At 45.3% G+C, this 57,671-nt stretch carries 50 protein-coding genes and 1 tRNA gene; 22 read left to right on the top strand and 29 right to left on the bottom strand.

What is annotated here, in order from left to right:
* Positions 1-2: 2 nt before the first annotated feature.
* On the bottom strand, positions 3-869 hold the full coding sequence (gene rsmI, locus AB6E78_RS04890) for a 16S rRNA (cytidine(1402)-2'-O)-methyltransferase (RefSeq protein WP_019824587.1): 867 nt from the start codon (positions 867-869) through the stop codon (positions 3-5).
* 61 nt (positions 870-930) lie between these two features.
* Here rsmI and AB6E78_RS04885 point away from each other — a divergent pair, with 61 nt between their 5' ends.
* Genes AB6E78_RS04885 through AB6E78_RS04870 form a run of 4 tightly spaced genes read left to right on the top strand, consistent with a single transcriptional unit; the run spans position 931 to position 4,348 of the window.
* A complete protein-coding gene (locus tag AB6E78_RS04885; RefSeq protein ID WP_065584707.1) occupies positions 931-2,748 on the top strand; it encodes a penicillin-binding protein activator in 1,818 nt (605 codons plus the stop codon).
* The gene (locus tag AB6E78_RS04880; RefSeq protein ID WP_017059277.1) at positions 2,735-3,133 is read left to right on the top strand and encodes a YraN family protein; all 399 of its coding nucleotides are present in this window, start codon (positions 2,735-2,737) and stop codon (positions 3,131-3,133) included. Before AB6E78_RS04885 ends, AB6E78_RS04880 begins: the two co-directional genes overlap by 14 nt.
* A 2-nt stretch (positions 3,134-3,135) precedes the next feature.
* A complete protein-coding gene (locus AB6E78_RS04875) occupies positions 3,136-3,726 on the top strand; it encodes a phosphoheptose isomerase (protein ID WP_004729817.1) in 591 nt (196 codons plus the stop codon).
* A gap of 16 nt (positions 3,727-3,742) precedes the next feature.
* The gene (locus tag AB6E78_RS04870) at positions 3,743-4,348 is read left to right on the top strand and encodes a BON domain-containing protein (protein ID WP_017062905.1); all 606 of its coding nucleotides are present in this window, start codon (positions 3,743-3,745) and stop codon (positions 4,346-4,348) included.
* A gap of 254 nt (positions 4,349-4,602) precedes the next feature.
* Here the strand turns inward: AB6E78_RS04870 and sspB are convergent, their stop codons facing one another.
* The 8 genes from sspB to zapE all read right to left on the bottom strand — a co-directional run bounded on the left by sspB (position 4,603) and on the right by zapE (position 10,942).
* Positions 4,603-5,097 carry a ClpXP protease specificity-enhancing factor gene (sspB, locus tag AB6E78_RS04865; RefSeq protein ID WP_017072808.1) on the bottom strand — a complete coding sequence of 165 codons (495 nt, stop codon included), beginning with the start codon at positions 5,095-5,097 and terminating at the stop codon, positions 4,603-4,605.
* Positions 5,098-5,103: 6 nt separating this feature from the next.
* Positions 5,104-5,739, bottom strand: coding sequence for a stringent starvation protein SspA (gene sspA, locus AB6E78_RS04860; RefSeq protein WP_009848943.1), 636 nt, complete (start codon positions 5,737-5,739; stop codon positions 5,104-5,106).
* 97 nt (positions 5,740-5,836) lie between these two features.
* Entirely contained in the window at positions 5,837-6,574 is a 738-nt protein-coding gene (locus AB6E78_RS04855) for a cytochrome c1 (protein WP_017061436.1), read from the bottom strand.
* The gene (locus tag AB6E78_RS04850; RefSeq protein WP_017061435.1) at positions 6,571-7,836 is read right to left on the bottom strand and encodes a cytochrome bc complex cytochrome b subunit; all 1,266 of its coding nucleotides are present in this window, start codon (positions 7,834-7,836) and stop codon (positions 6,571-6,573) included. The genes AB6E78_RS04855 and AB6E78_RS04850 overlap by 4 nt, the downstream gene beginning before the upstream one ends.
* The gene (gene petA, locus AB6E78_RS04845) at positions 7,836-8,426 is read right to left on the bottom strand and encodes a ubiquinol-cytochrome c reductase iron-sulfur subunit (protein WP_017061434.1); all 591 of its coding nucleotides are present in this window, start codon (positions 8,424-8,426) and stop codon (positions 7,836-7,838) included. The genes AB6E78_RS04850 and petA overlap by 1 nt, the downstream gene beginning before the upstream one ends.
* A gap of 330 nt (positions 8,427-8,756) precedes the next feature.
* Positions 8,757-9,149 carry a 30S ribosomal protein S9 gene (gene rpsI, locus AB6E78_RS04840; protein ID WP_004740758.1) on the bottom strand — a complete coding sequence of 131 codons (393 nt, stop codon included), beginning with the start codon at positions 9,147-9,149 and terminating at the stop codon, positions 8,757-8,759.
* 13 nt (positions 9,150-9,162) lie between these two features.
* Positions 9,163-9,591 (bottom strand): 50S ribosomal protein L13, encoded by a 429-nt coding sequence (rplM, locus tag AB6E78_RS04835; RefSeq protein WP_010434689.1) that lies wholly within the window; start codon positions 9,589-9,591, stop codon positions 9,163-9,165.
* A gap of 247 nt (positions 9,592-9,838) precedes the next feature.
* On the bottom strand, positions 9,839-10,942 hold the full coding sequence (gene zapE / locus AB6E78_RS04830; protein WP_017061433.1) for a cell division protein ZapE: 1,104 nt from the start codon (positions 10,940-10,942) through the stop codon (positions 9,839-9,841).
* Between the two features lie 219 nt (positions 10,943-11,161).
* Between zapE and zapG the strand changes: the two genes are divergently transcribed.
* The 3 genes from zapG to degS all read left to right on the top strand — a co-directional run bounded on the left by zapG (position 11,162) and on the right by degS (position 14,322).
* Positions 11,162-11,617 (top strand): Z-ring associated protein ZapG, encoded by a 456-nt coding sequence (gene zapG, locus AB6E78_RS04825; RefSeq protein WP_017061432.1) that lies wholly within the window; start codon positions 11,162-11,164, stop codon positions 11,615-11,617.
* 126 nt (positions 11,618-11,743) lie between these two features.
* Positions 11,744-13,099 (top strand): Do family serine endopeptidase, encoded by a 1,356-nt coding sequence (locus AB6E78_RS04820; protein WP_017061431.1) that lies wholly within the window; start codon positions 11,744-11,746, stop codon positions 13,097-13,099.
* A gap of 158 nt (positions 13,100-13,257) precedes the next feature.
* Positions 13,258-14,322, top strand: a complete 1,065-nt coding sequence (degS, locus tag AB6E78_RS04815) for an outer membrane-stress sensor serine endopeptidase DegS (RefSeq protein WP_017061430.1) — start codon at positions 13,258-13,260, stop codon at positions 14,320-14,322.
* 102 nt (positions 14,323-14,424) lie between these two features.
* Here the strand turns inward: degS and parC are convergent, their stop codons facing one another.
* The 6 genes from parC to nudF all read right to left on the bottom strand — a co-directional run bounded on the left by parC (position 14,425) and on the right by nudF (position 21,386).
* Entirely contained in the window at positions 14,425-16,683 is a 2,259-nt protein-coding gene (gene parC, locus AB6E78_RS04810) for a DNA topoisomerase IV subunit A (RefSeq protein ID WP_017067236.1), read from the bottom strand.
* 3 nt (positions 16,684-16,686) lie between these two features.
* Positions 16,687-18,567 carry a DNA topoisomerase IV subunit B gene (gene parE / locus AB6E78_RS04805; protein ID WP_017061428.1) on the bottom strand — a complete coding sequence of 627 codons (1,881 nt, stop codon included), beginning with the start codon at positions 18,565-18,567 and terminating at the stop codon, positions 16,687-16,689.
* A gap of 239 nt (positions 18,568-18,806) precedes the next feature.
* A complete protein-coding gene (gene yqiA / locus AB6E78_RS04800) occupies positions 18,807-19,412 on the bottom strand; it encodes an esterase YqiA (RefSeq protein WP_017061427.1) in 606 nt (201 codons plus the stop codon).
* A 15-nt stretch (positions 19,413-19,427) separates the two neighbouring features.
* Positions 19,428-20,252, bottom strand: a complete 825-nt coding sequence (gene cpdA, locus AB6E78_RS04795) for a 3',5'-cyclic-AMP phosphodiesterase (protein ID WP_017061426.1) — start codon at positions 20,250-20,252, stop codon at positions 19,428-19,430.
* A gap of 59 nt (positions 20,253-20,311) precedes the next feature.
* Positions 20,312-20,752: a DUF1249 family protein gene (locus AB6E78_RS04790; RefSeq protein ID WP_008222561.1), complete on the bottom strand. Its 441-nt coding sequence runs from the start codon at positions 20,750-20,752 to the stop codon at positions 20,312-20,314.
* A 4-nt stretch (positions 20,753-20,756) separates the two neighbouring features.
* Positions 20,757-21,386, bottom strand: a complete 630-nt coding sequence (nudF, locus tag AB6E78_RS04785) for an ADP-ribose diphosphatase (RefSeq protein ID WP_017061425.1) — start codon at positions 21,384-21,386, stop codon at positions 20,757-20,759.
* A gap of 227 nt (positions 21,387-21,613) precedes the next feature.
* Here nudF and tolC point away from each other — a divergent pair, with 227 nt between their 5' ends.
* Complete coding sequence (tolC, locus tag AB6E78_RS04780) at positions 21,614-22,939, top strand: outer membrane channel protein TolC (protein WP_017061424.1); 1,326 nt, start codon at positions 21,614-21,616, stop codon at positions 22,937-22,939.
* A gap of 121 nt (positions 22,940-23,060) precedes the next feature.
* Here tolC and hldE read toward each other — a convergent pair whose 3' ends face one another.
* From hldE to AB6E78_RS04765, 3 genes are all read right to left on the bottom strand, one after another.
* Positions 23,061-24,491: a bifunctional D-glycero-beta-D-manno-heptose-7-phosphate kinase/D-glycero-beta-D-manno-heptose 1-phosphate adenylyltransferase HldE gene (gene hldE / locus AB6E78_RS04775; RefSeq protein WP_017069485.1), complete on the bottom strand. Its 1,431-nt coding sequence runs from the start codon at positions 24,489-24,491 to the stop codon at positions 23,061-23,063.
* Positions 24,492-24,612: 121 nt separating this feature from the next.
* On the bottom strand, positions 24,613-27,462 hold the full coding sequence (gene glnE, locus AB6E78_RS04770; protein ID WP_017062913.1) for a bifunctional [glutamate--ammonia ligase]-adenylyl-L-tyrosine phosphorylase/[glutamate--ammonia-ligase] adenylyltransferase: 2,850 nt from the start codon (positions 27,460-27,462) through the stop codon (positions 24,613-24,615).
* A 225-nt stretch (positions 27,463-27,687) separates the two neighbouring features.
* Complete coding sequence (locus AB6E78_RS04765) at positions 27,688-28,944, bottom strand: methyl-accepting chemotaxis protein (RefSeq protein WP_048658011.1); 1,257 nt, start codon at positions 28,942-28,944, stop codon at positions 27,688-27,690.
* Between the two features lie 97 nt (positions 28,945-29,041).
* Here AB6E78_RS04765 and AB6E78_RS04760 point away from each other — a divergent pair, with 97 nt between their 5' ends.
* A complete protein-coding gene (locus AB6E78_RS04760) occupies positions 29,042-29,791 on the top strand; it encodes a potassium channel family protein (protein ID WP_372132802.1) in 750 nt (249 codons plus the stop codon).
* Positions 29,792-29,842: 51 nt separating this feature from the next.
* Here the strand turns inward: AB6E78_RS04760 and AB6E78_RS04755 are convergent, their stop codons facing one another.
* Complete coding sequence (locus AB6E78_RS04755; RefSeq protein ID WP_102321462.1) at positions 29,843-31,360, bottom strand: inorganic triphosphatase; 1,518 nt, start codon at positions 31,358-31,360, stop codon at positions 29,843-29,845.
* A 207-nt stretch (positions 31,361-31,567) separates the two neighbouring features.
* Here AB6E78_RS04755 and AB6E78_RS04750 point away from each other — a divergent pair, with 207 nt between their 5' ends.
* The 3 genes from AB6E78_RS04750 to AB6E78_RS04740 all read left to right on the top strand — a co-directional run bounded on the left by AB6E78_RS04750 (position 31,568) and on the right by AB6E78_RS04740 (position 34,456).
* Positions 31,568-32,248, top strand: coding sequence for a TIGR00153 family protein (locus tag AB6E78_RS04750; RefSeq protein ID WP_010434644.1), 681 nt, complete (start codon positions 31,568-31,570; stop codon positions 32,246-32,248).
* Between the two features lie 128 nt (positions 32,249-32,376).
* Entirely contained in the window at positions 32,377-33,639 is a 1,263-nt protein-coding gene (locus AB6E78_RS04745) for an inorganic phosphate transporter (RefSeq protein WP_017062916.1), read from the top strand.
* Between the two features lie 205 nt (positions 33,640-33,844).
* Complete coding sequence (locus AB6E78_RS04740) at positions 33,845-34,456, top strand: TIGR04211 family SH3 domain-containing protein (protein ID WP_017062917.1); 612 nt, start codon at positions 33,845-33,847, stop codon at positions 34,454-34,456.
* A gap of 105 nt (positions 34,457-34,561) precedes the next feature.
* Here the strand turns inward: AB6E78_RS04740 and AB6E78_RS04735 are convergent, their stop codons facing one another.
* Both AB6E78_RS04735 and AB6E78_RS04730 read right to left on the bottom strand, forming a co-directional pair.
* Positions 34,562-35,554 (bottom strand): general secretion pathway protein GspB, encoded by a 993-nt coding sequence (locus AB6E78_RS04735; RefSeq protein WP_017062918.1) that lies wholly within the window; start codon positions 35,552-35,554, stop codon positions 34,562-34,564.
* Positions 35,554-37,224: an AAA family ATPase gene (locus AB6E78_RS04730; protein ID WP_372132798.1), complete on the bottom strand. Its 1,671-nt coding sequence runs from the start codon at positions 37,222-37,224 to the stop codon at positions 35,554-35,556. Before AB6E78_RS04730 ends, AB6E78_RS04735 begins: the two co-directional genes overlap by 1 nt.
* Before the next feature lie 36 nt (positions 37,225-37,260).
* On the opposite strand from AB6E78_RS04730, the gene AB6E78_RS04725 reads away from it, so the two are divergent.
* The gene (locus tag AB6E78_RS04725; RefSeq protein ID WP_372129608.1) at positions 37,261-38,577 is read left to right on the top strand and encodes a multifunctional CCA addition/repair protein; all 1,317 of its coding nucleotides are present in this window, start codon (positions 37,261-37,263) and stop codon (positions 38,575-38,577) included.
* 103 nt (positions 38,578-38,680) lie between these two features.
* Here AB6E78_RS04725 and AB6E78_RS04720 read toward each other — a convergent pair whose 3' ends face one another.
* From AB6E78_RS04720 to folB, 3 genes are read right to left on the bottom strand one after another with little or no spacing between them, the layout of a single operon-like run.
* Positions 38,681-39,484, bottom strand: a complete 804-nt coding sequence (locus tag AB6E78_RS04720) for an undecaprenyl-diphosphate phosphatase (RefSeq protein WP_010434624.1) — start codon at positions 39,482-39,484, stop codon at positions 38,681-38,683.
* Between the two features lie 15 nt (positions 39,485-39,499).
* A complete protein-coding gene (gene folK, locus AB6E78_RS04715) occupies positions 39,500-39,982 on the bottom strand; it encodes a 2-amino-4-hydroxy-6-hydroxymethyldihydropteridine diphosphokinase (protein WP_017061413.1) in 483 nt (160 codons plus the stop codon).
* Positions 39,979-40,338 (bottom strand): dihydroneopterin aldolase, encoded by a 360-nt coding sequence (folB, locus tag AB6E78_RS04710; protein WP_017080233.1) that lies wholly within the window; start codon positions 40,336-40,338, stop codon positions 39,979-39,981. Before folB ends, folK begins: the two co-directional genes overlap by 4 nt.
* A 138-nt stretch (positions 40,339-40,476) precedes the next feature.
* Here folB and plsY point away from each other — a divergent pair, with 138 nt between their 5' ends.
* Positions 40,477-41,073: a glycerol-3-phosphate 1-O-acyltransferase PlsY gene (gene plsY / locus AB6E78_RS04705; protein WP_009847793.1), complete on the top strand. Its 597-nt coding sequence runs from the start codon at positions 40,477-40,479 to the stop codon at positions 41,071-41,073.
* A 92-nt stretch (positions 41,074-41,165) separates the two neighbouring features.
* On the opposite strand, the gene AB6E78_RS04700 is transcribed toward plsY, so the two are convergent.
* Both AB6E78_RS04700 and tsaD read right to left on the bottom strand, forming a co-directional pair.
* Entirely contained in the window at positions 41,166-41,981 is an 816-nt protein-coding gene (locus AB6E78_RS04700) for an alpha/beta fold hydrolase (protein WP_372132795.1), read from the bottom strand.
* 106 nt (positions 41,982-42,087) lie between these two features.
* Entirely contained in the window at positions 42,088-43,104 is a 1,017-nt protein-coding gene (gene tsaD, locus AB6E78_RS04695; RefSeq protein ID WP_017061410.1) for a tRNA (adenosine(37)-N6)-threonylcarbamoyltransferase complex transferase subunit TsaD, read from the bottom strand.
* 258 nt (positions 43,105-43,362) lie between these two features.
* Here tsaD and rpsU point away from each other — a divergent pair, with 258 nt between their 5' ends.
* From rpsU to AB6E78_RS04665, 6 genes are all read left to right on the top strand, one after another.
* Positions 43,363-43,578 (top strand): 30S ribosomal protein S21, encoded by a 216-nt coding sequence (rpsU, locus tag AB6E78_RS04690; RefSeq protein ID WP_004396009.1) that lies wholly within the window; start codon positions 43,363-43,365, stop codon positions 43,576-43,578.
* A 25-nt stretch (positions 43,579-43,603) separates the two neighbouring features.
* Positions 43,604-44,047, top strand: coding sequence for a GatB/YqeY domain-containing protein (locus AB6E78_RS04685; protein ID WP_017061409.1), 444 nt, complete (start codon positions 43,604-43,606; stop codon positions 44,045-44,047).
* 119 nt (positions 44,048-44,166) lie between these two features.
* Entirely contained in the window at positions 44,167-45,918 is a 1,752-nt protein-coding gene (gene dnaG / locus AB6E78_RS04680; protein WP_017062923.1) for a DNA primase, read from the top strand.
* 99 nt (positions 45,919-46,017) lie between these two features.
* Positions 46,018-47,862, top strand: coding sequence for an RNA polymerase sigma factor RpoD (gene rpoD / locus AB6E78_RS04675; protein ID WP_017069473.1), 1,845 nt, complete (start codon positions 46,018-46,020; stop codon positions 47,860-47,862).
* A 163-nt stretch (positions 47,863-48,025) separates the two neighbouring features.
* Positions 48,026-48,101, top strand: a tRNA-Ile gene (locus AB6E78_RS04670).
* A 204-nt stretch (positions 48,102-48,305) separates the two neighbouring features.
* Entirely contained in the window at positions 48,306-49,574 is a 1,269-nt protein-coding gene (locus AB6E78_RS04665; protein ID WP_017061406.1) for an O-acetylhomoserine aminocarboxypropyltransferase/cysteine synthase family protein, read from the top strand.
* A gap of 102 nt (positions 49,575-49,676) precedes the next feature.
* Here AB6E78_RS04665 and glmS read toward each other — a convergent pair whose 3' ends face one another.
* Together glmS and AB6E78_RS04655 are read right to left on the bottom strand one after the other, a co-directional pair.
* A complete protein-coding gene (glmS, locus tag AB6E78_RS04660) occupies positions 49,677-51,509 on the bottom strand; it encodes a glutamine--fructose-6-phosphate transaminase (isomerizing) (protein WP_017061405.1) in 1,833 nt (610 codons plus the stop codon).
* A gap of 107 nt (positions 51,510-51,616) precedes the next feature.
* Positions 51,617-52,387, bottom strand: a complete 771-nt coding sequence (locus AB6E78_RS04655; protein WP_372132791.1) for a DeoR/GlpR family DNA-binding transcription regulator — start codon at positions 52,385-52,387, stop codon at positions 51,617-51,619.
* 429 nt (positions 52,388-52,816) lie between these two features.
* On the opposite strand from AB6E78_RS04655, the gene pykF reads away from it, so the two are divergent.
* Positions 52,817-54,229, top strand: a complete 1,413-nt coding sequence (gene pykF, locus AB6E78_RS04650) for a pyruvate kinase PykF (RefSeq protein WP_017061403.1) — start codon at positions 52,817-52,819, stop codon at positions 54,227-54,229.
* Positions 54,230-54,405: 176 nt separating this feature from the next.
* Positions 54,406-55,077: a GntR family transcriptional regulator gene (locus AB6E78_RS04645; protein ID WP_372132788.1), complete on the top strand. Its 672-nt coding sequence runs from the start codon at positions 54,406-54,408 to the stop codon at positions 55,075-55,077.
* Positions 55,078-55,657: 580 nt separating this feature from the next.
* On the opposite strand, the gene AB6E78_RS04640 is transcribed toward AB6E78_RS04645, so the two are convergent.
* A complete protein-coding gene (locus tag AB6E78_RS04640) occupies positions 55,658-57,541 on the bottom strand; it encodes a diguanylate cyclase (protein WP_017068819.1) in 1,884 nt (627 codons plus the stop codon).
* Between the last annotated feature and the right edge of the window lie 130 nt (positions 57,542-57,671).

Here is a 57,671-nt window from a genome sequence, read left to right as displayed (position 1 = left end):
TTCTAGTTGTCTAGATGCTCTAGGCCCCATTTGTATAAAGCGTTCTTTTTCAGATTGTAGATTTCTGCCGTCATTGCCGCCGCTTTTTTAAGAGGCAGCTCTTTGGTTAGAATGCCTAGTGTGCGAGTCGCTTCGTCTGGCAGTTCTGTGCTCGCTTCTTCACGGTGGCCGTGAATCAGTAACACCATCTCACCGCGTTTACGGTTCGCGTCTTCTTCAATCCACTCAATCAACTCACCCAGTGGCAATCCTTGAATTGTTTCGAAGGTTTTGGTTAGCTCACGCGCCAATACAACCTCACGGTCTGGGCCTAAGATCTCAAGCATATCTTGTAGAGAATCTGAGATTCGATGTGGTGATTCGTAGAAGATACACGTGCGCTCTGCTTTCGCGATCTCTAGGAACTTATCTTTACGACCTTTGCTCTTTGGCGGCAAAAAGCCTTCAAAGCTGAAACGATCTGACGGTAAACCAGAAGCACTCAACGCGGTAATCACAGCACAAGCACCAGGAAGTGGCACAACTCTCACACCCGCTTGACGACATTGTGAGACAAGATGGTAACCTGGGTCACTAATTAAAGGAGTACCCGCATCAGAGACTAATGCGATAGACTGACCTTCTAATAACCTTTCGACTAGAACTTGTGCTTTAGTTTGTTCATTATGATCATGTAAAGCGAACGTTCTGGTTGATATATTGAAGTGAGCAAGCAGCTTACCCGTGTGGCGTGTGTCTTCGGCTGCAATAACATCGACACTTGATAAAATTTCAATTGCTCTTTGAGTGATATCTCCCAAATTTCCGATTGGGGTTGGCACAATGTAGAGAGTTGGGCTCTCTGTGAGCAAGGTTTTGTTATCTGTCATTTGTTTACCATCACTTCAACGATTAATATAGATACAAATTTATACGGAATTTAAAGAACTCATGGCAACGATGAACCATAAGAGACTCAGTGTACCACGCTTACTAACTCCAATTGCATTAGCAATTACATTGGCGGCTTGTTCTTCAGGTCCTCAAGCACCAACGAGCGTTGATATTACACTAGATCCAGCGCAATCAACTGAAAGTTACATGATGCAGGCGGATAGTAGCAAAGGAAGTCTACAAAACGACTGGTTAATCATGGCGCTTAAGGCTTCTGTGCAAGTTGGAAAAACCGATCAAGCAACTCTGCTGATTAAACGCTTAGCAAAACAAGAGCTGAGCGAAACGCAACAAGCGGAATGGCAATTAGCGCGCGCTCAGCTGCTGGTGAATAACTCACAGCCAGATCAAGCTTATAGCCAACTAAACTTCCAGCCTTGGTGGAAGCTTCCGAACGAGCAGTGGAAAGATTATCACGAGCTACGCGCGAACATCTCAGAGATGAAGAGTGAGTATTTCGAGGCAAGCCGTGAGTTAGTGCTCTATTCAGAGTACCTAGAGGCTGACGACGAGCTTCAACAGCAAACTGCCGACCGTATTTGGCAAAACCTGAATAGCTACTCTCAATACGAGATTCTAGAACTGAAAACATCACCGACAGAAGATGTGCTTTCAGGTTGGTTACAACTGGCAATCTACATGAAGACGCTGAACTCAAATCTTCCAAACCTGCAGGAAACCTTATCGGATTGGTTAGCCGAGAATCCTCAGCACCCAGCTGCTACTTACACACCTCAGGCGATCACCGACATCTTGGCGCTAGAGATCAGCAAGCCAACCAGCACTGCACTGTTGCTGCCGCTAACGGGTAAATACGGTAAGCAAGCACAACTGGTACGTGATGGCTTCATCTTTGCGATGATGAACGACAAAGAACGCGAAGAAGATGCAACGCTGACAGTAATGGATACCAACGTGCAAAGTGCTGCTGAGATTAAAGCGACACTGGAAGAGAACAACGTTGATTTCATTGTGGGTCCGCTGATCAAGAGCAACATTACTAAGCTTCAGCAAGCGCAGAAAAACCACGAGAATTCGATTCCAGCTTTAGCTCTGAACATTCCAACGCAACTAGAACCTGATACCAATATTTGCTATCTCGCTCTATCGCCTGAACAAGAAGTTGCTCAGGCAGCGAAACACCTATTTGCTCAAGGCTACAAGTATCCGCTTATCCTTGCGCCAAGAGGACGTTTAGGTGAGCGTGTTGAGCAAGCGTTTAAAGAAGAGTGGAAAAAATACAGCAGCAACGATGTTGCTATCAGCTTATTCTCTGACAAACGCCAACTGCAACGTAATGTGAATCAGGTATTCGGCCTGCAAGAGAGCCAACAGCGTATCGCTCAAATGGACGGGTTACTGAACCTAGACCTAGAAACAGAGCCACGCAGCCGTCGTGATATCGATTCTGTTTACATTGTGGCTAAGAACTCAGAGCTAACGCTAATCAAACCCTTCATTGAAGTTGCAATTAACCCTGATGCTAGCCAGCCCGCTCTTTTCTCAAACTCACGCAGCAACAGCGGTGATAAGCAGTATGAAGACCTAACCGGTGTGTTCTACAGCGATATCCCACTATTAGTTGAGAATAAAAACGAGCTTAATAAAGAGCTCAACGACCTATGGCCTGCACACTCAAACGGCCAAAAACGCTTGCAAGCACTGGGAATGGATGCTTACTACCTAATGGATGCACTGCCACAGATGAAAGCAGTGCAAGGTTACAGCATTCCAGGTGAAACGGGGGTGTTAACCATCGATAACAACTGTGTAGTTCAACGTGAAATCAGCTGGGCAGAGCATGGGGCTTTTTAGCCGAAAGTTCCTATCCAAACCAACCATCACCCACAAACAAGTGGGTGATAAATACGAGGCCGTGGCAAAATCTTATCTGATTAACCACGGTTTATCGTTAATAGAAGAAAACTTCATAGCAAAATGTGGCGAGATTGATCTTATAATGCGCCATAACAATACGGTTGTGTTTGCTGAGGTAAAATACCGCAAGCAAACCCGCTACGGACATGCCGCTGAAATGGTGACTGCCAAGAAGTCACAGAAACTGCTCAAAACAGCCAATGTTTGGCTTATGCAGCAAGGCTTGTCGGTGCACTCTACAGATTTCAGGTTTGATATTGTTGCCATTGAAGGGCCGAATGACACTATCGACTGGATTCAAAACGCGATTACCCAAGGATAAACATGCTAGACAGCATTAAAGAAAGTTTCACAGAAAGTATTCAAATCCAAATTGCGGCTGCAGAAGCTCTGCCTGACGCAATCACGCATGCCGCTCAAGCAATGGTTGCGACCTTGCTTAACGGAAACAAAATTCTTTGTTGTGGTAATGGTGGTTCGGCGTCGAATGCTCAACAATTTGTATCGTGCCTACTCAACCGGTTTGAAACAGAGCGCCCTAGCCTTCCAGCAATGGCACTCACAGCAGACAACACCACGCTAACGGCTGTGGCTAACGACTACCACTATGAAGAGATCTTCTCTAAGCAGGTGCGTGCATTCGGTCAAACTGGCGATATTCTGTTGGCTATCTCGACTAGCGGTAACAGCAAGAACATCATCAAGGCAATGGAAGCGGCGGTAACTCGCGACATGACCATCATCGCCTTTACCGGTAAAGATGGTGGTGAGATGGCAGGTTTGCTTGGTGAACACGATGTAGAGATTCGTATCCCGTCACACCGTACAGCGCGCATTCATGAAGTACACATGGTGACACTGCACTGCCTATGTGACCTAATCGATCAAGTACTCTTCCCTGCCCACGAAGAGTGATATACGGAGCATCACAATGAAATCATTAACCTCTATGAGGCTTTTTAAGCTGATTAATGTTTCGCTACTTACACTGTCTCTGTCTGGTTGTGCTGGCATTTTCATTGCTGGTGCTGCAACTACTGCAAACCTAGTCACGGATACGCGAACAACCAAAGAGATTTGGAACGACAACAACATCGAATTTGAAGTTGCAGCGATTACCAATAAACAACCATTCCGTGGCAATGTACGTGTCACCGCAAGCTCATACCGAGGTTCAGTGGTGTTGATGGGGCAAGCAACCACAGATTCAGAACGTCGCGCTTTTGAAAACCAAGCCAAAGAAGTGGCTGGCGTTGAGAGCATCCACAATCAAGTTCGAGTGAAAGAACCTTTGTCTGTAAGTGCTATCAGTAAAGACAGCTGGATTACCACTAAGGTGAAATCAGCTCTGCTTGCGAATGCTGAGCTTAACGGCATCAAAGTAAAAGTGATTACTGAGGATTCAGAAGTATTCCTACTTGGACTCGTGACTAGAGAGCATGCCGATATCGCGACAGAAGTTGCGCGTAACATATCTGGCGTAAAACAGGTTATTCGAGCGTTTGAATACGGTGAAGAAGAGACGGCTGTTAACTAGCCGTAAGCCAGTCAACTAAATGCGATATAGCAGAAAAGAAAAAGCAGCGACGAGTCGCTGCTTTTTTATTTGGTTCGTTATCTAATACCAATCGTAGTAAATAATCTATCATTCTAGCTTGTTAAAAATTTCGATAACTGCGTTAGAATTTTTGATTGTAGAATAACTACTTATCAAAAAATTCCGCCTTGCTCTCAAGCTTTTTTCCTGCGCTATTTCTGATCACTTACTTACTGTGATTGGTATAACTAACGTTATTTGATAACACGAAGGCTTGGGCGACCTTTCGCTGGACGAGGTGGCTCAGGATCTGAGTCTGGCTCTTCAGCATCTACGTCTGCCGTTGCTACGCTCAAAGATGGGCCTTTTTCTGGTTCTTCAAAAGGACTTTCTTCAATCCCTTCTTCAAACGCTTCCATGTAAGCCTCTTCAGGTTCAAACATGGTACCAGCACCATTTTCACGAGCATAAATCGCTTGTACTGCGTAAAGCGGAACGATCACAGAGTGTGGACGACCACTAAAGCGAGCACTAAACGTCACAGCTTCGTTACCCAGTTCAAGTTGTCCAACCGCACGAGGCGCGATGTTCAGAATGATCTGACCATCTTGAACAAACTCTTCTGGAACTCGCACACCCGGTAATGTTGCTTCAACAACAAGGTGTGGAGTTAGTTCGTTATCAACCAGCCACTCATAAAATGCACGAAGCATGTATGGTCGGCGTGGAGTCATATTAGAAATATCCATAAACGCTTAGCGAACGAGTCGCATCTCACGCTCAGCTTCAGTTAGAGAAGCTAGGAATGAATCACGTTCGAATACGCGGTTCATGTAAATCTTAAGCTCTTTAGAACCAGGACCAATTAGTTCGATACCAAGCTCAGGTAAACGCCATAATAGCGGAGCTAGGTAACAATCAATTAGGCTAAACTCTTCGCTCATGAAGTATTCATACTCAGCGAAGATAGGAGCAAGAGTCAGTAGGTCGTTGCGCAGTTTAACGCGAGCTGCTTCAGATTCTTCAGCGTTGCCTTTAACGATCTTCTCTGCAACTGAATACCAGTTACGCTCAATGCGGTACATCATTAGACGGCTGTTACCACGAGCAACCGGGTATACAGGCATCAACGGTGGATGAGGGAAACGCTCATCTAGGTATTCCATGATGATCTTCGAGTCATATAGAGCAAGCTCACGATCAACAAGAGTAGGTACTGATTTGTACGGGTTCAGTTCAACAAGCTCTGCTGGTAGATTTTTTTCATCAACCAACTCAACTTCAACACTTACGCCTTTTTCAGCAAGAACGATGCGCACCTGATGGCTATACATATCAGAAGCACTTGAGAAAAGAGTCATTACAGAACGTTTATTGGCAGCTACAGCCATGGAGCCCTCCAGTACACTTTAAATAAAAACAATGGAGGCCTAAAGCCTCCATTGAACATTAACATAATTTGGGAATTAGCACGGTATTATAGCACAATTAGTGCACATCACGCCAATACTCTTTCTTCAGCAAAATCACGATGATAGTGAAGATTACTAAGAAGGCCATTACCCACCAACCCATAGCGTGACGCTCAAGTTGAACTGGGTCGCCCGAGTAAACCAAAAAGTTAACAAGGTCACGAACTGCTTCGTCGTATTCACCAGCACTTAATTCGCCAGAGCCGTCAGTCTCAGTGCCAACAACAACCGTCACTTCCTCGCCATCTACCATATGAGTATCGTAGATTGGTGTTGGGATACCTTGCAGTTCTTCAAGAACGTGCGGCATACCAACGCTTGGGAAAACAATGTTGTTCACGCCAAATGGACGAGACGGATCTTCATAGAAAGTACGAAGGTAAGTGTACAGCCAGTCTGCGCCACGAACACGAGCAACCAATGTTAGGTCTGGTGGCGGAGCACCAAACCAACTTGCCGCTTGATCAGAAGGCATAGCATTAACCATCAAGTCACCGATTTTCGCTTCAGGGTCGAAAATCAGATTTTCCTTCATAAGATCAACGGGGATCTCTAAATCATTCGCAACACGTTCATAGCGCTGGTACTGCGTTGAGTGACAAGCGAAACAGTAGTTCATGAACATCTTAGCGCCATTTTGCAATGAAGCTTTGTCTGTTAAATCATTGTTCGCTTTGTCTAATGGTACGTTTGCACCCGCTGCCATCACCAGTGACGGCAACATAGCAAATAAAATTACAATCCACTTTTTCATTTGAATGTCACCCTTTCTGGTAATGGTTTCGTCGCTTCATTTTTACTGTAGAACCACAGTAGAACGAAGAACATGAAGTAACCTAAGCTAAAGATTTGAGCCAGTAGCGTGTATGTTGGCGTTGCTGGAAGCGCACCAAGTACACCAAGCGCAATAAAGCTTATTGTGAATTGGATGATGTTAATCAAATGCAGTTTGCTACGGTAACGGTAAGAACGCACTTTACAACGGTCGAACCATGGTAGTAGGAATAGCACAACAATAGATGCGCCCATTGCTACAACACCTAGCAACTTATCAGGGACAGCACGCAGAATTGCGTAAAACGGCGTGAAGTACCATACCGGAGCGATGTGCTCTGGTGTTTTCAGTGGGTTAGCAGCTTCAAAGTTTGGCGGCTCAAGGAAGAATCCACCCATCTCTGGGTTAAAGAACAGCACATAACAGAAGAAGAATAGGAAACCGGCCACACCAACCATATCTTTCACGGTCCCGTATGGGTGGAAAGGAATAGAGTCAATGATGTCGTATTTCTTAGTGTAATCCTTGTGGAATGGGAACTGCGTTTTGTAGTCGTCGCCCATTGTGCCTTTAGGAAGTTTCGTCTCAATACCGTCTGGGTTGTTCGAACCCACTTCGTGCAGTGCTAGTACGTGAAGTACGATAAGCAGCAGAAGTACAATTGGTAGAGCGATAACGTGCAGTGCGAAGAAACGGTTCAGCGTTGCACCAGAGATGATGTAGTCACCACGGATCCAAAGCGTTAGGTCATCACCGATAACAGGGATCGCACCAAACAGAGAAATGATTACCTGAGCACCCCAGTAAGACATTTGACCCCATGGTAGTAGGTAACCCATGAAAGCCTCAGCCATAAGCACTAAGAAGATCAACATACCGAAGATCCAAAGTAGCTCACGAGGCTTTTGGTAAGAACCATAGATTAGGCCACGGAACATGTGCAGGTAGATAACAACGAAGAATGCCGAAGCACCTGTTGAGTGCATGTAACGTAGTAGCCAACCGTATTCCACATCACGCATGATGTATTCAACAGAAGCAAATGCACCCTCACCTGACGGTACGTAGTTCATTGTTAGCCAAATACCCGTAAGGATTTGGTTAACCAATACCAACATTGCCAAAGAACCGAAAAGGTACCAAAAGTTAAAGTTCTTAGGCATTGGGTATTCAGATAAATGCTTTTTATACGCATTCATCGCGGGTAGACGTTTCTCTACCCAATCAAGCAATCCTTGCATTACGCGTCTCCCTCGTCCACACCGATCATGATCTTAGTGTCACTCAAATACATATGCTTTGGTACAACAAGATTCAATGGAGCTGGTACGCCTTGGAATACTCGACCTGCCATATCAAACTTTGAACCATGACAAGGACAGAAGAAACCAGACTTAACACCCTGAACTTGTTCTGCAAAAGAATCCGGCAGGTAAGTTGGAGAACAACCTAAGTGCGTACAGAAACCAACAGCAACGAAGAATTCCGGCTTAATTGAACGGAACTCGTTCTGTGCGTATTCTGGTTGTTGTTCAGCTTCAGATTGAGGGTCACGAAGTTGACCACCGATCGATTTTAGGTTTTCTAGTACCGACTCAGCACGGCGTACAACCCATACAGGTTTACCTTGCCACTCGACACGAACCATTTGTCCCGGTTCTAACTTACTGACTTCCACTTCCACCGGCGCGCCCGCAGCTTTCGCCTTGGCACTCGGATTCCATGATTTAATAAAAGGCACGGCTACAGCAGCTGCTCCTAAACCACCAACAACGGCTGTTGTTGCGGTTAAGAAACGCCTGCGACCGTTATTTAAAGGCGCGTTGCTCATCCAAACATTCTCCCATTTGCTCCTTGTGGATTGAAATAATTCCGATTAAAGAGCATGGCTAACAAAATATGTATTTAGTTCTATTTATTGACGGCAAATGATAAATAAAACCCTACTTTTTGACAAGATAAAGCTACCTTTTTGTAACAATCATGAGGCAAAGCGCACATTGGGTTACAAAAGCTTTCAAAATATAAGAATTTGGAAATAAAACGAGGAAGGGAAAGCGTTTAGAGGGGGGATAAAAACAAAAAGCCCGGCATATAGCCGAGCTTTGAACCACAATTCCAGTCGTAAAACTGGGGGCGTGTACTTTTTCGTAAAGAAAAATTAACGCTTAGAGAATTGAGGTTTACGACGAGCTTTACGTAGACCAACTTTCTTACGTTCAACGCAACGAGCGTCACGAGTAACGTAGCCAGCTGCACGTAGAGCAGGACGTAGAGTTTCATCGTACTCCATAAGAGCGCGAGTGATACCGTGGCGGATTGCGCCAGCTTGACCAGAAATACCACCACCAGAAACAGTGATGTAAAGGTCAAGTTTCTCAGTTAGTTCAACTAGCTCAAGAGGTTGCTTAACAACCATACGAGAAGTTGGACGACCGAAGTAAACATCAAGGCTACGCTTGTTGATTACGATCTCACCAGAGCCTGGTTTGATGAAAACACGAGCTGCTGAGCTTTTGCGACGACCAGTGCCGTAGTATTGATTCTCTGCCATTTTCATAATCCCCTTAGATGTCTAGTACTTGTGGCTGTTGAGCAACATGGTTGTGCTCAGTACCAGCGTACACTTTAAGCTTACGGTACATCGCGCGGCCTAGAGGACCACGTGGAAGCATACCTTTAACTGCTAGTTCTAGAACCATTTCTGGTTTCTTAGCAATTAGCTTTTCAAAAGTGATAGTTTTAAGACCACCTGGGAACTCTGAGTGACGGTAGTAAACCTTACCCTTAGCTTTGTTACCAGTTACAGCAACTTTCTCAGCGTTAACAACGATGATGTAATCACCAGTGTCTACGTGAGGAGTGTATTCTGCTTTGTGCTTGCCGCGTAGGCGAGAAGCGATTTCACTTGCTAGACGGCCAAGAGTTTTGCCTTCAGCGTCTACAACATACCAGTCGCGTTTTACAGTTTCTGGTTTAGCAACGAAAGTTTTCATGCTAATAATTACCTATTTAAAAAATTTACACTTAAGGAATACTCGCGTATTCCCACTGTCTAAGAGTTACCATTCATCACCCCTTCGAGTGTTGGAAAACTCTTGGCATAACGTGATTTTACTCATCGCTAGAGGCCCGCAGTAACGGTAGGTCGCAGGATTATAGAGAAGAGCGAAGAAAAAATCACCTCTTTTTGAACAAAATCACGATTTTTTTAATTCTATTTCTTATTCGAGATAATCAAAGCTAACTTAAGTGTTCTTTTGCCAAATATTCATGGCTCTGCATTTCAATTAAACGCGACTGACAACGTTTAAATTCAAACTCTAGCTGACCATGGGTGTATAGCTTTTCTAGCTCCACTTCCGCTGAAATAATCAGCTTCACATTGCGCTCGTAGAACTCATCAACTAATGCAATGAAGCGCCTCGCAGCGTCATCTGAAGTCGCGCCCATTTGCAATACATCCGCCAATAGAACTGTGTGATAAACCCGAGACAACTCAATATAGTCGTTCTGGCTACGAGCCGACTGACAAAGCTGAGCAAAGGTACCATGCAGTACGCCATCACTCGCTTCGACTACATCTAATTGACGGTGGTTAACCTCTATCTGCTTAAGCTTCTCTTTATCTTCACCAACCAGCTGAGCGTAATACTTTTCGAGATTAATATTCGCTTGGCTATCTAGCGGGTAATGGTAAATCTCAGCCTGTTCTAAGGTACGTAGACGATAGTCAATACCACTATCGACATTAAGGATATGACAGTTGTCTTGAATGAGCTTGATGGCAGGTAAGAAACGCGCTCGCTGTAACCCGTTGCGATACAGATCCGCAGGTGGAATATTAGAGGTCGCAACCAAGATAGCGTTTCGAGCGAATAACTCTTGGAACAAGGTTCCTAGGATCATCGCATCGGTGATGTCTGAAACAAAGAATTCGTCGAAACAGATAATGTCCGCTTCTTCCTTCAACTTGTCTGCGACTAAAGGCAATGGATCACTCACATTACCTAGCGCCTTTAGCTCATCATGAACTCGATACATAAAGCGGTGAAAGTGAACACGCATTTTTTTAGTGGTCGGTAAGGCATCATAGAACGTATCCATTAGGTACGTTTTTCCTCGCCCTACGCCACCCCAAAAATAGAGACCTTTCGGTGGTTGTGGCAGTTCTGGCTTTTTGCCTAGTAATTTCTGGAAGCGAGTCAGTTGAGGAATGGGCGTATTCATGTAATCTTGAAATTGATGAAAGAGTTCATCTAAAGATTTTACGGCTTGCTCTTGTGCTGGATCTCTTTGAAATCCATGTTCTTTTATATCTTGTTCGTATTTTTTAATGGGATTCATGACGACATTTCCACAATGAAAGCAATATCAGACAACAACTAAAAATGAGCCCAAACAGTACGAGGAATAACGTGATGTGGTGAATAATGCAGCATCAAACTGCTAACTAGCGCACACGCATTTCTCTTTATACTGCGGCTTTCTCATAGTACCATGGAGCCGTATCACGTGTAACTAAGTAGTAACAAACATGTTAAAAAACAATAATAAGGAGCTGTTATGCCTTGGATGTATGCCGTTGCCGGTTTACTAGTCGGAGTTATTTTAGGGGTCGCTATTTCTCGTCTCATGACACCTGAATACAAAAAACAAAAGAACGTACAGAAAGAATTGGATAGCGCAAAGTTTGCCCTTGAGCAGCAGCGACAAGAGCTGGCTGATCACTTTGCGAAATCAGCAGAAATGTTGGACACATTAGGTAAAGACTACACAAAACTGTACCAACACATGGAAAAAACAAGCTCAGAGCTGATTCCTAACCTGCCAGAGCAAGATAACCCGTTTGTGAAAACAGCCGCTGCCCATTCGGACAAGCCACAAGAGAAGCCTTCAGTAAAAGAGGCGACACTTGAGGAACAACCGAAAGATTACGCTAATGGCGCAACCGGTTTATTTACAGAGCAGAAGAAAGAAATCATGAATGCTCCCGATGTTGTTACAGCAAAAGCATCGTAAACATTTAACACTTCTGTGAACTTTACAAAGGTTTTTGAGTCATAACTTTCACTCAGGTCATTTGAAACTTATCATACTTATTAAACGTATAAGAGGGTTAAGACCTTAACTAGAGAGGAGTTTATGATGAAAAAACCTTTGCTTGCTTTATCAGTGCTAACTTTAAGCTTAAGTTCAATCATCACCCCCATTAAAGCAACAGCCGCACTGCCACTAAGTGTGGGTAATGAACAATTACCGAGCCTTGCTCCTATGCTTGAACAAGTGACCCCCGCTGTGGTTAGTATTGCCGTAGAAGGCAAACAGGTACAACGTCAGCAAATCCCTGAACAATTTCAATTCTTTTTTGGTCCAGAACAAACACGAGAGCGTCCCTTCCGCGGATTAGGCTCTGGTGTCATCATTGACGCCGAGAAAGGTCATATCGTGACCAATTACCATGTCATTAATGGTGCGGACGATATCAAAGTAAAACTTCATGATGGTCGAGAGTACGATGCCGAGCTCATCGGCGGCGACCAGATGTCTGATATCGCACTGCTAAAATTAGAAGAAGCCAAAAACCTGACCCAGATAAAAGTCGCAGACTCAGACAAACTAAGAGTTGGTGATTTTAGTGTCGCGATCGGTAACCCATTCGGACTTGGGCAAACCGTGACATCCGGTATTGTTTCTGCACTCGGCCGTAGCGGCCTGAATCTAGAAAACTTTGAAAACTTCATTCAAACCGATGCAGCAATCAACAGCGGCAACTCTGGTGGTGCGCTAGTGAACCTTAACGGTGAGCTAATTGGTATCAACACCGCCATTCTTGGCCCTAACGGAGGTAATGTCGGTATCGGCTTTGCAATCCCTTCTAATATGATGACAAACCTGACAGAACAAATTCTCGACTTCGGTGAAGTAAAACGCGGCATGCTTGGCGTTCAAGGCGGAGAAGTGACCTCTGAATTGGCAGAAGCACTCGGTTATGAATCAAGCAAGGGCGCCTTTGTTAGCCAAATCGTCCCTGACAGCGCAGCCGATAAAGCAGGACTGAAAGCGGGCGATATTATTGTCTCTATTAATGGCAAACGCATTGATACCTTCAGCGAGTTAAGAGCTAAGGTCGCAACACTCGGCGCTGGTAAGCAGATTGAACTGGGTGTGGTTCGTGACGGTAAGAGCAAAACCTTTGATGTGACGCTTGGTGAATCCACCAATAATAAAACACAAGCTGAGAAGCTCCATGAAGGACTAGCTGGTGCTGAGTTAACCAACACAACAGAGAGTGACTCTGCAACGGGCGTCAAGGTATCGAATGTTGCTCAAGGTTCACCAGCCGAAGCCTATCAACTCCTGAAAGATGACATCATCATCGGAGTAAACCGCCAGCCCGTTAAGAACCTTGCTGAGTTTAGAGAGATTCTTGAAAAACAACCTGGTGTACTGGCGCTTAATATCCAGCGAGGCGACCGAACTATCTATCTTGTGATTCGATAGTCTTACGTCAGCGCAATTACAGGGAGGCTCAGTAAGTTTGCTTTAAACTTACTCAGTCTCCCTTTTCTTTAGATCAATCAAAATGCTATGCTTCACTTGTAATCAAATCAGTCATCCATTGATGGAGGCTTCACACCTTACTTGTTGAAGAGGGAAACATGCTGTCCTTTCTATTTCGTTCTATTTCCCTTGGACTCGTTTCAGCGGCGCTTATTCTTCTCGCCTTCCCGAGCTTAAGACCAGCGATTGTCGCTGACGTCACTAGCCCTAAAGTCGATAATATTGGCTCTCTTCAGATTTCATTTAACCAAGCAGTTCGCCGCGCGGCGCCTGCAGTGGTTAACATTTATAGCCGTAAATACGCTGAAAGCGATCGAAACAAACTGCTCACACAAGGTTTGGGCTCTGGGGTGATTGTTAGCGAGAAAGGCTACATCATTACCAACTTCCATGTGGTGGCTCAAGCAGACCAAATAGTTGTGGCACTTCAAGATGGCCGAGTAGCAGCTGCGCAACTTGTCGGTTCAGACAAACGCACCGATATCGCGATACTTAGAGTCAGCGGTGATAATCTACCGGTGATCCCACTCAATCCTAATTACAAAGCCAATGTCGGTGATGTTGTACTGGCTATCGGTAACCCATACAACCTAGGTCAAACAACAACCTTTGGTATCATCTCTGCAACCGGCCGTTCTTCGATCAGTGCCGATGGCCATCAAGCCTTTATCCAGACCGATGCGGCAATCAATGAAGGTAACTCAGGTGGCGCACTGGTGAACTCACAAGGTGAGCTAGTCGGTATCAATACCGCCTCTTTCCAGCAAGCTACCGACATGGAAACCTATGGGATCTCATTCGCTATCCCCTATCCGCTTGCTAATAAAATCATGGAAAAGATCATCGCCGATGGTCGTGTGATTCGTGGCTATATTGGTATCGATGGACAAGACATCAACTCAGTCACCTCACGCATGTTGGGTACTAAGAATATCGGCGGGATCGTTGTGTTGGGGATAGACCCTAATGGTCCGGCTGCCGATGCGGGTTTTGAAGCTCAAGACATTATTGTCAGTATCAACGATAACCAAGTAAATGGTCGCCAGAGTGTAATGGACATCGTTACCGACCTGCGACCTGGTACAGTTATCGATGTGGGTATATTGCGCCAAGGTGAAAGCAAAACCTTAAAGGTGACCATCGCCGAAGATACTCGCCTGTAGAGCAAACTCTGTAAGCAATGATTCAAGCTGCTAATACACAAGTACAAAAAACCCAGCTCATAGGCTGGGTTTTCTTTTATCTAAAGATTGTTTCAAGTATCTCTACGATTCACTTTGCTCTTCGATATCGATGCGAGTCACTCGCTGTAGTCCTCTAGGCAGTAGACCACCACGACGACCACGTTCACCACGGAAGTTTTCAAGATCCGCAGGTTTCAAACCAAGCTTACGTTTACCGGCGTAGATAGTCAGCGTCGCATTCTCTGGGATAGCCATAAGATGTGAGACAAACTCTTCACGCTCTTTTGCTTTCGCAGAAGGGATGTTGATGATCTTGTTGCCTTTACCTTTGCTCAGCTGAGGGAGATCTTTAATCGGGAACAACAACATACGACCTTGGTTAGTAATCGCCAGAATCTGATTACTGTCCAAGTCAGCAATAGGGCTTGGCATCATCACTTCAGAAGCTTGTGGCAAGTTAACCAAGGCTTTACCGCTCTTGTTCTTGGACAGCAGATCGCTACCCTTACAAACAAAACCATAACCTGCATCAGAACCGACTAACCATAATTGTTCATTCTCTCCCATCACCACTTGGCGAATAGAAGTACCTGGGCTGACGTTCAAGCGGCCTGTAATTGGCTCACCTTGGCTTCGCGCCGACGGTAATGAATGTGACTCAAGGGAGTAGCTTCGACCATCACTGCCGAGGAACACCGCTTGCTGGTTACTCTTACCCTTAGCACTCGCTAAGAATTTATCACCCGATTTGTAGTTCAAACCTTCAGCGTCAACTTCATGCCCCTTGGCATGACGAATCCAACCTTTCTCAGACAACACAACCGTGATTGGTTCGCTTGGTACTAAGTCGCGCTCTGTTAGCGCTTTCGCTTCAGCGCGCTCAATCAGAGGTGAACGACGATCATCGCCGTATTTATCCGCATCTGCTTGGATTTCTTTCTTGATCAGCGTATTCAAGCGACGCTCTGAACCGAGTAGCTTTTCAAGCTTCTCACGTTCAGCTTCAAGCTCTTCTTGTTCCGCTCGGATTTTAAACTCTTCTAACTTAGCTAAGTTACGAAGTTTAATATCAAGAATCGCATTGGCTTGAATTTCAGAAATGTTGAAACGGCTCATTAGGACAGGACATGGTTCGTCTTCTGTACGAATGATCTCAATCACTTCATCGATATTAAGATAAGCAGCAAGCAAACCTTCTAAGATGTGCAAGCGTGCCAGTACTTTATCTAAACGGTACTGCAAACGACGGCGAACCGTTGTGCGACGGAACTCGATCCACTCTTTCAGGATTTGAACTAAGCCTTTAACTTGAGGACGATTATCTAAACCAATCATGTTCAAGTTAACGCGGAAGTTTTTCTCTAGATCCGTCGACGCGAACAGGTGACTCATCAATTGGTCACAGTCGATACGATTCGAACGAGGAACGACAACGATACGCGTTGGGTTCTCGTGATCCGATTCATCTCGCAAGTCGTCAACCATTGGCAGCTTCTTAGCGCGCATCTGGTTAGCGATTTGCTCAAGTAACTTCGCACCTGACACTTGATGAGGTAAAGCCGTGATAACAATATCAGAGCCTTCCTTGTGCCAAACCGCGCGCATCTTGATGCTGCCACGTCCAGTACGGTAGATCTTTTCGATGTCCGATTTCGGGGAGATAATCTCAGCTTCAGTCGGGTAATCTGGACCTTGAATGAAACCCATCACGTCTGAAAGCTCAGACTTAGGCGTATCAATTAGGTGAATGGCTGCATTAGCGACTTCACGCACGTTGTGTGGTGGAATATCGGTCGCCATACCTACCGCGATACCTGTAATACCGTTAAGTAGGATGTGAGGTAGGCGAGCAGGCAACATTTGAGGCTCTTTCATCGTGCCATCAAAGTTTGGTTGCCAGTCAACAGTGCCTTGACCTAGTTCACCTAGAAGAACCTCAGCAAACTTAGATAATTTGGCTTCGGTATAACGCATCGCAGCGAACGATTTCGGATCATCAGGAGCACCCCAGTTACCTTGACCATCTACCAATGGGTAGCGGTAAGAGAAAGGCTGCGCCATCAATACCATCGCTTCGTAACAAGCAGAGTCACCATGTGGGTGATACTTACCTAATACGTCACCAACGGTACGTGCTGATTTTTTGTATTTCGATGCAGCCGATAAGCCTAGCTCAGACATCGCGTAGATAATACGACGCTGTACTGGCTTCAAGCCATCACCGATATACGGCAATGCACGATCCATGATCACGTACATTGAGTAATTTAAGTAGGCATCTTCGGTGAACTTGCGCATTGGCAGCTGTTCAACGCCATCATATGTAATTTCGTTAGACATCCATTATACCTCGGCCATATCACCGTTAGTCTGTAGCCATGTACGGCGATCATCTGCACGTTTCTTACCAAGCAGCATGTCCATCATCTCGTTGGTTGCTTCGCTGTCATCAATCGTTAACTGCACAAGGCGACGAGTGTTTGGATCCATGGTGGTTTCACGCAACTGAAGTGGGTTCATTTCACCCAGACCTTTGAATCGTTGCACGTTGATCTTGGCTTTCTTCTGCGATAGTCGCTCAAGCACACCGTCTTTCTCTGCGTCATCAAGTGCGTAGAACACTTCTTTACCGCAATCGATACGATACAGAGGAGGCATTGCCACATAGATATGACCCGCTTCAACTAATGCATGGAAATGGCGAGTAAACAAAGCACACAGCAGTGTCGCGATATGAAGACCATCCGAGTCCGCATCGGCAAGGATACAGATCTTACCGTAACGCAGGCCGGATAAATCATCGTTGTCCGGGTCGATGCCTAGAGCCACCGAGATGTCGTGCACTTCTTGCGAAGCCAATACTTGGTCTGCTGACACTTCCCATGTATTTAGGATCTTACCGCGAAGTGGCATAACTGCTTGGAACTCACGATCACGTGCTTGTTTAGCAGAACCACCCGCCGAGTCCCCTTCCACGAAGAAGATTTCGGTACGGCTTAAGTCTTGAACTGAACAGTCAGTTAGCTTACCCGGCAGTGCTGGGCCTGAAGCGATTTTCTTACGCACAACCTTTTTGCTTGCGCGCATACGGCGGTGGGCATTCGCAATACAAGCTTCTGCTAGCTGTTCTGCCAGTTGTGGCTTTTCGTTCAACCACAGGCTAAACGCATCTTTTACCACACCAGACACAAACGCAGCAGTTTGACGTGAAGACAAGCGCTCTTTTGTTTGACCAGCAAACTGCGGATCTTGCATCTTCACCGACAGTACGTACGAACAGCGATCGAAGATATCGTCGCCCGTTAGCTTAACGCCACGCGGCAGCAAATTACGGAATTCACAGAACTCACGCATTGCATCAAGAAGACCTTGGCGAAGACCGTTTACGTGTGTACCACCTTGTTTAGTCGGTACTAAGTTCACGTAACTTTCGGTGATCATGTCGCCGCCTTCTGGCTGCCAGATGATCGCCCAGTTTGCCATTTCTGTTTCAGCAACGAATTCGCCAACATACGGTTCTTCAGGCAGCAAGGTGTAACCTTTCACGCCTTCGGCAAGGTAGTCTTTTAGACCATCTTCATAGAACCATTTATGCTCTTCACCACCGACTTTGTCGATAAAGGTAATTTCTAAACCTGGGCAAAGCACTGCTTTTGCACGTAGGTTGTTAATCAGACGAAGTGTCGAGAATTTAGGGCTATCGAAGTACTTAGGATCAGGCCAGAAATGTACTGATGTACCACTGTTACGATGACCACAAGTGCCCGTCACAGTAAGCTCTGTTACTGCATGACCGCCTTCAAGTGCGATCTCGTGAACCTGACCTTCTCGGCGTACGGTCACTTCAACACGTTTTGACAGCGCGTTTACAACCGAGATACCTACACCGTGCAGACCACCAGAGAACTTATAGTTGTTATTCGAGAATTTACCGCCAGAGTGGAGCTTAGTTAAAATCAGCTCAACACCTGAGATCCCTTTTTCAGGGTGGATATCGACAGGCATACCACGGCCGTCATCGGTAACTTCTAACGATTGGTCTGCATGAAGTACCACTTTGATCTTCTTAGCGTGTCCCGCTAGTGCTTCATCGACCGAGTTATCAATGACTTCTTGGGCAAGGTGGTTAGGTCTTTCTGTCTCGGTATACATTCCCGGGCGGTGTCGCACAGGGTCGAGACCTTCAAGTACCTCGAGGTCTTTTGCATTATATTGTTCAGTCATAATACGGAGTTTACTCAAAAAGTTTGCGTCAGTTCGCTGGCTCCAGTTTCACTAAAGCAGAATCATTACTATGAACCGTCATAGTAGAGCGAACGAGCGAAGTATTGGGGAATATAGTCTGGAAGCTGAGTAATGATGTCAAGCTAGTTCAAAAACTAAGACATCAAACTATGATATTTCACCATTGATAGATGAAATAACAGGCAAACAAGAGAAAATCACTTGGTTGGTGGAACAGATTAAAGATTTAGAAAGGTGATGATTTGTTGTGGGTAGCGTTCAAAATCAACAAAGCTATGATCCCCGCCCTCTTCTACTGTCTGTGTTGCACCTTGGTACTTCTCTACCGCTTGTCGGTAATCCAGAACTTCGTCTTCCGTTTGCTGAAGTAACCAGAAGTCGCTCGGCTTAGCGATAGCCGAAACCTCTAACGCCTTCAGTTCATCAATATGTTTTGTTTCCAGTACATATCGTTCATCTGTGTATGGGTTTACTTGTTCACCTAAATAGTCAGCAAGAAGCTCATACGGCTTCACTGCTGGGTTTACAACCACCGCTTTAAAACCATAGTGGCTATTCAGCCATGTTGAAAGATAGCCACCCAGCGAGCTACCGACCAACGCTATTTGATATTGCTCTTTGTATTGCTCCACCAGCTGCTGTAAATGAAGTGCCGCTTGTTGAGGGAAACTCGGCAGTTGAGGGGTTACGACTTTAATATCAGCGCGATGCTCCGCACAGTAATCTGCCATCACATTCGCTTTATGAGAACGTGATGAGCTGTTAAATCCGTGAATATAGAGAAGCAGCGATGGCTTATTAGCTTGTTGATTAGAGCCTGGCATCAATAACCGCCTTCATTAGTAACCAGCAGCCTTAAAATCAGGCAAGAACTGCCCATGAGGCAGACGACGAACTTGCGTGCTAACGGTACCGTCTTGATGTAATTCAATCTCTCTCCAGCCCGGAGACAAAGTATCAACCGCGAAGTCATCTGAGTTAGGTTTGAATTGCACACAAGTCGACGGTGTTGCCATGACTTGTACACCATGATGATCTCGGTTCATGTCTTGATGAACGTGACCACACAGTACGGCTTTAACATTGGTGTGCTGTTGAACCACATCCCAAAATTGATCGGCGTCTTTTAGGTTATGTTGATCTAACCATGCGCTGCCAACCAACAATGGATGGTGGTGCAATAGAACCAAGGTATTACGTTCAGGGAACTCCGTCAGCTTCTGTTCTAATAGGTCAAGCTGTTGATCGCTGAGGCGACCATGAGGCACACCAACCACCTGCGAGTCTAGCATCACCATCTGCCAGTTATCGCCTAGCAAGACATGCTCAACACACTGTATTTGTGGTGATGGTAAAACACTGCCCATATTAGGCTTAAAGTCATGGTTCCCTGGCAGCCAATAGCATGGCTTTTCCAAAGGCTGAATCCCTGACTCAAATTTCTGGTACGACTCAGCACTGTGATCTTGAGATATATCACCGGTTGCTAAAATCGCTTGATAGTCAAAGCCCTGACTAACAATGCCATCGACTACAGCACGAAAGCTATCTTGAGTGTTGATGCTTAATAAGCTGCCATTGCTCGGCGCAAATAAATGCGTGTCCGTTAGCTGCACAAGCTTAATAGTGCTCTCATCAAATTTTGAAGTGTGTGATAATTCCAAAATAACAAATCCAGATACGTTACTGTTTAGACTTTAAAAGTGTTGATAAATAGGCTCAATTAAAAGGCAATTGGGGTTCGGCTGATACCCGTTTTTAAACAAAACGTTAACCATTCCCCAAGAAATTTATTCAATTGAAATTTCTCGTCCTTTTGCAGAAGCTTAGTGTTGGGGTAGTCATATTTCGCTTTGACTCGCGAAAAATCCCCGCTAGCGCACACTTCTGCAACTCGAGCGTCGTGATATAGCCTGACAGACATTTTTGGCAAAGGAAACACTGGCATCGCATCACTCTGACATATATCTATTAATGTGGTGTATTTTGTGACCTCATTCACTGTCAATTGATACACCATATTAACGGCTTGGTAACAGCGAACGTCACCAACCTCATGCCCAACCGGTAACAAAGCGTTCAGTTTGGCATAGTTAGTCTCGTAAACTCGCATCAATTCAGCAAGATCAACATGATACGGTTTTTTGACCGCGATATTTGGCATGACGTTAATCTATCCACTCTGACTGTAATTCTTGGTAGTTCAATTGTAGCCACTGTAGCGCAATGATCGTGGCTCCATTTTCAAATACACCATCTTTTACCAACTGATAAGCAGCTTCGCGACTCATCACTTGTACACGAATGTCTTCACCTTCGTAGTCCAATCCGTGTACCCCTTTGGCTGTCGTTGCATCAACACAGCCAACAAAGACGTCGAGCTTTTCAGAGCAACCACCAGATGAAGGATAATACGAAGTAATAGGCAATACAGATCCGACTTCGACTCCGGCTTCTTCCATTGCTTCACGACGAGCGACGTCTTGTGGCGATTCGTCCGTATCAATGATCCCAGCAACAATTTCGTATTGCCATGGGTTCTCATGCTCTAGGGCTCCGACACGGATCTGTTCGACGATCACCACTTCATCACGCACAGGATCATAAGGTAGCAAAGCGGCAGCATGTCCACGCTCAAACATCTCACGCTCTATTGGTTGGCTCCAGCCTCCCTCAAATAGTCTATGTTTAAATGTGTACTTGACCATTTTGAAAAAACCACGAAACAGCGTCTCTTTTGAGACTATTTCCACATCTTGCGGAGTAAACTCATGTCGTTGATTGTCATACTGTTGCATTTGGTACCTCACTAAGTGATCTTTATAGTTTACTCATTGTCCGAGTTAACTACCAAGGATAAGGTTCAACTTTTTATATAAAATTTATAATTAAAGTTAAGCTTTAAAAAATAAATATTGCACAAGTGGACAGTTAACTGTAAAAAAGTGCAAAGTTTCGAGTAAATTACCACCAAACTGGGTTAAACTCTTCTAAAGAAAATTCCATAAAAGGCAGGAATAGGAAAATGAAAAAACTGCTTCCACTATTTATCAGTGCAGCAATTGGCAGCCTGAGTTCGTCAGCTTTTGCTGATACGCTAGCTGAAGTTTACGACCAAGCAAAACAGAACGATCCACAACTTCTTCGTTCAGCAGCGCAGCGCGATGCCGCTTTTGAAGCAGTAACGTCAAGTCGTAGCTCTTTGTTACCGCAAATCAACCTAACAGCAAACTACGACATTAATCGTGGTGATCGAGATACATCAGGTGTTGGTAATTCAAGCATTGATAACAACACTTGGGGAGCTGCTATCGGCTTCAGCCAAGAGCTTTACCAGCGTTCTTCATGGATCACACTAGATACGGCAGAGAAAACCGCTCGTCAATCTGATTCAGCTTACGCGGCAGAACAACAAGCCTTGATCCTTCGTGTTGCGACAGCATACTTCGAAGTGCTTCGCGCTCAAGATAACCTAGAATTTGTTCGTGCAGAGAAAGCAGCGGTTGCTCGTCAACTAGAGCAAACTAAGCAACGTTTTGAAGTAGGTCTTTCAGCAATCACCGATGTACATGATGCGCAAGCTCAGTACGATGGTGTTTTGGCTGATGAAGTTCTTGCAGAGAACGACCTAACGAATAGCTACGAAGGTCTTCGTGAGATTACAGGTCAGGAACACTCTAACCTAAGCATCCTAGATACTGATCGTTTCTCAGCAAGCAAATCTTCTGAGTCTGCAGTTGCACTTGTTGAACAAGCAGAACAAAAGAACCTTAGCTTATTGGCTGCACGTATCTCTCAAGACGTAGCAAAAGACAACATCTCTCTAGCAAGCTCTGGTCACCTACCAAGCTTAACCCTAGATGGTAGCTACGCTGTTTCAGATCAATCAAACAGCACCCAAGATTACGACCAAGACAACCTAAACATTGGTTTGAACTTAGTTGTACCTCTATACACGGGTGGTAACACAACTTCATTGACTAAACAGGCTGAATACAACTACGTTGCAGCAAGTGAAGATCTAGAAGCAACTTACCGTAGCGTTGTAAAAGACGTACGTGCATTCAACAACAACATCAGCGCTTCGATCGGTGCTCTACGCGCTTACGAACAGTCTGTAGTTTCTGCTCAGTCTGCTCTAGAAGCAACAGAAGCTGGTTTTGATGTAGGTACTCGTACTATCGTTGACGTACTAGATTCGACTCGTCGTCTATATGATGCGAACAAAAACCTTTCAGATGCTCGTTACAACTACATCCTAAGTGTACTTCAGCTTCGTCAAGCAGTTGGTACGCTAAGCGAACAAGACATTGTTGATGTAAACGCAGGTCTAAAAGTAGCAAGTAAGTAACTCTTAATTACTCAAGTTACCGTTACAAAAATGCCGCTCATTGAGCGGCATTTTTATTATCGATTAAAGCGAGATTTACTGCCTAACTAAAAGCTTAACGCCAAAAACTAAAAACTAAAAACTAGCCTCGACCACCTTTAATCGCTTTAATGATTTCAGTGGTAGAGCAACCATCTTCAAAGTTAAGTACTTTCACTTCACCACCAGCAGCAATCACTTCCGCACCACCAGCAATCTCTTCAGGCTTGTAATCACCACCTTTCACAAGAATGCTTGGCAGTACCTCAGAGATTAAACGTTGAGGGGTATCTTCAGAGAATGGCACAACCCAATCAACTGCACCTAAGCCAGCCAATACCGCCATACGACGATCAGTTGGGTTCACAGGGCGACCAGGGCCTTTCAAGCGTTTCACTGATTCATCGGTATTTACCGCAACGATCAAACGATCGCCCAGCTCAGCCGCGTGATTCATGTAAGAAACATGACCAGCATGTAGAATATCAAAGCAGCCATTGGTCATAACTACCTTCTCGCCTTTCGCACGAGCACGCTTCACCGCTTCAACCAGTGCCGCTTCTGAGATCACACCGTAGTCTGTGTCTTGACTGCCGTGAATCGCTTCAGCTAGCTCTATCGTGGATAACGTTGACGTACCTAGCTTACCAACAACGACACCAGCTGCAGCGTTCGCTAATGCACACGCCTCATCCAATGGCTTACCAGCTGCAACAGACGCAGCCAGTACTGAGATAACCGTATCACCAGCACCAGTTACGTCGTACACTTCTTTCGCTTGGGTTGGCAAGTGGAATGGTGCCTGACCTTTACGTAATAAAGTCATACCATTTTCACTGCGAGTCACCAATAGAGCTTCAAAGTCATACTTCTCGATCAAGGCAATACCCTTCTCGATAAGATCTTCTTCTGATTTCACTTTACCTGCAACCAGCTCAAACTCTGCCATGTTTGGTGTAAGTAATGTCGCACCACGGTAGCGCTCTAAATCCGCGCCTTTGGGATCGATGAATACAGGAACATTGGCTGCGCGTGCTTTTTGAATGAAGCTCTGTACATGCTCTAATGCACCTTTCGCGTAATCTGACAAGATAACCGAACGTACATTTGGTAGGGCTTGCTCCATGCGAGACAGAATAAGCTCTGGGTTGGTGTTTTCGAATTTGTCTTCAAAATCCAAGCGAATCAACTGCTGACCACGGCTCATCACTCGTAGTTTGGTGATGGTTGGATAGTCTTCTAACTCAACGAAATCACACTTAACCTTCAGAGCACCTAAAGTGCTTTTCAACACCTCAGCAGGCTCATCTTTACCAGTCAAACCAACAACATGAGCATGCCCACCAAGAGAGGCAATGTTCATTGCTACGTTGGCAGCACCACCAGGACGCTCTTCGTTATTTTCTACTTTCACAACGGGGACTGGTGCTTCTGGTGAAATACGGCCAGTTGGGCCATACCAGTAACGGTCAAGCATTACGTCACCGACAATAAGAACACCTGATTGGCTGTAGTCAGGTAGAATTGGTTTCATTGTTGAGCTCCAAAAATCGAATCTGGCTAGAGTCTAGCACACTGATTACAGTGGCTAAACTACAGATAAATGAGTAAAAGCCTATCAAGATAAACATAGCACTCACTACGCTATGACTGAATTATGCTTCCATCCACTGCTTCCATGCCTGAACAACATGTTCTCTTTCCATTTCGAACTTTTCAATCGCCACATCCGCATCAAGGTTAAGTAGATTACGGTGGTGGATTTCATCCCTTAATGTGGTGTACGCATTGGTCAATGCCATACCTTGTTGCTCGTCCATTATCCCTTGCGACAACAAGCTTTCAAAGATTCTCACATTGTCACACCAACGAGTAAGCTTAGGTTTCTCGTTGCTGTATCTCAGCACTAAGTATTGCGCCAAGAACTCAATATCAGTAATACCGCCCGCATCTTGTTTAAGCATGAATCGATCGGCTTTTTTACCGCCTAAATGGCCACGCATTTTTTCACGCATATCCACAACTGACTTTTTGAGTGTTGCCTCATCTCGTGGCAAGCACAAAACCTCATGCCTAGTTTTGTTAAACGCAGATACCAATAAGTCATCACCGTAAATCATACGAGCACGAGTGAGGGCCTGGTGCTCCCATGTCCACGCGTCATTGTGCTGATACTCGTCAAAGGCATCGGTTGGACTCACCAATAGACCAGATGCACCAGAAGGGCGTAGGCGAGTATCGACTTCGTACAAAATACCAGAAGCAGTTCTGGTCGAGAAAATATGAATAATACGCTGCGCTAATCTTAAGTAGAATTGGCGTCCATCGATCTCTTTCTTTCCATCAGTATAGATGTGTACCGGGCAGTCGTGCATGAACACGATATCAAGATCGGAGTTATAACCAAGCTCCCAACCACCGACTTTGCCATAACCAACGACAGCAAAACCGCGACCTTCGCGATCTTTAACATGGGTCGGTTCACCAAACTTGGCGGATACTTGTAACCAAGCTTGATTGACCCCCGCCTCCACAATGGCTTCTGCTAAGTAGGTCAGGTGATCACTGACCTTCATGACAGGTAGAGCACCCGCAATATCCGCGGCTGCAATTCTCAATATACAGGTCTGCTTAAACTGACGCAGACCTTCCATCTGTTGCTCCATATCATCTTCAGGGATACGGGCTAGATAATCACGCAACTCGGTCTTGTAAGACTCTAAAGGCACGGGATTGTAGAGTTGCTGAGGGTCGATAAGTTCATCTAACAGAATTGGATAACGACCCAACTGCTCCGAAATCATCGGGCTTGCCGTACACAGGCGAACTAGCTGAGTCAACGCGGCAGGGTGTTCATCTAGTAGTTCAAGGTAAGTGGTACGCGTAACGATTTTATGCAGCAGATGCAGTACTCGCGACAAACCAAACTCGGCATCCTTAGCGGTGTACAGCGCTTGAAACACTTTCGGCATCAGTCGATTGAGGACTTCCCGCCCACGAGGGCCAAGAGTCTTTTTAGCCAAATCGGCTTTAAACTGAATGATCGTTTTCGCCGCATCAGGCGGGCTCGCGACCGCAATGTCGTGTTCCAACACGTGCTCAATTACATCGGGTTTATGGGCCATATCCCACAACTCGCTAAAGTGGCTCGCGATCGGATTAGCGTCATCTTCATCAACGCCAATTAGGTCTTCGAACACGGTATGTACATTCGCCATATGGGCGCGAGTTGCCACAATCAAGCTATCCCAATCGGAAAATTGCATGGCAACCGCAAGCTGCAGTTGTTCGAATTCACCGTCAGGTAAGGTTTGAGTTTGCTTATCAGCCATGGCTTGTAACAGGTTCTCAAGGCGACGCAAAAACAGATAAGCTTCACGTAGGTGCCCCACCTCTTCAGACTCTAGCAGATGAAGGGATTCAATCGCACTTAAGGTTTCGAGTAACCCTCGACCGCGTAAGCTAGGCTCGCGTCCACCACGAATCAATTGGAAGACTTGTGCGATAAACTCAACTTCACGAATACCACCAGAGCCAAGCTTGATGTTGTTCGAGAGACCACGACGACGCACTTCGCTGCTGATCATCGATTTCATTCGGCGCAGAGATTGAATCGCACTAAAATCAATATAACGGCGGAACACAAACGGGCGTAGCATTTGGCGAAGCTCTTGATACTCAGGGTACATCTCACTGCCCATCACACGCGCTTTGACCATAGCGTAGCGTTCCCAATCGCGACCTTGTTCTTGATAGTAATCTTCTAGCGCAGCGTAACTCATGACCAGTGGACCACTCTCACCGAATGGACGCAGGCGCATGTCTACTCGATAACAGAATCCATCGAAGGTTTGCTGATCAAGCGCCTTAATAATACGTTGCCCGAGACGTGTAAAGAACTGCGCATTGGCAATGCTGCGTCTTGCACCTTGGGTTTCACCATTCTCTGGGTAGGTGAAGATCAGATCGATATCGGAAGAGAAGTTAAGCTCACCGCCCCCTAGCTTGCCCATACCAATGATCAACATCGGCTGTGCTTCGCCTTGTTCATTACAAGGTGTGCCCCACTCTTTACAACAAATATCGTACTGCCATTGGTAGGTTTCGAAGATCATCGCCTCAGCCAACATCGATAGATGATTTAGGCTCTGCTCTAGCTCCCACGAACCCATAAAATCACGCCAAGCAATGTAGGTCATTTCTCGATTTCGGAATTGACGCAGCACGCGCTGACCGCTCATTTCATCGGTGCAACTAGAAAGTAATTCAGCCAAGCGTTCTCGGTATCCTTCAGCGCGTTCTTCGCATGCCAACATATTAGGTAAGTCACCACATAAAACCGTATCACGCTGCAGGCAATCACCAATAAAACAGCTTAAACCGAGTACACGTTTAAGATCTTCAGTCAGTGGCTCAGACCAAGTATTGATGGCTTCACTTTGATGCTCTAATAATTGCTCAAAAGCAGACTGGGAGTGAGTGATGAGTTGAGAAGGCAATGGCATGTTTCTTCCTTGTATAAGCTGCGCGCCGAACAATCGGTTTATCGATTCAGTTCTTCAATAACGAGTTTTCATAACTAAAGATAAGTTATACCAAAGTTACGCCAATAAAAAACGCCCACATTAGCAATGTGGGCGTTTTATCGATTAACTTATCTGGTTGAGCTTACAACCGAGAAACAGTCTCTGGGAATTAGCCTTTGACGGATGAAGATTGGGTGCTGAGGACTAAACCTTAAATTGCTTAATCTTACCGTCGAGTTCTTGCGCGTTACTTTCCATAAGCTGAGAGGTCTCGAGCAGTTCACCAACCACCACAACTGAAGCTTCAACAAGCTCGCGTACATTGGTCAGGTTGACGCTCATCTCTTCAGCAACACTGCTCTGTTGGCCTGCAGCGGTCGCGATCTGGAAGTTCATATCATTGATTTGATTGACTTGGCTTACAATGCCGTCAAGCTCACTTCCCGCGTTAGTCACCAGATCAACACCTTCAGCCGCTTCAACAACACTCTTCTCCATCAGTTCTACCGCAGAGTTAGCGCTGCTTTGTAGATGACTGATCATGTCTTGAATCTCTACCGTCGCTTGCTGAGTGCGCTGTGCAAGGTTACGAACCTCATCAGCAACAACCGCAAAACCACGACCCGCTTCACCGGCACGTGCCGCTTCAATTGCAGCGTTCAATGCTAGTAGGTTTGTCTGTTCTGAAATGCCTTGGATAGTACCAACCACACTGCCAATTGAGTCAACGCGTTCTTCTACTTGGTTTACCGCTGCTGCAGATGCTGCGATATCTGAAGATAGCTCACTCATCTTAGACACTGATCCTTGAACGAACTTCTGACCAGTAAGAGCTTGGCCTGATGCCTGTTCAGTCAATGACGAAGCGCTTTGTGCATGCTCAGCGACAGTTTGCACCGTCGACGTCATCTCACTCATTGCTGTTGCCAGTTGATCGATCTCGTTGAACTCTTCTTGAGCTGACTCTTTGGTTTCAGACATGCTGATGGTCATCACTTCCGTCAGAGCAAACAGCTCATCAGAAGAGGCCACCTGAGTTTTGATCATGTCGTTCAGTTGGACGCGAGTTTTTTCAAGTTCGCGTGCCACATCGCCGTATTCATCTTTACAGTCCATTTGAATCGGCACTGATAAGTTCTTATCTGCCATGGTTTTAATGGCGTCATTAAGGTATTGAGTCTGACGCAGCATAACGCGCGCCGCTGCTAACAGAAGAACCACAAACACAATGATCATCAAGGCTGTTTGCCAAGCCACTTGAACTAGGTAAGTCTCGTAATGCTGCTGTGCCACTTGCGCATTGTTGGTTACAGCAAGCAATGAATCGTAAAACGTACTTGCGTCCCAAAGCTGCTTCGAAATGATCAAGATAGTGCTGAATATCATCAGCATGACCATTTTTGGAACGAGACGAACGTCAGAGATTATCCTTTCCCACGGCTTGAATGACAGTTTAGTCATTGTCAGTTCTCCATTAATTCTTATATATTGATGGCTTCTATATCCGCGAGGTGGCTATGTCAGTCAAAGTTCGCGATTTATTTTGAGCCTCGTATGAATGTTGAATAATACCAAAGACGCCACCAAGCCGATGAGCTTATTGTCACTGATTCTCTCTTTCTTAGCGTTATTTGTGATCTCAGGCTTATTGTTCGTACCGATCGATAAAGAATCGAAACAAGTCCTTATCGGCCTCGATTTTATAATCTGTAGTGTTTTTCTTTTTCAGCTCACAATTGATCTATTTAGATCACAAAACAAAAAAGAATTTCTAAAAGTACACTGGATCGATTTCTTAGCAAGTATCCCAATGATCGAGCCTCTTCGTTTCGCCCGTATTTTTCAAATTCTGCGAGTCATCTTAGTTCTGCGTTCAAGTAAACGTATTTTCAGAGAGTTATTTCGTAATAGGAAAGAGACCACTTTCGCTTCCATCATTCTGCTTTTGGTGATCTTACTGACTATCGGTGCTGGCACGATCCTGCTATTGGAACACAAAGATCCGAACGCCAACATCACTACAGGTCATGATGCTTTATGGTGGGCGTTTGTGACCATCAGTACTATGGGTTATGGCGACCATTACCCAGTGACAACTTCCGGTCAGTTAGTGGCTTCAATGGTGATCATCTGTGGTGTCGGTGTGTTTGGTATGATTTCAGGCTTGATTACTTCTTTGATCACCTCCCCAACTCATCATGAGAATCAACGAGCGGAAAACAAAGAGAAACACCTTGAGAAGATCATCGAGCAGCAACAGAAAATCTTAGAGCGACTCGAAAAACTTGAGCAACAAACAAAAAAATAGGGCCGGAGCCCTATTTTCAAATTCATACTTCTATTGATACAGGTATCGAGTTTAGTCTTGCCAGTATGGCTCAACCTCAACACTGATTTGGCGTGTCTGTTCCATCGCATGCAGAATAGACACTTCTTGGCGAGCCAACCAACGCTCTAGCTGAAGCTTCTCATCGCCTTCCAATTTCTCAGTCAAAGGCTCTAACGTTTTAAGTGCCAGCAAGTCATCAATGCCTTGCACCATATCGGCCCATGGCAAGCGGAAGCTGTTTCGTTCATCGTCATCATACAAACTCGCGAAACCAACGCCAGAATACAGATTACGCATCAAACGGTATTGCTGATCAATATACGCTTGGCTAGTCATCACTCGCTCTGGCGGGAAAGCTTCCATCAAATCGGCCCATGTGCGATCGAGTTGCTGCACGGAAAACCATTCGATACCACGAGCCATTTGCTCACGTGCTTTTTCATCTAAGAAAGGTTGCCAGCCACGAGACAAGATCCAACGGCTCAGATCTAATAATAACCCAGTGTATCGAGCAGAACTCAGCAAGGTAAGCAGATCTTCACGATCTGGCAGTTGCTCTTGCATCTCTTTAAGCTCAGCGACTAAGAACTTACGCGCATCGAGTTTACGTAGTACATGGCCTTTATCTTCCAGCAAGTCTTCGAAGTGATCATAGCTTTTCAGCCAGTCGAGCTCTTGCTCAAGCCACTTCAACTCTTGACGTAAAATCGCACTTGCTCGTCTAGGGACAATGCCGCCATAGATAGTGAAAGTTTGGCGAATAAAACTCAGCGAGTGACTGATCTCATGCAAAGCTTCAATCGATTGACGCTCTGTGAAAATCTGCTCGTGATAATGCCAATGAGCGAGAGCATGCTCTAAAGATTGAATAAAACACGATTCAACGGTATCACTTTTGTCAGTATCAACTAAGGTCAAAGGAGTAACTTCATCTCCTTGATAACCTTGAGCAAGACGGTAACCCTTAGCTGCTTTACTTAGGTTACCCAAACGCATGCCACCTTGTTCGCAGAATTGGCGAGACAATGTAAATAGCGCATCCGTTTGACCGGATTTAAGTTCCAATTCGACTTCGCAAATCGGTTCTTGCAGGTCGCCTGATTCAACAAAGCCTTGATCGAATGCGACCTCGACTTGGCTACCATCAGGCATACCAATCAACCACTGCTCACGCGTGAAGTTGGTAGAGAACAGAGGAGTCAGCTCAGCTTGCAACGTTTCGATGTCTTTACCTGTTGGCCAGATATCCTCTGGGTGCAGGGCTAGCTTAGGTTCGTTGCTGTCGTGTTCTGCATTGTATTCAGGCCTTTGATGCAGGCCAGCAACCACACGACCAGCAGTCTTTACGGTTTGTACAAATACGTCATCAAAGCGTCGAATGCGTAAGCCTGTATCGTGCTTACGTAGCCAGTTGTCAGCGGTGTCAAAGTAGATGTTACCTAGCTCACGACAACTGTGCTGAAGTACTTTAGTTTCAGCAATTTTATTGCGTAAAGTCTCTGAAAATTCAGGAGAAACAAAAAACTTCAGTTCTATCTCGGTTTCCATAGTTATACCTTTCTGTGAAGATAGGGACAGGATATTGCCAATTTGAAAAGTCGGCAAGTTAGAAATATCGCCCTTATGATGATCTAAAACAGTTTTAATGAGAGATTGATTAGGTTAACATGCGCGACTTTGTAGCCATCGCTTAACATTTCACCATGAATATGGTGTATGTTGTTTTAAGGTTATTATTTATTAGGTTGGATGACCATGCCAGTAAATACAATTATGGGGTTATTTGCAAAGTCCCCAATTAAACCTTTGCAGCGTCACGTAGTATGCGTGAACGAATGTTGTTCTCACCTAGTTAATTTCTTTGAAGTTTCTTCAAAAGGTGACTGGGAAAAAGCATCAGAAATTCGAGCTCAAATTTCTCACCTTGAGAAAGAAGCTGACGTACTAAAACGTGAAATTCGCCTTAAACTTCCTCGTGGTTTGTTTATGCCAGTTGATCGCACCGATATGTTGGAGCTATTAACGCAACAAGACAAACTCGCAAACCTAGCGAAAGACATTGCTGGCCGTGTATATGGTCGTCAACTTGTCATTCCTGCTCCTATGCAAGAAAACTTCATCGCTTACGTTAAACGTTGTCTAGATGCAGCGAACCAAGCACAAAACGTAATCAATGAATTAGACGAATTACTTGAGACTGGCTTTAAAGGCCGTGAAGTAACACTCGTTGCCGAAATGATTCATCAATTAGATGTAATTGAAGATGACACGGATGCGATGCAGATCGAACTACGCCAACAACTAATGGCAATTGAAGGCGATCTGAATCCAGTTGATATCATGTTCTTATACAAAATTCTTGAATGGGTTGGTGGTATTGCAGATCAAGCACAGCGTGTAGGCGCTCGTCTTGAAGTAATGCTTTCTCGATCTTAAATCATACGTTAACCATATAACGAAGAGCATTTTTTGAACAAACCACTTATGCGCTGAGTATTCCTCTCGCTGAGCGGTTTTTTGCGTCTAAATTTGTTCCGCTTGTTATCAAACAACTAGGTATTACGATGGATATCCTTGCTAACTACGGCACTGTCCTGATTATTGTTGCAGCAGCTTTCGGTTTCTTGATGGCTATTGGTATTGGTGCAAATGACGTTGCGAACGCAATGGGCACCTCAGTAGGCTCTAAAGCTTTAACCGTTAAACAAGCGATCATTATCGCAATGATCTTTGAATTCGCAGGTGCTTACCTTGCGGGCGGCGAAGTAACAGACACGATCCGTAAAGGTGTTATCGAAACGTCTCTATTCGCTCATCAACCAGATGTACTTGTGTACGGCATGATGTCAGCACTTCTTGCTGCGGGTACATGGCTACTTCTCGCTTCTTACATGGGCTGGCCGGTTTCTACGACTCACTCAATCATCGGTGCAATCATCGGCTTCGCTTGTGTGTCTGTAGGTACTGAAGCGGTAGACTGGAACAGCGTTCAAGGCATTGTGGGCAGTTGGATTATCACACCAGTTATTTCCGGTTTCTTCGCTTACGTCATATTTGTAAGTGCTCAACGACTGATTTTTGATACAGAGAACCCGCTATTTAACGCGAAACGCTTTGTACCGGTATACATGTTCATTACAACAATGGTAATTGCACTTGTAACCATCAAGAAAGGCCTTAAGCACGTTGGTCTTCACCTAAGCAACACTGAAGCATGGGTTTGGGCTGCTGGCGTTTCTGCGCTTGTAATGATCGGCGGTTACCTATACATCCAGAAGAAATTCGCTAACCGCGAAGAAGACCACGGCTTTGCAGGTGTTGAAGGCATCTTCTCTGTACTCATGGTTATCACAGCTTGTGCGATGGCATTTGCACACGGTTCAAACGACGTTGCGAACGCGATTGGTCCACTGTCTGCTGTTGTATCAACCGTTGAGCACATGGGTGAAATCACAGGTAAGAGTACTATCGCATGGTGGATTCTTCCTCTAGGTGGATTCGGTATCGTTGTTGGTCTTGCAACAATGGGTCATAAAGTAATGGCAACCGTTGGTACTGGTATTACAGAACTAACACCAAGCCGTGGCTTTGCTGCACAACTTGCAACTGCATGTACGGTTGTACTAGCTTCAGGTACTGGCCTTCCAATCTCTACTACACAAACACTCGTTGGTGCTGTTTTAGGTGTTGGTTTTGCTCGTGGTATCGCAGCACTAAACTTAGGCGTTGTACGTAATATCGTGGCTTCTTGGATTGTGACACTACCTGCAGGTGCTCTACTTGCTGTTGTGTTCTTCTACGGAATTCAAGCTGCGTTTACTATGTAATCGCGACTGCGTTAGTGAATACTAGCGTCAGAACAGTGTGAGCTTCAGTAACGATATGTAAATGCCATGTCATTATTGACTCAAACGCACAGAAAGGGAGGCTTTGCCTCCCTTCTTTGTTGCACCGCATAAAGAAACTAAATATTATTTGCTGATTGAGGCTGACTCATACGCCTACCCAATTTGAATCGTTAAGGGATTTACTGTGAAAAAACTGATTAGCTTAGTTTTGTTCGCAATGCTTGCGGCTCCAGCTGCCTTTGCACAAGACCGTTATATTGCTGACAAACTATTTACTTATATGCATTCTGGCCCAAACAACACATTCCGTATCATCGGTAGTGTTGATGCTGGTGAAAAGATTACATTCCTACAAACTAACAAGAGTACGGGTTACACCCAAATTCAAGACAACCGTGGCCGTAAAGGTTGGGTTGAAAGCAAGTTTGTAAGCACTCAAGAAAGCATGGCACTGCGTATGCCTAAGCTAGAGAAAGAGCTGACGGAAGTTAAAGGCAAGCTAGCGAATGCTCGTCAGAGTGCTGACAGCGAAAAAGCTGGCCTAGCAAGCTCTCTAGATTCTCGTAACAAGCAGATTGCTGAACTAGAACAGAACTACAGTGAAATTAGCCAACAGCTAACGAGTTCTCAAACAGAGAACCGTGAACTGCGCGCTAAGCTAGACACTCAAAAAGACGACCTACTATTGAAGTACTTCATGTACGGTGGTGGTGTTGCGGGTATTGGTCTACTTCTAGGCCTTGTTCTGCCACACATCATGCCTCGTCGCAGAAAATCACCAAACGGTTGGGCGTAGACTTAACGCTTGTATCAGGTACAGTAAATTCAGTATCGAATATCAAAAAGGAGCACCGAGGTGCTCCTTTTTATTTGTCTGTTATCTAAATACGTATAGAAATCGCTAACCTTTCCACTCGTACAGAGCCGGGATTTCTATCTTCTGTTGATTGAACTCTATGATCACTGATTGTGGCTTAATCTCTAGTAATTGAATGTCTTGTCCAATCCAATCTCCTTGCGCCACTTCTTGGCCGTTCACTTTTACCCAACGTTTGGTTTCGCTGCTCGAGTACATATGGGTTTGTAGGTCTAACTTAGGAAGGACGCCTGATAAGCTATTGGTGTGCGTTTCCAACTCAATAACCTGAGAGCCTCTTTGCCCTGCGGGTCTAGAGTCCATCGGCTCAGGAGTGCTTTGTTGCTCCCCCATAATGGATTCAAGCTTCAATGCCAAATCAGGTGGCAACTCACTGAGGTCTAGCCCTTGCAGCAGATCACTGTCCGATTGTAAGTCACTATTTGATTGCTGATCAGTGCTTGATTGCAGAGCAGTCGTTTCATCACTCGCGCCTGGCTGAACGGATGACGATTCAGAACTGGCTGTCATTTGAGTGTTGTTATCAGCATTAGCGAAGATCACTGCTGAGCCACCAGCGGTGTTTGCACGATTAGCGCCAGAATCAATCTGTGCATACATCTCTTGGCGTGGCAATGCTTTCAACGGTTGGCTCGCCGGTGCAGGGCGAACGGTGAACAAGGCATCTTCTTCCTCAGACACGGCATCCATGCTTGCTATATCAGCATCCGCAATTTCAGGCTCAATGTCTGATTCAGTTTTAAATTCTGGCAGAGCGACATTGGCAGCTTGGTTCACGGCTTCTTGTTGTTGGATATACGATTGATAAGCCAAGACGCCACCCACCAACAAAGAAGGAACCAAGATTAAGAGTAGCCCCATCGCTAACGATGAACCTCGCTTGTTGCTCATCCCTTTTGCAGAATTAGGAACATGATGATTCTGGTAGCCTTTGAAGCTTGGTTTGCTAAGAGAGTGCTGATTAATAGAAGATGGCTTGTGAGACGGCTGTTTAAGTTCGTGCATAATACGTGACATTAGCTTTCGCCCCCTTCTAGTGACATCAGCTTAGGCGAATCGAGTTGAGCTAATCTCTGCAATCTTGCTAAGGTGCGCTTACCTGCAATGCCATCAACAGACATACCTTGCCACGTTTGAAATGCTTCGATTTTCATTTTTAACTCATAATCAAATACATCACTACCGGAAACAACCTCTCCTAATACTTCAGAAAGCAGTAGATCAAGCAAAGCAACCGCTTCACCTTGATAGCCCTCTTTAAGGGTCTCTCGCAGCGGCTGCTTCCAAATAGCGACGTAATCGCCTTGCCAGATTTGCTCTAAGGATTGCTTCGGCATCACCAACAGCTTTTCATTAACCAGCAACTCGACAGAATCCTTAGACACGCCATAAAGCACAGCAAACACTGGTTCTTGATCGATATCCAGATTAAGGACCACGGGTACGCCAAGCTCTAACAATGTATCCAAATTTGACTGTTGTTGCTCGCACACAAAGACACTTTGCGGCTCACTTAAGCACAAGCCATCACGCAGTGAAGACTGATACCCCCAGAGCGTATACAAGTCCTTGATAGCGAGAGAACGATTGGTTCCCTGCATCAAGTGCTGTTGAATATCTTGTGGCAAAGCAAACTTGGAAGGTTTTGGCTCAGCAACCAACTGAGGTTCATTCGCCACCAAAGAGCGCTGAGCCTGTGCAGACACTTCCGTCTTTGCTCCATTTGATGCATCCGTAGGCAACCAAGCATTGATATAGCTTGGAGCGAAGTTAAAGGTCGCTATTGCAAGACCAACGCTTAACGTCGCAATCCCTGCGTATTGGAATAACTTAGGCGCGACACGAGAAGTTAGAGCTTTCTCGACGTGATACACATCGGCCTGAAAGGACATAACCTGCTGACACGCTCGGTTAACCGTTTCATTGCTCGGTAGCTGCTCACCGTCATGAAAAGCCAACTGCAGTGCTTTATCACACACCAAGTTAATGAGCCTTGGAATACCATGCGTATATTGAGCAATCAGCTTGATAGAACGGTTCGAAAACAACATCTGCTCGCCACCCGCCGTCTCCAAACGAAACGCGATGTACTTGCCCGTTTCTTCGGTATTAAGAGGCAGTAAGTGATAACGACCAGTAATGCGCTGTGCTAGCTGACGTAGCTGCGTGGTTTGTAAGTGCTGTTGTAATTCCGGCTGGCCGACCAACAGTACTTTTAACAGCTTACGATTGTCGGTTTCCAAGTTTGTTAGAAGGCGTAACTGCTCCAACACATCGGCAGCGAGGTGTTGGGCTTCATCGATCACCAATAGGGTTTGAATGCCTTCGGCATGGCTATCAAGTAGAAAATAATGAATAGCCTGACTGAGCTGTTTCAACGATGCTTGTTCTGGGTACTCGACCTCAAACTCATCGCAGATAGCTTCTAGTAAATCCGTATTTGAAAACGTAGGGTTAAGTATAAGGCCAGCCTGAGTATGACTATCCAATGAAGACAACATCGCCTTAGCGACCGTTGTTTTCCCTGTACCAACCTCACCAGTAAGCATCGCAAAGCCCCCACCCTCGCCTAAACCGGCTTGTAGGTTCTGCATCGCTTCTTGATGGCGCTGACTCAAAAACAAGTAGCGAGAATTTGGTACAATCGAAAATGGCATCTCAACGAAGCCAAAATATTCCTTATACATGTGCTGCCCTATAATTACGATTAATGGAAAGTACCATTGCTTGCAGTAAAGTCCAGCAGTGATAAAACATTTCGAGGTGATAAGTTGCAAATTTACGATAGCCTACCAAAAGACAACGGGCTACAACGCTATCTAGTCGGTGGAGCAGTGCGCGATAAGCTGCTCAATATTGATAGTTATGATAGAGATTGGGTCGTGGTAGGGAGTACCCCTCAAGAGATGGAAAACCTTGGCTTTACTGCTGTGGGAAAAGATTTCCCGGTATTCTTGCACCCAAAAACCAAAGAAGAGCACGCACTGGCTCGCACTGAGAGAAAATCAGGCTCTGGTTACACAGGCTTCGAATGTTACTTCGCGCCAGACGTGAGTTTGGAAGAAGACCTGATGCGTCGAGATCTGACCATCAACTCTATAGCTCAAGATGATAAAGGCCAACTTCACGATCCTTATCATGGCCAGAAAGATCTCTCGGATCGTATCTTAAGACACGTTTCAGACGCTTTTGTTGAAGACCCTCTTCGTGTACTGCGTGTGGCTCGCTTCGCCGCCAAGCTTCACCATCTTAACTTCACGGTTGCACCTGAAACCATGGATATGATGAGTGAGATCGTCCAATCTGGTGAGCTGGCACACCTTACTGCAGAGCGAGTTTGGCAAGAGTGGCATAAGTCTCTTAGTACACCGCACCCTGAAGTGTTCCTCTCTGTATTGAAAGAGTGTGGTGCATTGGCAGTCGTATTACCTGAGATTGACGCTCTATTTGGCGTCCCTCAACCTGAAAAATGGCACCCTGAAATCGACACGGGTATTCACACTCTGATGGTTGCTCAGCAAGCCGCACTATTAAGCCCATCGCTACCGGTACGCTTTGCAGCTCAAGTGCATGACTTAGGTAAAGGCGTCACACCACAAGCTGAATGGCCAAGCCATAAAATGCACTGCCACACAGGTGTTAAGATAATCAAGAAACTGTGTGAGCGAGTGAGAGTGCCCAATGAGTTCAGAGACCTTGCGTTGTTAGTGTGCGAGCAACATTCTAATATCCACCGCGCAGGCGAGCTCAAACCAACCACCTTTCTCAAGGTTCTCAACAAGTTTGATGTTTGGCGTAAGCCAGATAGGCTCGACGATATACTGCTTTGCTGCCAAGCCGATCACGCAGGCCGAAAAGGATTAGAAGATCAACCTTATCCTCAAAAAGCGCGTTTTGAAGTGGCTTACCAAGCGGCGCTGCAAGTCGAAGTTAAGGCGATTATTGCCGATGGCTTTAAAGGTAAAGATATTCGAGAAGAACAAGAGAAACGCAGAGCCATCGCAATTGAAAACGCCCTATCAGAACTCGCTAGCAGTTAATCGTCGCCGCTCTACCTAAAACGTATAAAAAGCCCGTAGTTAAGCGGGCCTTTTGTTTCAATTCTTACAGCGAGACCGTTGCCTGTGTCTGTGTCTGTGTCTGTTACTGCATCATCAAGAAAGCAAACAGACCACAACCTAGAATCAGGCGGTAGATAACGAACGGTGTCATGCCCATACGAGAGATAAGCTTCAAGAAGAAGTGGATACAGATGTAAGCACTGATGAAAGACACCGCCACGCCCGTTAGCAAAGTGCCAACATGGATTGGGTCACCGCTAGTCACCAACTTAAGGCCTAAATAACCACCCGCCAGAGTGATGATTGGGATAGACATCAAGAAAGAGAATCGAGCTGCCGCTTCACGAGTGAAACCAAGGTAAAGCGCCGCGGTAATGGTTGCGCCAGAACGAGACGTGCCCGGAATGATCGCCATTGCTTGAGCAAGACCAATAAACAGCGCCTTTTTCCAACCCGCTTGGTATTCGTCGTCGCGCAGGCTTGAGTTCTTGTCCACCCACCATAGCAATAGACCAAAGATAATCGTTGTCGTCGCGATCACCCACGCACTGCGTAAGTAAAGCTCAACAATATCTTTCATCAACAAGCCAAAGATACACGCAGGAATCGTCGCGAGAATGATCATCCACGCTAACTTCGCTTCTTTACTGCGATCGCCTTTAAACACTGAACCAAAGAATGCGCTCAACAGAGAGACCACTTCTTTACGAAAATAGATAACAACAGCTGCCAAAGTACCAACGTGGACAGCGACATCAAAGGCCAAACCTTGATCTTCCCAGCCTAAAACAGCAGAAGGAAGGATTAGGTGTGCAGAACTGGAAATAGGTAAAAACTCTGTAAAGCCTTGCACCAACGCCAATATAAACGCTTCAAAATAACTCATTACTTACCTTAAAAATTATAGTTTTATATCTACGACAGAGAGCGAGTCTAATTGCTGCATCTTCTGCCATATTTCACTGACGGTTCTTCCGTCTTGCGGGATCACTCTCGCAGGACAAAGATCATAAAGCGGTTGTGTTACAAAAGGATATTTGTAGATATCACTGCGTGGTAATTCTGGTTCACGCTCAGAAACCTCCTCTCCAAACAGCACAATATCAAGATCGAGCTTTCGATCTTGTAGTTTGTGCGCATCTTGAGAGCGACCCCATTTAAACTCAATTTTACGCAGCTGCTGTGAAAATTCAGTCAATGAGAGTGACGTGTCGAGCTCTATCACAAAGTTATAAAACGGATGGCTATTAAAACCCACGGGCTCACAGTGATAGATTTTAGAGCATTTAAGGTTAGTCCCTAACGATTGAAGCTCTGTCCATGCCACCCTTGCATGCTTATCGCGGTCTATGTTCGTGCCAACACCAACATAGGCTACTGTCATGCTTGACCTCGTTCGATGATCACGCCAACGGCTTTTGCTTGTGGCACTGCGCCAGGTTTCGCTAAGCGGATTTTAATCCACGGCACAGAGAATTGAGTCATGATCAATTCAGCGACTTCTTCTGCGACACGTTCAACCAATAGAAATCGGCCATTCGCAATGTGCTCAAGCACGGCAGTACTCACAGTCGAGTAGTCCAAAGCATCAACCACATCATCACTCTTACCTGCTGGGCGGTTGTCATGAGCCATTTCAATATCAAGCACAAGTTTTTGTTTAATCTCTTGTTCCCAATCGTAAACACCGATCGTTGTAATTACTTCTAGCTGTTCAATGAAAACTTTATCCAGTGCCATGACTTGTCCTTTTAGAGGTCGGATACCCATATAGGGGAAAAAAACGTATTATTTGCGTAATTCGAGATATGATATCAATTACTCTTGGATTGAGCATTATTTTCCCATCGTTAGGCTTATAACCGTTTAAGGAAAGACATGACCCCATTGGCACTAATCATGATCATTGCAGCCTATTTGCTAGGTTCAATCTCTAGTGCGGTCTTGATATGCCGAGTTTTGAGGCTCCCAGATCCTCGAACAGTAGGTTCTAACAACCCAGGAGCAACCAATGTCCTGCGTGTTGGCGGTAAAGGCGCAGCAGCTGCCGTCCTTTTGTGTGACATGCTGAAAGGCACTATCCCTGTCTGGCTTGGCTACTACCTCAAGATCGACCCAATCATTCTTGGGGTTGTGGCAATTGCGGCGTGTCTTGGCCATATGTATCCGATCTTCTTCCACTTCAAAGGTGGTAAAGGCGTGGCAACCGCACTTGGCGCTATCGCCCCAATAGGATTCGATCTAACCGGAATGATCATGGCGACTTGGTTAGTGGTCGCGTTTTTGTTTCGTTACTCTTCTTTAGCGGCACTGGTTACTGTGCTACTTGCCCCTTTCTACGCTTGGTTAGTCAAACCTCAATACACATTGCCAGTAGCCATGCTGTGCTGTTTGATCGTGTTACGTCACCACCAGAATATCCGCCGCCTACTCGATGGCAGCGAACCAAAACTCGGGCAAAAAAAATCGGCTTAAACTGTCATGTCTAAGCCGAACCATTTTAAAACCGAGATACGTTTAAAGCGACGTAAGTATGAGTCGATCAATCATACTCAGTATTTTAGAGCTTACAGCAGATGTTTATCTAAAAACGTCTTCAGCATAGCGTTAACAAACTCTGGCTGCTCTAGCGAACTAATATGACCCGCCCCAGGAATCACCACTAACTCACTGCCTGTAATGCAATCGTGCATTAAGTAAGATTCCAATGCTGGACGTGGCTTATCTTCTTGTCCAACGGCAATCAAAACTGGCAATGCAAAGTTCTCTACCGATTCAATCATATCGCGACGTCCAAACACCATTCGACCAATTCGTGCCACTTCTTCAGCGTTGTCGCCCTCAAGAGCTGATAACTGCTGAGTAAAACCTTCAACTAAAGCTGGCGTGTTGGTTTGAGCATCATTAGCAAAGAACAGTGGAACAACCGCTTCAACAATTGGTTGAGGAACCATCTTAGTTTGAGTGATGGTGTCTAACATGTGGAAGTATTTAGCGTGCGCAACTTCTGGCTCTAAACCCACAAAGGTATCCATTAATACCAATGACTGAATTCGCGCAGGTGCTAATTCGGCAAGCTCCGTTCCCCACATACCGCCAACCGATAAGCCAACCACTGAGAATTCTTCGATCTCTAAATGATCAAGCAGAGCCAAAACGTGCTGAGCGTAATCTTTCAAGTTACGCATCGAAGTGGGTGCTGCTTGAGATTCACCATGAGACCAAAGCTCTGGAACAATACAGCGATACTGAGTTTTTAACGCTTCGATCTGCGGCTTCCACATTGCACTATCCCAAAGATAACTGTGGCCGAGTACAACAACAGGGCCTTGACCTTCATCTAGGTACGCCATCGATTGATTGTCTACTGTGAACTTGTTCATTTTCTTCCCTAATCTCTATCAGCAATTATTTATCGACATACAGTCGGTAAGCTAGGATATAAAAACGGCCGCACAAGGCGACCGTTTATCGAAACACTATAGTCAATTACGCAATTGGCTCTAGCTGGTCAATAGGCCAACGCGGTGTGGCATGAACAGACAAATCAGCCGTTTCGCCATTCTTTAGGCGCTGCATGCCCGCATAAGCGATCATCGCACCGTTATCTGTACAGAACTCAGTGCGTGGGTAGTACACCTCACCACCGACTTTCTTAGCAAGCGCCTCAAGCTCAACGCGCAGTTGTTTGTTGGCACTTACACCGCCAGCAATAACTATACGTTTCATGCCCGTTTCAACCAAGGCACGCTTGCACTTGATTACTAAGGTTGCACAAACGGCTTCTTGAAACGCGTAAGCAATATCAGCACGAGTTTGGTCATCATTATCGTTATCACGAATGGTATTCGCTGCGAACGTCTTCAGACCAGAAAAGCTCATATCTAAACCCGGACGATCGGTCATTGGACGCGGGAACTTAAAACGACCCGGAGTGCCTTTTTCCGCCAAACGAGATAACAGTGGACCACCAGGGTAATCTAAGCCCATCAGTTTCGCGGTTTTATCAAACGCTTCACCCGCTGCATCATCAATCGATTCACCAAGGATTCGGTATTCACCAATACCTTTCACTTCTACCATCATGGTATGGCCGCCAGAAACCAGCAGAGCCACAAATGGGAATGGTGGTGGGTTATCTTCTAGCATTGGCGCAAGAAGGTGACCTTCCATATGGTGAACAGGCACTGCAGGCACTCCCCACGCATAAGCAATACTGCGACCAATCGTTGCACCAACCAGCAGTGCACCCACTAAACCAGGGCCAGCCGTGTAAGCCACACCATCAATGTCTTTCGACGTTAGGTTCGCTTCTGCTAATGCCGCTTTAATAAGAGGAATTGTTTTTTTCACGTGGTCACGTGAAGCTAGCTCAGGTACCACACCACCGTAATCGGCGTGCAGCTTTACTTGGCTATATAATTGATGAGAAAGCAGCCCTTGCTCATCATCATAAATCGCGATTCCTGTTTCATCACAAGAGGTTTCAATACCAATAATGCGCATAATTTTCTCGGCACGCTTTCGTCTAAAATGGGAAATTAGCGCAATATTACCCTGCCTAAGCTCTTCAAACAAATATTGTACAGACTATAATCGACAAAGTGCTTTACAAAGCCACTGTGATCGGATTAAAATTCCGCACCATTTTTGATCAAGCTGGTTAATGGCCAAACGCGAATAGAGAGTTAGCTCGATGGGTAACTTCTCTGATTTGGTACTGAGTAGCCAGCGATAATGAATAACCCCTGAGGTGAAAGGCATATGCCAATAGTTAAAGTACGTGAAAACGAACCGTTCGACGTTGCACTACGTCGTTTCAAGCGCTCTTGTGAAAAAGCAGGTATCCTTTCTGAAGTTCGCCGTCGCGAGCACTACGAAAAGCCAACTACAGTTCGCAAACGCGCTAAAGCAGCAGCTCAAAAGCGTCACGCTAAGAAGCTAGCTCGCGAAAACGCACGTCGCGTTCGCCTGTACTAATAACTTAATCCATAAGGACTGAGTTATGGCTCTTATTGAACAACTCAAAGAAGAGCAAAAATTAGCGATGAAAGCCAAGGACAAACCGCGCCTTGGCACTATCCGCTTAGCTCTTTCAGCAATTAAGCAACGTGAAGTTGACGAACGGATCACTCTGAACGACGACGACATTCTTGCTGTATTAGTTAAAATGGTTAAGCAACGTCGCGATTCTGTTGCTCAATATGAATCAGCAAATCGTCAAGATCTTGCTGACGTGGAAAAAGCAGAAATTACGGTACTTGAAGGCTTTATGCCTCAACCGCTAAGTGATGAAGAAGTTATTGCACTACTTGATAGCGCAATCGCCGAAGCTCAACCAGCGGGCATGCAAGACATGGGTAAAGTAATGGCTATCTTGAAACCACAAATTCAAGGGCGTGCAGATATGGGTAAAGTTAGTGGTTTAGTTCGTTCTAAACTCGCTTAATCCCAAATCAAATTGCAACAAGCCGTGCAATCCTTCGGAACGCACGGCTTGTTTGTATCTGTAACCTATTCAAACTATTATTATCCACACTCTCAGTTAGTGCATTTTTCTAAGGTTTTATGGCAGGACACATCCCGCGTAGTTTCATCGATGATCTCCTAGCGCGTCTCGACATTGTCGACATTGTGGACGCACGCGTGAAACTTAAGAAAAAAGGCAAAAACTATGGTGCTTGTTGCCCATTCCACAACGAAAAGACCCCTTCTTTTAGCGTAAGCCAAGAAAAACAGTTTTATCACTGCTTTGGTTGTGGCGTACACGGTAATGCTATCGACTTCATTATGGAGTTCGAACGCCTCGATTTTGTTGAAGCTATTGAAGAGCTAGCCTCTTTCTTAGGCCTCGATGTTCCTAGAGAGCAACGTAGCGGCGAGATATCAACAGCACCAAGAGCCAACAGCGAACAAAAACGTAACCTCTACGATTTGATGGGCGGCATCAGTAATTTTTACCGCTCTCAACTGAAAATATCAGCCAACAAACCTGCGATTGATTACCTAAAGAATCGTGGCCTTTCGGGCGAGATCGTCCAGAAGTTTGGCATTGGTTATGTGGCCGATGAGTGGGACTTAGTTCGTAAGAACTTTGGCCAACAGAAAGAAGCCCAAGACATGCTCGTAACTGGCGGCATGTTAATTGAGAACGATAAAGGTAACCGATACGACCGATTCCGTGGACGCGTAATGTTCCCGATTCGCGATCGTCGTGGACGTGTGATTGGTTTTGGTGGTCGTGTATTAGAAGACGGTACACCAAAATACCTCAACTCACCAGAAACGCCTATCTTCCATAAAGGTAAAGAGCTTTACGGCCTTTATGAAGTGCTGCAAGCCTACCGTGAACCGCCGCAAATACTTGTGGTTGAAGGTTACATGGATGTCGTGGCATTAGCGCAATATGGTGTTGATTACTCAGTAGCATCACTGGGCACATCGACAACCGGTGACCACGTTCAAATGCTGTTCCGCCAAACCAGCACAGTGGTTTGTTGTTACGATGGTGACAGAGCAGGTAAAGAAGCCGCGTGGCGCGCACTAGAAAATGCCCTTGAGTACCTGAAAACCGGTAACACACTCAAGTTTCTATTCTTGCCCGACGGTGAAGACCCAGACAGCTATATAAGAGAACACGGCAAAGCCGCTTTCGAACAGCTTGTTCAAAATGCGACACCGCTTTCGACCTATTTGTTCGATAACCTGATTGAAATACACAAGTTAAACTTGGGAACAACCGAAGGGAAATCGGCACTGCGCGCACACGCTAGCGCATTGATTAACAAAATCCCTGACAGTTACTTCCAAGAGTTGCTCGAAAAATTGCTCGATGAGCGCACTGGATTTGATAACCAATTGAGGCGAGCGCGTGTTCATACACAGAACCCGACACCTCAACCGCATAAAGAGCTGAAACGCACTCCAATGCGTGAAGTTATCGCTTTGCTTATCCAAAATCCGAGCTATGCTGATATGGTACCGGATTTATCAAGTGTCAAAGGCTTACAGCTGCCTGGCCTAAGTTTATTCGTCGAAGTACTTGATAAATGCCATGCGCATCCCCATATCAACACAGGCCAATTATTAGAGCATTGGCGACACAATAAACATGAGGCTCTTCTGTCTCGTCTCGCGAGCTGGGAAATCCCCCTCGACGAAGACAATCAAGAAGACATATTTTTAGACTCATTGGACAATATACTTGCCCAGTGCGTTGAAAAACAAATTGAAAACCTGCAGGCCAAAGCAAGAAGCGTCGGTTTATCAGCCGAAGAAAAAAGGGAGCTACTAGCTTTAATGCTAGATCTAAAAGCGTAACCCTGTTTGATTAGTCAGCATTTAATAAATTTGTTAACATAATTGGTTTGCATTTGAGAATGCAACGTCCTTCACCAGACCTGAAGTTGGATATCATCTATGGATCAAAATCCGCAGTCACAGCTTAAATTACTTGTTATTAAAGGCAAGGAACAAGGCTATCTGACCTACGCCGAAGTAAACGACCACCTACCTGCAGAAATCGTGGATTCTGAACAGGTAGAAGACATCATTCAAATGATTAACGACATGGGTATCAAGGTAGTTGAAACTGCACCTGATGCTGATGATCTAGCACTTAATGATGACGATGCCAATATAGATGAAGATGCAGCCGAAGCTGCAGCTGCTGCGCTTTCAAGCGTAGAAAGCGAGATTGGCCGTACTACTGACCCAGTTCGTATGTACATGCGTGAAATGGGTACAGTTGAACTACTGACTCGTGAAGGCGAAATCGACATTGCGAAGCGTATTGAAGATGGTATCAATACAGTTCAACTATCGGTTGCTGAGTACCCAGGCACTATTCCATACATCTTGGAACAGTTTGACCGCGTACAAGCAGAAGAGATTCGCTTAACAGACCTAATCAATGGCTTTGTTGACCCAGACGACGATGGCACAGCTGCGCCAACGGCGACTCACATCGGTTCAGAACTTGCTGAAACTGATCTGGAAGACGAAGACAAAGAAGACGCAGAAGACGACGAGGAAGAGGAAGAAGAAGATACAGGTATCGATCCTGAACTTGCTCTTGAGAAGTTCACAGCACTTCGTACTAGCTACCAGAATCGTCAACTAGCGATCAACGAGTACGGCCATGAAAGCCCGAAAGCAATGCTTGCAACGACAATGATGCAAGACGTATTCAAAGAGTTCCGTCTAACACCAAAACAGTTTGATTTCCTAGTAAACGAACTGCGTAACTCTATGGATCGTGTACGTACTCAAGAACGCCTAATCATGCGTCAAACGGTTGAGTACGGCAAAATGCCGAAGAAATCTTTCATTGCTCTATTTACTGGCAACGAATCTAGCGAAGCATGGTTGGATGAAGTTCTTGCTTCAGACAAGCCATACGCAGAAAAGATTAAACGTAACGAGCACGACATCCGTCGCTCTATCCAAAAGCTGGATATGATCGAACGTGAAACGTCTCTTACTGTTCAAAGCATCAAAGATATCAGCCGTCGCATGTCTATCGGTGAAGCGAAAGCTCGTCGTGCGAAGAAAGAGATGGTTGAAGCGAACTTACGTCTAGTAATCTCGATTGCTAAGAAGTACACAAACCGTGGTCTACAATTCCTGGATCTAATCCAAGAAGGTAACATCGGTCTGATGAAAGCGGTAGATAAGTTTGAATACCGTCGTGGTTACAAGTTCTCTACTTACGCTACTTGGTGGATCCGTCAAGCAATCACTCGTTCGATTGCCGACCAAGCTCGTACTATCCGTATTCCGGTTCACATGATCGAAACGATCAACAAACTAAACCGTATCTCTCGTCAAATGCTACAAGAGATGGGTCGTGAACCACTTCCGGAAGAACTGGCTGAACGCATGCAAATGCCTGAAGACAAGATCCGTAAAGTACTGAAAATCGCTAAAGAGCCAATCTCAATGGAGACACCAATCGGTGACGACGAAGATTCGCACCTAGGTGATTTCATCGAGGATACAACGCTAGAACTACCTTTAGACTCTGCAACGGCAACAAGCCTACGCGGTGCAACTAAAGACGTTCTTGCTGGCCTAACTCCTCGTGAAGCTAAAGTACTGCGTATGCGTTTCGGTATCGACATGAACACTGACCACACTCTTGAAGAGGTTGGTAAACAGTTCGACGTAACTCGTGAACGTATCCGTCAGATCGAAGCAAAAGCACTACGTAAACTTCGTCACCCAAGCCGCTCAGAAACTCTGCGTAGCTTCCTAGACGAGTAATCGCACACTCAAGTGTGGTTAGCTTTTAAGCATAAATAAGAAAAGGTGAGCGTTGGCTCACCTTTTTTTTATCTGTGTGATTTAAGTGGCTAAGATGTAAGCGGAATTGCCCCTTATAGTGTCTAGACACCATTGAACGCTTCCCCTATAATCTATGCCCTACGGCCCCTTAGCTCAGTGGTTAGAGCGCACGACTCATAATCGTTCGGTCCCCAGTTCAAATCTGGGAGGGGCCACCAAATTAGAAAAGCCAGAACAGTTCACGCTGCTCTGGCTTTTTGCTTTTCTGATTCAGTACCAATCACACCCTGCACTTCCGAACCAAAAACGAATCGTCCCGCACACAATTCCAATTGCCTCTCTGTGACTAAACATACTTTTCTTTTATAAAAAAATCGGCAATATGAGAGTACATAAATCGCTCAATAGTTCAGGGAAGACTCATGAAAGACGAAACACTCTCGATTCACTTCGGTTACGACACTGATCCAACAACCAAATCGGTTGCCACTCCAATCTACCAAACCGTCGCGTACGAATTCGATGACGCACAACACGGCGCCGACCTCTTCAACCTTGCGGTGCCAGGCAATATCTACACTCGCATAATGAACCCAACCAATGATGTGTTAGAAAAACGCATGGCCGCCTTAGAAGGAGGTATCGCAGGCTTAGTGGTAAGTGCGGGCAGTGCTGCGATCAACTACGCGATTCAGACGTTGGCGCAAATCGGTGACAACATTGTCTCAACGCCTCAGCTTTACGGTGGTACTTACACCCTATTTGCTCACATGTTGCCAAACCAAGGAATTGAAGTTCGTTTTGCTAAAGACGACAAACCAGAAAGCTTAGCGGCACTGATCGATGAAAAAACCAAGGCGGTTTACTGTGAAAGTATCGGTAACCCAGCAGGTAATATTATCGACTTAGAGCGTGTTGCTGAACTTGCTCACGCACAAGGTGTACCTGTGATTGTTGATAACACGGTGGCGACGCCTGTACTGTGTAAACCTATCGATTTTGGTGCTGACATCGTGGTGCACTCACTAACTAAATACGTGGGTGGTCACGGTACAACGTTAGGTGGCGTGATTGTCGACTCAGGTAAATTCCCATGGGCACAGCACAAGGACCGCTTCCCTGTGTTTAATCAGCCAGAGCCTTCTTATCATGGCGTGGTTTATACCGAGGCCTTTGGTGAGGCTGCGTTTATTGGTCGTGCTAGAACGGTTCCCCTACGTAATACAGGTGCAGCACTGTCACCAATGAATGCTTTCATGTTGATGCAAGGTTTGGAGACGTTGTCGCTACGCATGGAGCGACACACAGAGAATGCCTTGAAAGTAGCGGAATACCTCAAGCAACACGAGAAAGTCAGTTGGGTAAGTTACGCTGGCCTGCCTGATTCAGAATTCTATCCACTCGCTGAAAAGTACATGCAAGGTAAGCCATCGGCCATTCTATCTTTTGGTTTAAAAGACGGTTATGAAGCCGGTGTTCGCTTCTATGATGCACTGCAAATCTTCAAGCGCTTAGTTAACATTGGCGATGCGAAATCTCTCGCTTGTCACCCAGCTTCGACGACACACCGTCAACTAAGCGAAGCTGAACAGAAACAAGCCGGTGTATCACCGGAGATGATTCGCCTATCAGTAGGTATCGAGCACATTGACGATATCTTGGCTGACCTAGAGCAAGCACTGAGCGCTTAATGACGCTACAGCTAGCTCTAACACTGATCGTTAAGTAACAGACATAAAAAAGCCCATCACAGGATGGGCTTCTTATTATCTATATCTTAGGTAAGCTGTCGATTACTCAACTGTTACCGCTTTCGCTAGGTTACGAGGTTGGTCAACGTCGGTACCTTTTATTAGTGCGACATGGTAAGACAGCAGCTGCATCGGTACTGTGTAGTAGATAGGCGCTGTTACTTCACTTACGTGAGGCATCTTGATGATCTTCATGTTCTCATCGCTTTCAAAGCCCGCATCTTCATCAGCGAATACGTAAAGTAGACCGCCACGAGCACGCACTTCTTCAACGTTCGATTTCAGCTTCTCTAGCAAGTCGTTGCTTGGTGCAATAACGACTACAGGCATATCTGCATCGATAAGAGCCAAAGGACCGTGCTTAAGCTCACCAGCTGCGTATGCTTCTGCGTGGATGTAAGAGATCTCTTTCAGTTTAAGAGACGCTTCCATCGCGATTGGGTAGAACTCACCACGACCCAAGAACAGTGTGTGATGCTTATCAGCAAAATCAGGTGCCAGTGCTTCAATTTCTTTATCGAACGCTAATGCTTTCTCGATATCAGCAGGCAGTTGGTGAAGTGCTTGAACGATTTCCGCTTCTTTTTCTTCATTGATACGACCTTGTAGACGACCAATTGACGTTACCATCATCAGCATCGCTGCTAGTTGAGTTGTGAAAGCTTTAGTAGAAGCAACACCGATCTCTGTTCCTGCGCGAGTCATGAAGGCAAAATCAGATTCACGAACCAGTGAAGAACCCGCAACGTTACAGATAGTCATTGCAGACATATAACCCTTCTCTTTTGCAAGACGAAGTGCAGCAAGCGTATCCGCCGTTTCACCAGATTGAGACAGAGTCACCAATAGGCTGTTCGGACGAACAACGAAATCACGGTAACGGAATTCAGAAGCAATCTCTACGTCACAGCTTACGCCAGCTAGAGATTCAAACCAGTAACGCGCTGCCATGCCTGAGTTGTAAGACGTACCACATGCGATGATCTGCACGTGTTCAACCTTGCTTAGGATCTCTTCAGCTTTAACGCCGATCGCGTTAGTGATAACCGAAGTGTCAGAGATACGGCCTTCCATTGTATTGATCAGCGCTGTTGGCTGCTCGAAGATCTCTTTCTGCATGAAGTGGCGGTATTGACCTTTGTCACCTGCGTCGTGTTCAGCGTTTGACTCAACGATTTCACGCTCAACACGCTCACCCGCTACATCAAATACCGTAACATCACGACGAGTTACCTCAGCAACATCACCTTCTTCTAGGTACATGAAGCGACGAGTTACGCTCAGTAGCGCCAGTTGATCAGAAGCAAGGAAGTTCTCGCCGACACCAAAACCGATAACGATTGGGCTACCAGAACGAGCGACTACAATGCGGCTAGGATCTTTACGATCAACCGCAACCGTGCCGTACGCACCGTCTAATTGTTTTGCTGTTTTCTGTAGCGCTTCAACCAAAGAAGCTGAAGTGCGAAGTTCCCACTCAACTAAGTGAGCAATAACTTCTGTATCCGTTTGTGAAGTAAATACGTAACCACGCTCTTGCAGCATAGCGCGCAGTGCTTCGTGGTTTTCGATAATGCCATTGTGTACAACGGCAATATCACCAGACATGTGCGGGTGTGCGTTCGCTTCAGATGGCTCACCATGTGTCGCCCAACGTGTATGAGCGATACCTGTACCACCAATCACTTGTTGCTCTTCTACTGCGTCAGCTAGCTCTTGTACTTTACCTAGGCGGCGTACACGAGTTAGGTTAGATTCAGTATCGACTACAGCGACACCAGCTGAATCGTAGCCACGGTATTCTAGACGACGAAGGCCTTCTACTAAAATTTCAGCTACATCACGCTGTGCTACTGCACCAACAATTCCACACATAGTTTCACTCCATCAATTTTGTTTTATTCCTATTGGCAGCAAGCAAAGGCCAAATCTTCATTAAGATCAATTATAGGAATGTAAATGCATAATACTTAAATTTGTTTTTACGCTGGATCGGTCAGGATCACTCGAACATCATGTGATTCGATACTTGCTTTGGATTCTTCGCCTAAGTCTGTATCGGTAATTAAGATGTCAATGTGTTCCCATGCCAGCTCTAAGTTCGGGATCTTTCGTCCCACCTTTTCCGACTCAACCATCACGATCACTTCTCGTGACACTTCAGCCATTACTTTGCTCAGGCCAACCAGTTCGTTAAACGTGGTTGTGCCTCTATCGAGGTCGATACCATCAGCCCCAATAAATAGTTGGTCAAAATCGTAAGCACGAAGTACCGACTCTGCAACTTTGCCTTGGAAAGAGTCCGAATGGGTATCCCAAGTGCCGCCAGTCATTAATAACGTCGGCTCGCTTTCAAGCTCATTAAGCGCATTAGCAACGTGCAATGAGTTGGTCATAACAACCAAGCCACGCTTAGCATTAAGCTGCTGAATTAGAGTACCGGTCGTACTGCCACTATCGATCACGATGCGGTTATGGTCGCGAATTAAATCTGCAGCAGCTTTTGCCAATGAAATCTTTCGAGTCGAAACTTGTTGACCCAGTTCTTCGTTGACAACCTCTTTCGGTAACGAAATCGCACCACCATAACGGCGTAAAAGCTGACCGTTTTTCTCTAAAGACGCCAAGTCCTTTCTAATAGTGACCTCTGAGGTTTCGAACTTAGCGGATAATTCATCAACACTAACCTCCCCCTTTTCATTCACTAGGTTAGAAATTGCATGTCTTCTGAGCTGGGTGTTTCGTTTCGACATTTAAAAAAGGCCATTAAGTTTCGATATGAAACATATTATAGTTACAACGAAACTATTTAGTCCATTTATTTTGATCCAAAAAATTAATAAATAGCGATAAAACCTTGTCCTAAGACAATTGTTAAACAGTGATATTGAACTCATTAGGTGGTAGAATCCGCACCCGAAAAGAAAAAAAATTACAAAACTGACTGTTATTTTTTTGCAACTTACCCCCTATATAGTGGGGTAAGTCACAGAAAACCGATATTGAATCAAAATCTTTTAGTCATAAAATGACTAAAATTGATGAAAGACTTACAACTCTGAAGGACATATTGGAAGTCCCGCGCTTTTACACAACAGGCACAAAATGTTGATGTAGCGGACCAATCTTCAGAACTTAAATAAATTTCAAATTGTAACAATACTTACCGGAGAGTACCTTCCATGAAAAAGACCAAAATCGTATGTACGATTGGCCCTAAAACTGAATCTGTAGAGAAGCTAACTGAACTAGTAGATGCTGGCATGAACGTTATGCGTCTTAACTTCTCTCACGGTGATTTCGCAGAGCACGGCACTCGTATCGCGAACTTCCGTAAAGTAATGGAAAACAAAGGTGAGCAACTTGCTATCCTTCTAGATACTAAAGGTCCAGAAATCCGTACTATCAAACTTGAAGATGGTAACGACGTAGATCTAGTAGCTGGTCAAGAGTTCACTTTCACAACTGACGCAACAGTTGTTGGTAACAAAGACGTAGTAGCAGTAACTTACCTAGGTTTCGCTAAAGACCTAACAGCAGGTAACACTATCCTTGTTGATGACGGCCTAATCGAAATGGAAGTTATCGCAACAACAGAAACTGAAGTTAAGTGTAAAGTTCTTAACAACGGTGCTCTAGGCGAAAACAAAGGTGTTAACCTTCCTGGCGTTTCTGTTCAACTTCCTGCTCTTTCTGAGAAAGACAAAGCTGACCTTAAGTTTGGTTGTGAGCAAGGCGTAGATTTCGTTGCTGCTTCTTTCATCCGTAAAGAAGAAGACGTTAAAGAAATCCGTGAGCTTCTAAACGCTAACGGCGGCGAGAACATCCACATCATTTCTAAGATTGAAAACCAAGAAGGTGTAGATAACTTCGATTCAATCCTTGAAGCTTCTGACGGCATCATGGTTGCTCGTGGTGACCTAGGTGTTGAAATCCCAGCTGAAGAAGTAATCTTCGCTCAGAAGATGATGATCGAGAAGTGTAACCGTGCACGTAAGATGGTTATCACTGCAACTCAAATGCTTGACTCTATGATCAGCAACCCACGTCCAACTCGTGCTGAAGCGGGTGACGTTGCGAACGCAATCATGGATGGTACTGATGCAGTAATGCTTTCTGGTGAAACTGCTAAAGGTAAGTACCCAGTTGAAGCTGTTACTATCATGGCTCAAATCGCGAACCGTACTGATTCAGCTCTTAAAGCTGAGCTAGGTTCTCGTCTAGACAGCCCACGTCTACGCATCACTGAAGCAGTATGTAAAGGCGCTGTAGACACAGCAGAGAAGCTAGCTGCTCCTCTAATCGTTGTTGCAACTGAAGGCGGTAAATCTGCACGTTCAGTACGTAAGTACTTCCCAACTGCAAACATCCTAGCTCTAACAACTAACGAAAAGACAGCTGCACAGCTAGTTCTTACTAAAGGTGTTAAGCCAGTTCTTGTTGACTCTATCGAGAACACAGACGCGTTCTACATCAACGGTAAAGAAATCGCTCTACAATCTGGCCTAGGTAACAAAGGCGACATCGTAGTTATGGTTTCTGGTGCTCTAGTAGCTTCTGGTACTACAAACACGGCATCTGTTCACGTTCTATAAGAATGAACCGATTCGCATAAAATATAAAAGAGGGCTTCGGCCCTCTTTTTTTATGAAACAAAATCTTGCCTAACTTTTCAGTACGCTGTATTATCAATCACAATAGAACTACGTACTGTTAACCTCCAACTGACTCTTTCTAAGAGACGGATTAGCAGACTAGAAATCATATATAGATGAGGTTTGTAATGTCTAGTCCTACGCTCACTGACAAAGTATCAAAGATGATTCGCCAAGATATTCTTAATGGTGAGTTAACCCCAGGCCAAAAGCTTGTTGTTGCTGATCTAAAAGCACGCTACAACGTTGGCGCATCCCCTATTCGCGAAGCCTTGGTACAGTTATCTTGGAGCAAATACGTAAAGCTAGAGCCACAAAAAGGCTGCTGGGTATCTCCTGTATCAAAGAAAGAACTGAATGACCTATACGAAAGCCTTCGTGTTGTATCATCGGTTCTGCTTAAAAAAGCGATTGCAGCAGGTGATGAGAGCTGGGAACTAGAAGTACTGACGTCTTACCATAAACTGTCACGCGTCCAACATGTATCAGAAGAGTTTGATTGTGTTGAGTGGGAAGAACGCCACCAACGATTTCATGCAGCATTGCTCGAAGGTGCAGATTCAGAGAACATGTTTAAGTTCTTTGATGACCTAATTAACCAAGTGAAACGTTACCGCTTCCTCGCTATGTCTGCAGAAAGCGCATCAGATGATCTGTTCAATATTGATGAACACGAAATGATCATGAAACTAGTACTCTCTAAGAATGTAGAACAAGCGACTGAACTGCTTGATCAACACCTGCTAGGTTCAATGAAACGAATTGAAGAAGTTATCGAAGCGGCATAACGCTAAAGTAGCTTCTAACCAAATAAAAACGGAGCCCAATGGCTCCGTTTTTTGTTTCCAGTATTACGACTGAACTACCACCCAAAAAACTCTTTGTGATGAGTATTGAGTAGCACAACCATAGGTAAAAAATACAAAGCACTCAATTGAAAGCCAAGAATGGCTAATGTGCCTATGGTTAACCTCACTAAAAAATCGACAAACATACCACGCCTCTTTTAACCAGACTGTATGATCCCCAAACTCTTGCTCCAGCTAACCTAATTCTACTGCTGCCTTTCAAACCATTGAAAAGGCTAGCTAATCAGTTGAATTAAGTTAACGGTGTCATCCTTTTACATCTGGTAAACACTCTATTTATTACACCGTTAAGCACGATGTAATCTGAAGCAAGGTAGTTTACTTATTGTTCATTTTAGCTCAAATTTCCACCAGCATTAGACTTTAGTCTAACTGTATAGATTTTGTGACATAGGTCGCTCAAAAGTGAGATTCCTATAAAAAGGGGGAGAGATAAAGTGAGTCGGGGCCAGCTTGAAGAGGTGAAGCAAAGAGAAGACAGGACTAGATAGAAGCGAACCTAAGCGACATCATCGTAGCTAGGACACATAGAGACCGTATTACGACCAGACGATTTAGATTCGTAAAGCGCAACATCGGCACACTTGTATGAGCGAGTACTATTACTTGTTAAATCAGTAAAGCCAACACTCACCGTTACCTTAGTTCCGGCTGCCAGTTCAATCTCTATTCGCAAGCGATCCAATACGCGCTTTGCTTCTGGCAGAGACGTGTGTGGCATCAAGAGTGCAAACTCTTCTCCTCCGACACGTGCAACAAAGTCCGTCCCACGAAGGCTATCTTGCAGAAGTTTAGCAACACCAGCGATCACACGGTCACCTTCGTCGTGGCCAAGCTCATCATTGATTCGCTTGAAGTTATCGATGTCCACCAAGGCTAAGCAGGTGGTCGCTTCGATCGGGTAACGCTCAACTAAGCGAGAATAGTAGGCCAGCTGCTCTTCGAATTTTCGTCGGTTCCAGAGATTACTCAAAGAGTCACGTTCACTTAAAATCCTCAAACGTACCTCAAGCTCCTTCCTTACGGAAATATCAACCAACGAGGTGATGTAGTAACTGACTTTGCCTGAATTGTTTTTGACCGCATGCACTCGCATGATCGCAGTAAAAGGAATACGCAGCTTGTTCTTACACTGAACCTCCCCTTCCCATACTTCTTCTTGCTCTAAATGACTCCAAATAGCCGAGCTTGAGAGCACTTGGTCGGTATTCTCAAGCAGCAACTGCAATGCATTTTGACCGATCACCTGTTTTTTGCAGTACCCAGTCATGTTCTCAAATTCGTTGTTGATCATCATTGTGCGGTGCTGCTTGTCAGAGATCATCACTGCCGACATACCATTCAATGCGGCGCGTGCCAATTTACTCTCTAGGCTTCGGCGTCGGCAGTGCGTCACCAGGTAAGCAAACGGGAAAGCGAATATCAGCACCGTAATCAGAACAATGATCTCTTCATGGGCCAAATCATCTAGATCACGCTCAGCCCGATCCATCAGTTGCTTTTGATTAAGTTGAATCAGTAAATGAACCTTTTGACTGTTCGCGAGCATAACCGTGTTAAAGGCAAACAAATTACCATCTTCAAAAACGTATCCCACCTGATCATTGGAGATCGCATCCCACGTCTTCGGCGCGATATTTTTCAGGTTATAGCCTTTTCTTTCAGGAATAGAGTCTCCGAACAACTTACCGCTGTTGTTACTCGCGATGAAGTAACCCGCGTCATTGAGAACTTCTGCTCTAAGATCGTTATCTGGTGAAAAGCTCAGACGCGACGATAAGCCCCATACATCAAGATTGATGACGAGGTAGCCTACTCTTTCGTCAGGGGTTTCTACTGGGGTAAAGACACGGATTACCGGCGAATAAGGGAAGGTGACTTCACCATGCTCAGTTTCAAGCTCAATACCCCAACCGCCAATCTGTTCGGCTTCTAGTTTTTGAGCGTATTGGAAGTAGTTAGAATCCGACCTATCTTGCAGCTGTTGAGGAAACGTCACTCTACCGGTATCAGAGGAGTAGTTAACACGCACCAATTCTTTGCCAGTGACATCTAACAGATGGATTTGTGTATACCACTTCTGGTTCACGAGAACAGATTGCCAGACCTCTTCAAGTAGATGTTTGGTTTGGTCTGAGGGAGAGGAAGCAAAGTTAACCAAGCTCTGGCTATGACTGAGTAGCTCCATGACCGAGACTAACTGAGTCTTGAGAAGATCATAATCTCGCTTGGCATACACTAACTGATGAACGGCTTGCTTAGCTGAGTAGTCAAAGCTCTGCTGTTTTACTTCTTTGTAGCGCTGCAAATAATACAGACATACTGCAGAAGACAATATGATAGAGATAATCAGCAATGTAATTATTGATTTTTTATTTCGCATTGCTAACTCAGATGAATGGAAGTGCAGCGCGGGATTATAGCACTCTAAAAAATTAACAAAATAAAAGCCGCTTAAAAAAGGTTCATCGCGGCTTTCCGGGGAAAGCCGCTTTTATCTTCAAGAAGAAGTA

Origin of the sequence: Vibrio sp. 10N.247.310.98 (genome assembly GCF_041467395.1) — a bacterium.
GTDB classification, from domain to species: Bacteria; Pseudomonadota; Gammaproteobacteria; order Enterobacterales; family Vibrionaceae; genus Vibrio; species Vibrio crassostreae_C.
This window is presented reverse-complemented; position numbering and strand designations above follow the sequence as displayed.

Coding starts and splice junctions, on each gene's coding strand:
- AB6E78_RS04850 (WP_017061435.1), bottom strand. CDS start 7,836: ATGCAAGGATTGCTTGATTGGGTAGAGAAACGTCTACCCGCGATGAAT.
- parC (WP_017067236.1), bottom strand. CDS start 16,683: ATGTCTAACGAAATTACATATGATGGCGTTGAACAGCTGCCAATGCGC.
- AB6E78_RS04735 (WP_017062918.1), bottom strand. CDS start 35,554: ATGTCACGTATTATGCACGAACTTAAACAGCCGTCTCACAAGCCATCT.
- yqiA (WP_017061427.1), bottom strand. CDS start 19,412: ATGCCAGGCTCTAATCAACAAGCTAATAAGCCATCGCTGCTTCTCTAT.
- glmS (WP_017061405.1), bottom strand. CDS start 51,509: ATGTGTGGAATTGTTGGTGCAGTAGCACAGCGTGATGTAGCTGAAATT.
- AB6E78_RS04790 (WP_008222561.1), bottom strand. CDS start 20,752: ATGCCAAATATCGCGGTCAAAAAACCGTATCATGTTGATCTTGCTGAA.
- AB6E78_RS04765 (WP_048658011.1), bottom strand. CDS start 28,944: ATGACTAAACTGTCATTCAAGCCGTGGGAAAGGATAATCTCTGACGTT.
- AB6E78_RS04885 (WP_065584707.1), top strand. CDS start 931: ATGGCAACGATGAACCATAAGAGACTCAGTGTACCACGCTTACTAACT.
- dnaG (WP_017062923.1), top strand. CDS start 44,167: ATGGCAGGACACATCCCGCGTAGTTTCATCGATGATCTCCTAGCGCGT.
- AB6E78_RS04875 (WP_004729817.1), top strand. CDS start 3,136: ATGCTAGACAGCATTAAAGAAAGTTTCACAGAAAGTATTCAAATCCAA.
- folB (WP_017080233.1), bottom strand. CDS start 40,338: ATGGCACTGGATAAAGTTTTCATTGAACAGCTAGAAGTAATTACAACG.
- parE (WP_017061428.1), bottom strand. CDS start 18,567: ATGACTGAACAATATAATGCAAAAGACCTCGAGGTACTTGAAGGTCTC.
- tsaD (WP_017061410.1), bottom strand. CDS start 43,104: ATGCGCATTATTGGTATTGAAACCTCTTGTGATGAAACAGGAATCGCG.
- plsY (WP_009847793.1), top strand. CDS start 40,477: ATGACCCCATTGGCACTAATCATGATCATTGCAGCCTATTTGCTAGGT.
- AB6E78_RS04760 (WP_372132802.1), top strand. CDS start 29,042: ATGTTGAATAATACCAAAGACGCCACCAAGCCGATGAGCTTATTGTCA.
- AB6E78_RS04755 (WP_102321462.1), bottom strand. CDS start 31,360: ATGGAAACCGAGATAGAACTGAAGTTTTTTGTTTCTCCTGAATTTTCA.
- nudF (WP_017061425.1), bottom strand. CDS start 21,386: ATGCAACAGTATGACAATCAACGACATGAGTTTACTCCGCAAGATGTG.
- AB6E78_RS04870 (WP_017062905.1), top strand. CDS start 3,743: ATGAAATCATTAACCTCTATGAGGCTTTTTAAGCTGATTAATGTTTCG.
- rsmI (WP_019824587.1), bottom strand. CDS start 869: ATGACAGATAACAAAACCTTGCTCACAGAGAGCCCAACTCTCTACATT.
- rpoD (WP_017069473.1), top strand. CDS start 46,018: ATGGATCAAAATCCGCAGTCACAGCTTAAATTACTTGTTATTAAAGGC.
- AB6E78_RS04685 (WP_017061409.1), top strand. CDS start 43,604: ATGGCTCTTATTGAACAACTCAAAGAAGAGCAAAAATTAGCGATGAAA.
- AB6E78_RS04720 (WP_010434624.1), bottom strand. CDS start 39,484: ATGAGTTATTTTGAAGCGTTTATATTGGCGTTGGTGCAAGGCTTTACA.
- AB6E78_RS04750 (WP_010434644.1), top strand. CDS start 31,568: ATGCCAGTAAATACAATTATGGGGTTATTTGCAAAGTCCCCAATTAAA.
- AB6E78_RS04645 (WP_372132788.1), top strand. CDS start 54,406: ATGAGGTTTGTAATGTCTAGTCCTACGCTCACTGACAAAGTATCAAAG.
- folK (WP_017061413.1), bottom strand. CDS start 39,982: ATGACAGTAGCCTATGTTGGTGTTGGCACGAACATAGACCGCGATAAG.
- AB6E78_RS04855 (WP_017061436.1), bottom strand. CDS start 6,574: ATGAAAAAGTGGATTGTAATTTTATTTGCTATGTTGCCGTCACTGGTG.
- rplM (WP_010434689.1), bottom strand. CDS start 9,591: ATGAAAACTTTCGTTGCTAAACCAGAAACTGTAAAACGCGACTGGTAT.
- rpsI (WP_004740758.1), bottom strand. CDS start 9,149: ATGGCAGAGAATCAATACTACGGCACTGGTCGTCGCAAAAGCTCAGCA.
- degS (WP_017061430.1), top strand. CDS start 13,258: ATGCTGTCCTTTCTATTTCGTTCTATTTCCCTTGGACTCGTTTCAGCG.
- AB6E78_RS04745 (WP_017062916.1), top strand. CDS start 32,377: ATGGATATCCTTGCTAACTACGGCACTGTCCTGATTATTGTTGCAGCA.
- AB6E78_RS04640 (WP_017068819.1), bottom strand. CDS start 57,541: ATGCGAAATAAAAAATCAATAATTACATTGCTGATTATCTCTATCATA.
- glnE (WP_017062913.1), bottom strand. CDS start 27,462: ATGCCATTGCCTTCTCAACTCATCACTCACTCCCAGTCTGCTTTTGAG.
- hldE (WP_017069485.1), bottom strand. CDS start 24,491: ATGAAACCAATTCTACCTGACTACAGCCAATCAGGTGTTCTTATTGTC.
- tolC (WP_017061424.1), top strand. CDS start 21,614: ATGAAAAAACTGCTTCCACTATTTATCAGTGCAGCAATTGGCAGCCTG.
- sspA (WP_009848943.1), bottom strand. CDS start 5,739: ATGGCTGTAGCTGCCAATAAACGTTCTGTAATGACTCTTTTCTCAAGT.
- sspB (WP_017072808.1), bottom strand. CDS start 5,097: ATGGATATTTCTAATATGACTCCACGCCGACCATACATGCTTCGTGCA.
- AB6E78_RS04700 (WP_372132795.1), bottom strand. CDS start 41,981: ATGAACAAGTTCACAGTAGACAATCAATCGATGGCGTACCTAGATGAA.
- zapG (WP_017061432.1), top strand. CDS start 11,162: ATGCCTTGGATGTATGCCGTTGCCGGTTTACTAGTCGGAGTTATTTTA.
- pykF (WP_017061403.1), top strand. CDS start 52,817: ATGAAAAAGACCAAAATCGTATGTACGATTGGCCCTAAAACTGAATCT.
- petA (WP_017061434.1), bottom strand. CDS start 8,426: ATGAGCAACGCGCCTTTAAATAACGGTCGCAGGCGTTTCTTAACCGCA.
- zapE (WP_017061433.1), bottom strand. CDS start 10,942: ATGAATCCCATTAAAAAATACGAACAAGATATAAAAGAACATGGATTT.
- rpsU (WP_004396009.1), top strand. CDS start 43,363: ATGCCAATAGTTAAAGTACGTGAAAACGAACCGTTCGACGTTGCACTA.
- AB6E78_RS04655 (WP_372132791.1), bottom strand. CDS start 52,387: ATGTCGAAACGAAACACCCAGCTCAGAAGACATGCAATTTCTAACCTA.
- AB6E78_RS04880 (WP_017059277.1), top strand. CDS start 2,735: ATGGGGCTTTTTAGCCGAAAGTTCCTATCCAAACCAACCATCACCCAC.
- AB6E78_RS04665 (WP_017061406.1), top strand. CDS start 48,306: ATGAAAGACGAAACACTCTCGATTCACTTCGGTTACGACACTGATCCA.
- AB6E78_RS04730 (WP_372132798.1), bottom strand. CDS start 37,224: ATGTATAAGGAATATTTTGGCTTCGTTGAGATGCCATTTTCGATTGTA.
- AB6E78_RS04820 (WP_017061431.1), top strand. CDS start 11,744: ATGAAAAAACCTTTGCTTGCTTTATCAGTGCTAACTTTAAGCTTAAGT.